Below are 52,083 nucleotides of genomic sequence, written 5' to 3' on the forward strand. Positions count from 1 at the left end.
AATTATCTGATAATTGGCTGGGATGGTAGGATTCGAACCTACGAATGCCAGAGTCAAAGTCTGGTGCCTTACCGCTTGGCTACATCCCAACATGGGGTGGATAGTGGGACTCGAACCCACGACCTCCAGAGCCACAATCTGGCGCTCTAACCAACTGAACTATATCCACCACACAATAAATGGTGCGCCTGGAGAGATTCGAACTCCCGACACACGGCTTAGAAGGCCGTTGCTCTATCCAACTGAGCTACAGGCGCATATGGAGCGGGTGATGGGAATCGAACCCACGTAACCAGCTTGGAAGGCTGGGGCTCTACCATTGAGCTACACCCGCATATAATCAACTTAATTTAATTTTCCTCGCTAGTTTCTCAATTCGTCTGACAGTTTTAGATTATATCAGATGCCCCTATCTTTGTCAACACCTCCAGTAAAAAATTTTCGTAGATTAAATTGTATAAAAGACATAAAAAGAGTAACTTTTCCTTTTACGCCTTTCTAAGCTTCTTTTATCACTGAAGCTTCTTCTAAATTCACCAATCTTGGGAATATCCCGCTTTTATCAATTGTCACTAATGCTATTGTTCTTTTCGCACCTTCTCGTGGCAAAGAAGGACTGCCGGGATTTAAAAGTAAAATATCTTCTTGTTTTGAAATCATAGGAATATGTGTATGCCCAAAAAATACCGCATTTACTCCCAATTCTTTTCCTCTATCTAAAATCGTTTGATACTCATACTTCACGTAATATCGGTGTCCATGAGTCAACAGGATTTTTTTGCCTTCTATTTCAATTACTTTCTCCAATTCGTCTTTTGTAGGAAAATCACAATTTCCTTTAACATACTCCAATGGAATACCAAACTCTTGAGATAGTTGAGCGGCGTCTGAAGCATTATCTCCTAAATGAATAAGATAATCTATTCCCTTAAGCTCCCGCAATTTTTTTCTAACCAGTGTAAATATACCATGTGTATCACTAATTACAGCTAAAACCATTTACTTTTCCCCCAAACGTTGCAAAATGTAATTTTTCAATTTCACAAGAGCATTAGCTCTGTGACTTATCTTATTCTTTTCTTCCATAGTAAGTTCTGCCAAAGTTTTCCCTAAATCATCAACGTAAAAAATCGGATCGTATCCAAAACCATTTTTTCCTCGAGGACGATCTAAAATATACCCTTCTAATTTACCTTCTAATAAAGTTTCTTTTTCTCTTTCTACCACTGCTATCACTGTCTTAAAATAGGCTTTTCTTTTTTCGTAAGGAACGCCCTCTAATAGCTTTAATAATTTTTTGTTGTTATCTTCATATGTAGCATTTTCACCAGCAAATCTTGCAGAATATACTCCAGGTTGCCCATTTAAATACTCCACAAACAACCCTGTATCATCGCCTATAACAATTCCATCAACTTTTTCTTTTAAAAAGCGAGCCTTGATAAGAGCATTTTCTTCAATCGTATTTCCTGTCTCTTTTATATCTTCTTTTATGCCCAAGTCTGCCATGGAATAAATTTCAACAGGATAGCCTTTAAAAAAATTTTTTATTTCTTCAGTTTTGTGAGGATTGTTGGTTGCTATTATTATTTTCAACTGAATCAACTCCTATTTTATCAACAATATCATAAAGAACTTCTTTTTGAATTTTGATAATCTGTTCAATCCCATATTCTGCAAGGCTTAAAAGGTCTGATAAATTTTGCTTTGTAAATGGTCCACCTTCACCTGTTCCCTGTATTTCTACAATTTCTCCTTTGTCTGTCATAACTACATTCATATCTACTAATGCATTCGAATCTTCCTGAAAGGATAAATCTAAAAGCTTATTTCCATCTACAATGCCTACACTTACAGCTGCAACAAAACCTTTTAAAGGAATCTTAGGAATATCGCCTTTTTCTACCAATTTGTTAAGTGCATCTGCCAATGCTATAAATGAACCTGTAATAGAAGCTGTTCTTGTACCTCCATCCGCTTGGATAACATCGCAATCTATCCAAATAGTTTTTTCTCCTAACACATCCAAATCTACTACAGACCTTAAAGAACGGCCTATAAGCCGCTGTATTTCCATAGTCCTTCCACTAGGTCTTCCTTTAGTTACTTCTCTTGGATTTCTCGTTTCAGTTGCTCTTGGCAACATACCATACTCACTAGTTATCCAACCCTTACCTGTACCTTTTTGGAATGGAGGTACTTTATCCTCAATAGAAGCTGTACAAATGACTTTTGTCTCCCCCATTTCAATTAGCACAGAACCTTCTGCAAATTTATTAAAATTTCTTGTAATTTTTATAGGTCTTAGCTCATTAAATTCCCTTCCATCAATTCTATTCATTTCTTCAACCCTTTCATTTCATAAAAATAGTTTAATGTTAATTTATCCTCTCATTGTTTTTATTCTACAATATTATTTTAAAACCTTTATTAATATTTTACAAGAACATAAAAACAAAAAAATCTGGTTTAAAAAACCAGATAAATTATGGATTGTTATTTGTATTATATACAGAATTAGAAACAGTGGTAGAAATAGATCCCTCTTTTAATTTTTTAAAATACTCTACAATACCGTTATATATTCCTTGAGCCACTTTCCATTGGAAGGCATCATCTTGAAGCAAGGCTGCATCATCAGGATTCGTTATAAAAGCTGTCTCAATAAGTATTGCTGGCATTTTTGTCTTGTTTAGCACTGACAAACTAGGACCTTCTTTAAGTCCCCTATCTACCGTATTTATCTCTTTCATTAAGTTATTATAGATAATTTGAGCAAAGGTCTTGTTGTCTCTCGTATCTCCTTTGTATCCATTTGGATAATACCATATTTCTGTGCCTTTAGGAGTTGGAGTTCCAAAAGCATTAGTATGTATACTTATAAATATGTCAGCTCCCGCATTGTTCGCTTCTTGTGACCTAGTAATAAGGTCTACAAATACATCAGAATCTCTAGACATCATCGTTCTAAATCCACCTTTTGTGAGAAGGCTATTTAGTTTAAGAGCAATCCCTAAAACTACGTCAGATTCTCTTAAGCCACCTACTCCTATCGCTCCAGGGTCACTTCCCCCATGACCAGGATCTATGTAAATAAGAGGCACTGTATCCGCCTTAGACTTTATAACCAACATTATAATATTTTTATCGACTATTTTTACAGAATAATCCGTTTTGCTAGTAGTATCTGCCACCACCCTCACTGTGTCGTTGTTATACTGTGAATACCTTATAGCCGTTATAACATTTCCTTCTACTGGTATTTGACCAGCTTTATTGCCATCTGGCATTTTAAGAACAGCATCTGATATGTCTATAACTATTTTATTATCCCCTATTCTTTGAGTATTAAAATGTTCTGCATCAGCATTAATTATAACTTTATCATAATCACCTTCTTTTGTAAAACTTATCCCTGTTACATAGCTTGTCCCAACATCAAAAGAAATAGTTAAACGTGTTTTATCCTGCGATTGGATAATTTTGTAAGGCACCACCTCTTTTAAATATATAACTGCTCGCACCTTAGGTGTAGGCTGTGTTTGGTTTTGTGCAATTACTGCCTTTACAAGACTTTTTTTGTTAATTTCTATATCTGTTCTTCCCTTAGCCCATATGGCATCTTCTATATCAATATAAATTCTAATATCCCCACTATTTTCTATAAGTCCTTGGTTATATTTTATAGGATTATCTCCTGTGATATTTATAGAAAATATGCCATTATTATAGCTTGTATCAAAATTTGTTATATTTACAATTTTAGGAGGAGAGGTAGTATTTATTTGATAATTTTTTTGGTCCCATTCTACTTTATAACCAAAAGTCTCAAATAAAAATCTAAAAGGAATATATGTATATCCCTTTTTACTAATTTCTATTATTCTTGCAGGAGCTATCAATTTAACTTCTTTTCCATCTACTAAAGCAATATCACTTCCAATAGTTAATTTAACTGTTTTATCTTTTGTTATAGTAACCGTCTTGGTTTTATCATCCCACTCTACTTTAGCTCCAAATCCTTTTTCTGAGATCACCCTCACAGGAATTAATGTGCTGGCTTTTAAAATTAAAGGTGGGGTCTTTCCTGTATCGAAATTTTGACCATCTATTTTAATTGTGACATCTGGAATATTGTAATAAAAAGGTTTTCCATCTACTAAGATAGTATTTTTATAAGCGAAGGCCATACTGTAGGAGGCTAAAATTGCTACAACTATTGCAACAAATAATACTATTTTTTTCACTAAAAACCCCCCTTTTTTTGAAAAAATTCGACTTTAAATATATCATAATACATTAATATTACAAAATGATTACAAACTCATTACAATTTTTTAACTTTATTAGTAATTACATATACTGTATCGGTTAAATGGATTAGTTTTTTGAGTTTTAGGAAAAATAAAAAAGGGAGGTGGCACTTGTGACTAATATAAATTGCACAGCCGATTGTATTTACCAAAAAGAAGGAAAGTGTATTTTATCTAATCTTTCACAGATGAACAAAATCAATGGATTAATTGATGATTATATCGATAAAAACAAAGTCAGCGATGAAAATTCAAATATCAATTGTGCATATTATATAAAAGCAAAAAAATAACAGCAAAATGCTGAAAAATTTGTTCACAAAGTGAGTAATATAAATCAAGCCCCACTTTTAAATGTATAAAAAGTGGAGCTTATTATTAATCTTAGCCTACACTTAGCGTAGACTATTTATTTAGACAATTCTTCTTTCAAAATTTGATTAGTAAGCTGCGGATTTGCTTTTCCTTTGGTCGCCTTCATAACTTGCCCTACCAAAAAGCCCATTGCCTTTTCTTTGCCATTTTTGTAATCCTCTACTGATTTAGGATTTTCAGCTATGACTTTTTTGATAATTTCTCTTAATTCGTCCTCATTAGCTATCTGTTTCAATCCTTTTTCTTCTACTATTACCTCTGGCTCTTTCCCTGTACCAAACATCTCTTCAAAAACAGTTTTAGCAATGGATCCGCTTATCACACCGTTATCAATTAATTTAAGCAATTTTACTAACATTTGCGGTGTTACGGGTACTTCGTCTATTTCTTTCCCTGTCTCATTCATGAGGCGAGAAAATTCTCCCATAAGCCAATTGCTTACAGCCTTTGGAGAATCATATTCGAGAGCGCACTTTTCAAAGAAGTCCGCTATTTTCTTTGAAGAAGTTATAATTTTAGCATCATATTCAGGTAAACCGTACTCGGAAATAAATCTCTCTCTCTTGCGGTGTGGCATTTCAGGCAAAGACTTTCTAATCTCTTCTTTCCACTCATCTGTTACAATTATTGGAACTAAATCTGGTTCAGGGAAATACCTGTAATCATGAGCTTCCTCTTTTGTCCTCATAGGCTCGGTTATTCCTTTTGCCTCATTCCATCTTCTTGTCTCTTGTACTATTGTTCCGCCTTCTTCTAAGACTTTTATCTGCCTTTTTATTTCATATTCCAACGCCTTTTGAACGGCTCTAAAGGAGTTTAAATTTTTAAGCTCTATTTTTGTCCCTAATTCAGTACTTCCCACAGGCCTCACAGACACATTTGTATCAACTCTTAAAGAACCTTCCTGCATTTTGCAGTCAGAAACTTCGGTGTACTCTAAAATGCTCTTTAATTTTGTTAAGTATTGATAAGCTTCTTCAGGTGTAGACATATCTGGTTCAGAAACTATTTCAATGAGAGGCACCCCTGCACGGTTGTAATCTACTAAAGAACCATCTGTATTTTCATGTAGCAACTTTCCAGCATCTTCTTCAATGTGTATCCTCTTTATTCCTATTTTCTTCACCTTACCATCTACTTCAATTTCTACATATCCGTTGCTGCACAAGGGAAGGTCATATTGAGAAATCTGATAAGCTTTGGGCAAGTCAGGATAAAAGTAGTTTTTTCTGTCCATCTTGCTGAAGTTTGCAATTGTGCAGTTTAAAGCAAGTCCCGCTCTTACAGCATATTCTACAACTTTTTTATTTAAAACTGGTAAAGTTCCGGGAAGTCCAAGACATACCGGACATACGTGGGTATTAGGTTCACCGCCAAATTTGGTAGTACAACCACAGAAGATTTTGCTCTCTGTCAAAAGTTCGGCATGGACCTCTAAGCCAATCACTGCTTCGTACTTCATTATCTTGCACCTCCTATGGCCTGTGGTTTTGCACTAAATTTATTGGCTTGTTCAAAGGCATAAGCGACATTTAATATTTTCCCTTCGTCAAAATGTCTGCCAATTATCTGAAGTCCAACAGGTAAGCCATCTGAAAGACCACAAGGTATGGATATGCCAGGGAGCCCCGCTATGTTAACCGATACAGTGTATATATCTGCTAAGTACATGGCTAACGGGTCGTTTGCCCTTTCTCCAATTTTAAAAGCTACAGTAGGACTTGTTGGACCTATTATTACATCGCATTTTTCAAAAGCTTTTTCAAAGTCATTTTTAATGAGAGTTCTGACCTTTAATGCTTTTTTGTAATAGGCATCGTAATAGCCCGAACTTAAAGCGTAAGTCCCTAGCATTATCCTTCTCTTTACTTCTTTTCCAAATCCTTCACTTCTCGTGACCATGTACATATCAATTAAATCTTCATATTTTTCTGCAATATGGCCGTATCTTATACCATCATACCTCGCAAGGTTAGAACTAGCCTCTGCCGAAGCGATTATATAATAAGCTGGAAGAGCATATTCTACATAAGGAATAGAGATATCTATGATTTCTGCACCTAAGTCTTGTAAAACTTTTATAGATTCTTGTACAGTTTCTTTTACCCCTTCTTCTATTCCCTCGCCAAAAAATTCTTTAGCCACTCCTATCCTCAAACCTTTAATATCTTCTTTGAGATAAGAAGTGTAATCAGGCTTGTCTATTTTTAAAGAAGTAGAGTCTTTTGGGTCATGCCCTATAATTGTATTTAATACAATAGCACAGTCTGTAACATCTTTTGTAAAGGGTCCAATCTGGTCAAGTGAAGAGGCAAAAGCTACAAGGCCATATCTTGACACCAATCCATAAGTAGGTTTCATCCCTACTACACCGCATAAAGAAGCTGGTTGTCTTATAGAACCACCTGTATCTGAACCCAAAGCAAAAGCCGCCTCGTCTGCCGCTATAGCTGCTGCAGAACCACCAGAAGACCCTCCTGGAACACGGGATAAGTCCCAAGGATTTTTTGTAGTTTTAAAAGCGGAATTTTCTGTAGAAGACCCCATTGCAAATTCGTCTAAATTGGATTTTCCTAAAATTATCACTCCTTCTTCTAGTAATTTTTCCACTACTGTAGCATTATAGGGAGGAATATAGTTTTCTAGCATCTTAGAAGAACAAGTGGTTTTTATTCCCTCAGTAGAAATGTTGTCCTTTATTATGACAGGAATGCCTGTAAGGGCCGTGTCCTCTCCCTTTTTGATTTTCTCATCTGCCTCTTTTGCTTTTTGCAAGGCAAAATCCTCTGTAATTGTGACAAGAGCATCTATTTTAGGTTCTACTTCTTTTATTCTTTCAAGATAGGATTTTGTCACTTCCAAAGCGCTGACTTCTCTCTTTTTGAGAAGTTCTCTAAGTTCGTGAATTGTCAAACTATATAATTCCATTTATGTACCTCCTCATTCTATAATCTTTGGCACTTTAAAACAGCCGTTCTCTTTATAAGGTGCATTCATCAATATTTTGTCTCTGTCCATTGAAGGCTTTACTTCGTCTTCTCTAAATACATTATGGATTGGCACTATATGAGCTGTAGGCTCTACATTTTCAGTGTCCAATTCGTTTAATTTGTTTACATAGTCGATAATTTTGCTCAGTTGCACTGTAAACTCTTCTATTTCCTCTTGCGAAAATTTGAGACGGGCCAGTTTAGCCACATGCTCAACTTCGCTCCTGCTAATAGCCATGTTACCACACCTTTCCTTTATTATTCACCTATTATAGTTTACCACAAAAACATATTTTTTGAAGGATAGAGTTTTTAAATATTTTCACCTTTTAGCATTTCTTCAAATTGTTTTTCATCAATTATCTTTATTCCTAATTCTTGGGCTTTTTTAAGTTTAGAACCAGGATCTTTACCTACTAATACATAGTCTGTTTTTTTACTTACTGAATTTGTAACTTTTCCACCTCTTTCTTCAATCATTCTGGTAGCTTCTTCTCTCGTGTAACTTTCCAACGCTCCTGTCAAAACAAAAGTTTTCCCTTCAAATATGTTGCTTACTTTTCCTTTTGAAAGTTTTTTCATGTTTACTCCAGCATTTTTAAGTTTTTCAATTATCTCTACATTTTGTTTTTCTGCAAAAAAGGAAACTATGCTTCTTGCCATCTTAGGTCCTATGTCAGGCAACTGTGTAAAGTCTTCAAATTTTGCCTTCATGATATTGTCCATTGTCTTAAAATGCTCAGCAATCACTTGGGCAGCTTTACTGCCTATTAAGTTTATACCCAAGCCAAAGAGCAATCTATCTAAATCTCTTGTTTTGCTTTCTTCAATAGCATTTAATAAATTTTTAACAGATTTGTCCCCCATTCTTTCTAATTGTATTAAATCTTCGTATTTAAGATAATACAAATCTGCTATGTTGTGAATTAGACCTTTTGACAAAAGCTGATTTATTATAGCTGGCCCCAATCCTTCTATATCCATTGCATCTTTTGAAGCAAAGTGGATAATGCCTCTTAGAAGCTGTGCAGGACAATTTAGACCTGTGCAACGCCTTATAGCCTCACCCAGAAGCCTGACAGCTAAAGCACCGCATTCAGGGCATCTATCTGGCATTACAAATTCTCTTTCTTGTCCAGTCCTCTCTTCTTTTACCACTTCTACTACTTCAGGAATGATTTCTCCCGCTTTTTGAACTATTACCGTGTCTCCTATCCTTATGTCTTTCTCTTTTATGTAGTCCTCATTGTGAAGTGTAGCTCGGCTTACAACAGAACCTGAGATGGGCACTGGCTCCAATATAGCTGTAGGAGTCAAAGCTCCGGTTCTTCCTACTTGAACTATTATGTCCAAAACTTTTGTTTTTTTCCTCTCTGCAGGATATTTAAAAGCAATAGCCCATCTTGGTTCCTTTGCAGTCTGACCTAAAATCTTCCTCTTTTCAAGGTCATTTACCTTTACTACTGCTCCATCAATATCATAAGGCAGCTTATCTTTTAAATTTCTTATTTCTTCTATTTCTCTTATTACTTCATCTATATTGCTACATTTTTTGTGAATGGGTATTACTTTAAACCCTTGTTCTTTTAAAAATTCTAATGTCTCGACGTGAGTTTTAAATTTTCTACCCTCAACCCTTTGAAGGTTAAAAATAAAAATGTCCAAATCCCTTTTCGCAGTCACTTTAGGGTCTAATTGCCTTAAAGAACCTGCTGCGGCATTTCTAGGATTTGCAAAAAGGCTTTCCCCTAATTTTTCTCTTTCTGTGTTTAATCTTTCAAAAGAAGCGCGAGGCATGAAGACCTCTCCTCTTACAACAAGGCTTACATCATCCTTAAGCCTTAAAGGAATTGACTTTATAGTCTTTAAATTTTGTGTGACATTTTCTCCTACGATCCCGTCTCCTCTTGTAGAACCCACAGTAAATATGCCTTTTTCATAAATTAGTTCCACAGATAAGCCGTCAATTTTTAATTCTACTACGTACTCTACATCTCCCACTGCCTCTCTTACTCTTCTGTCAAAGTCTCTAAGTTCTCCCTCAGAAAAAGCATTAGCCAAACTTAACATTGGAACTACATGGGTAAAAGGCTCAAATTCTTTTAAAGGCTCCCCACCTACTCTTTGGGATGGAGAGTCTGGAGTTTTAAGCTCTGGATATTTTTCTTCTAATTCTATAAGTTCTCTCATCAGCATGTCGTACTCATAGTCTGAAATCTCTGGTTGGTCCAAAACGTAATATCTGTAATTGTGATAATTTATTTTTTCTCTCAATTCCTTTATCCTTTCTTTTGGATCCATAATTCGACCTCCACATTTCAAGAAATAGCTTTAATAGGAGCAAACTTTAAGTCTAACTTTTTTATGCCCACATTTGGAAAGGCAACTGTAATCTCTTCTCCTTCTACTTTTACTACAGTACCTATCCCCCATATTTTATGCTCTACTTTATCTCCTAAATTATATTGAGCCTTTTCATAAGTTTTCCTTTCTACATAGCTAGATACAGACCTATACTCTTCCCTTGGCTTTGATAACTCATGGTATCTTACTAAAAACCTCTCAGGTATTTCGCTTATAAAACGGGAATAGGAGCTGTACTGAGATTTGCCGTATAAATTTCTCCTCCTCGCATAGGTCATATAGAGTTTTTCTTTAGACCTCGTAATGCCAACATAACAGAGCCGTCTTTCCTCTTCTAATTCATATTCATCTGTAAATGACTTAAAAGAAGGAAATATTCCTTCTTCCATGCCTACCATAAAGACAACAGGAAACTCTAATCCCTTCGCCGAATGCAACGTCATGAGAACAACGCTTTCTCCAATCTCTCCAGCCAAGTCAATATCAGATACCAATGTTATCCCGGCCAAAAATGCTTCTAAAGATTTGTCCTCTGAAGACTCTTCAAATTCATAAGCCGCATTTAAAAACTCTTTTAGGTTTTCTATCCTTCCTTCTGCTTGTTCTGATTCTTCTTTTTCTAACTCCTCTACATATCCAGTCTCTTCTAAAATGTAATTTATTACTTCACTGACAGTCATTGTATCTTTTTTATCAATTAATTCTAAAATAAATTCCTTAAATTCTAAAAGGCTATTTTTAGCCCTTTGGCTTACTTTTGCATCATCTATTGCAAAAAAAAGACTGGTGTCTTTCTCCAAAGCTGTAGCCTCTAATGCTTCAATGGTTGCAGCTCCAATACCTCTTTTAGGAACGTTTATTATCCTTTTAAAAGATATGTCATCATAAGGATTTACAAGTATTCTCAAATAGGCAATAATGTCTTTTATTTCTTTTCTGTCGTAAAACCTTAAAGCTCCGACCACTTTGTAAGGAATTCGCACCCTCATTAAGGCTTCCTCAAAAGCACGGGACTGGGCATTTGTCCTGTATAAAATAGCAAAATCTCTAAAACTTCTATTTTCTCTTTCTTTTAAGTTGATTATTTCTTGTATCACAAATTCCGCCTCTTCCCTCTCATTCTCTAATTCACAGAGAATTATCTTTTCTCCTTGTTCATTATTTGTCCATAAAGTTTTTTTCTTCCTTCTTATATTATTATCTATGACATAATTGGCTGCTTCCAATATTGTTTTGGTAGAACGATAGTTTTGCTCTAATTTTATAACTTTAGCCTCAGGATAATCTTTCTCGAAATTTAATATGTTACCTACATCTGCCCCTCTCCAACCATATATGCTTTGGTCATCATCACCAACTACACATAAGTTTCTGTATTTTTGGGCTAACATATTCACAAAATGGTATTGAGGCATATTTGTGTCTTGATATTCATCTACCATTATGTATTTAAATTTCCTCTGGTAAAAGTCTAAAACTTCTGGGCTTTCCTTAAAAAGTTCAATGGTTTTTATAATTATGTCATCAAAATCAAGTGCATTGTTTTTCTTTAACTTTTTTTGATATAATTTGTATATTTCACTTATTTTCTTACTTCTGTATTCATTTCCAAAAACATGAATATACTCTTCTGGAGTTACCATTTTATCCTTTGCAGAAGAAATAGCATTTAAGACAGTTTTCACAGGATACTGTTTTTCACTTAAATTTAGCTCTTTAAGGCATTCCTGTATTAAAGCCTTTTGGTCAGTAGTGTCAAATATGACAAAATTTCTGTCATATCCTATTTTGTCAATATCTCTCCTTAAAATTCTCACACTGGCTGAATGAAATGTAGATACCCACAGGTCCCCTATATAACCCAGTAACTCTTCTACTCTTGTTTTCATTTCCTCTGCCGCTTTATTTGTAAAAGTGATAGCCAGTATGTTAGAAGGAGAGATTTTTTTCTCTTTTATAAGATAAGCAATTCTATGAGTCAAAACACGAGTTTTTCCGCTTCCAGCTCCCGCTAATATCAAAAGAGGTCCTTCTGTAGTCATAACTGCTTCTTTTTGTTTGTCATTGAGGTTATTTAATATGCTGTTCATTTTTCTCACTCCAATTTAGTTTTAAAAAAGCCCGGTTTTATTCCCGGGATTCTGATTCTAACCTGTCTAATATAATTTTATATCCATTTGCTCCATAATTCAATGCCCTATTTACTCTGCTTATGGTAGCAGTACTTGCTCCTGTCTTTTCTGCAATTTCTATGTAAGTCTTTTTTTGGCGAAGCATTTTTGCAACCTCCAATCTTTGGGCTAATGCCTTTATTTCATTTATTGTAGCAATATCTTCAAAAAATCTGTAACATTCCTCTATATTTCTAAGTTTTAAAATGGCCTCAAATAACTGGTCAACAAGTTCATCTTTAATTTTAGATTCATACATAATTATCCCTCACCTAATGAAATAATTTAATTGTTTACAAATATATTGTAATAAATATTAAAAAATAATTCAATACTTTAAAGCGATTTTTTATAACGTATACAAAATAGATTTGTAGTTGTCTTGTGGACAAATGACTTTCAAAGCTTCGGGTCATAATGACAAAAAAGAAACAAGGTGATATAATTATTATAAAAATACTACCCGGAATTTCCGGGTAGCGAGGGGATTTTATTATTGTCTTTTTTCTAATTGATTGACTCTTTTATAGAGCTCAATCATTCTTTTTATTAAATTTTTTTCAGCAAGGGCTGTCATAAGCTGGTCTTGAGCGTGAATTACTAGAAAATTAGGAGCTTCACTTTGCTCTCCTTGTGTAAGCATATTTTGGTATTTATGCCCTTCATAAAACTCTTCATCTGCTTTTTCAAGATGCTTTTCAGCTTCTTCAAAGTCTCCTCTTTCGGCTGCATCCAATGCTTCATAAGCCTCTGCCCTTGCATTTCCTCCATGTAATACTAAGTTATATATTATCTGTTCTAACTCCATTAGTTTCACTCCCATCACAAATTACTCGTGGTCTGCTGCTTGCTTTTCGTTTTTTAAAAGTTGAGCTTCATACATTTTAAAGAAGGGATAATATATAATCGCTGTTACAATTAAATTTACCAGCTGCAACAAAGCTCCTTGCCAATGACCACCAGTAGATAAAAATCCGCTTATAAAAACTGGAACTGTAAAAGGCAATTGTATTAAAGGTCTTGGTACTAAGTTTACAGCAAAAGCAAAGTAATTTATTGTTACAACAGCTGCTGGAGCTAATATAAACGGAATAATGAGTATCGGATTTAACACAATAGGTGTACCAAAAATTAGTGGCTCGTTTATATTAAATATTGCAGGTATAAGCTCAGCTCTCCCAATTGTCCTAAGTTGTGCAGAAGCTGAAAGTAAAAACATTATTGTCAAAGCCCATGTAGTACCTGAACCACCTAAATGAGTAAACACATGGAAGAAAGGTTCAGTTACAATGCCTGGTAAAGGCAGCCCTTTTGCTGCAGCTTCTGCATTTGCAGCTAATTGAGTCATCCAGAAAGGATAAGCAATTGAAGAAACAACATTCATACCGTGAATTCCTAATGACCACAAAAGCATCATGAGTATTATTTCAGCTAAAGCTGCAGGATAACTATTTGATGCAGCAACAAGGGGCTTAAATAAGTCAAGCACCAATTGCGGCAATGTTATATGGAAATTTGCCCATACAATCCATTCTACAATCCACGCTGACACTATCATTACAAACATAGGAACTAATGCTAAGAAGCTTCTTACCACATAAGGTGGCACACCTTCAGGCATTTTTATTACCAAACCACTTTTGTTAAAGAATCTCACAACTATTGCCGTAATTATGCCTATTATTATTGCTACAAACAAACCTTGACCGCCGAGGTAATTTAGTACATCTCCAAAAGTAACTTTTGTCACATCTGTTGCAGGAAAGCTTGTTATAAAAAATGCCAACATTGAAATAATTCCTGTCATCGTCTCGTCGAGGTCCCATCGTGTAGCAAGGCTATAAGCTGTACCAAAGGCTACCATCATAGCCATTATCCCAAAAGTAAGTTGGAAAGGTATCATGATTTGAGCTGCAATAGGTTTTACTGCTCTTGCCCATGCATGTATAGGTGCCCAATTAATTCCCTCTGGTGGATTTGCTATAATTAAGAAAAGGGCACCAGTCAAAATCACAGGCAAAGCAAAGCTTGAAAATGCGTCTCTAATTGACTGCAAATACACATTTTGCGCTATACGAGCAAGAACTGGCATTAAAGATTCTTCCATCCACTTCATAAACCAATTGTTTGAAAGCCTATCGTTCATTTTATTCCCTCCTTAAACTTCTTTTCCACTTTTTTTAGCAAGCTCAATTATTTGATTTAATATTTTTTTGCCATCCATCATAGCAAAGGCCTGCATGTCGACTATATCAACAGGGATATTGTATTTAGAAGCGATTGATTCAATTTCTTTTTTGAGATGTCTTACTTGTGGTTCTAATAATGCTACATCGTATTCCTCTGCCTTCTTTTTAAACTCTCCTGTACCGCCAGCATCTACCACAACATCCAATCCTTGCTTTTTAGCTTCATCTGTTACCTTTTTAGCAAGAGCACTGGAAGTTGCTCCCCAGCTGCAGAGTATTACTCCTCTTATTGCCATTTTTAACACCTCCTTTCAAAGATTATTTCATTTTTTTCTTTTTAAGCTTTTTATGTTGTTTTTGTAGGTTGCTATCATAAAGTTGTATCATTTTTATGACATAAGTCTGTATTGCAAACACTACTAACATAAAGGCACTTCCAAAAGCCATTATTTTTAAGCCATTAAGGAAGCTATCATGAAACATGGCATAAAATCCTGTAGAAAACCATACTACCCCCAAAAGCAAATAAAATATTTTTCTTTGAACTCTCGATATGCTAAACATTTTTGATCCTCTCCTAAATTATCCTTTTTATTTCTTCATAAAATTTTTTCAATAACACTTCTTTTATTTTTTCTTTGACCTCCTTTTGGGACTGTGCTTCGTTAAGAGTATTCACCAAATCTTCTCTTTCAATTAAAGACATGCTTAAATCTCCTAAAACTTCAATTCCTTCTCTATCACCTTCTGGTGCTACCATTAAAAAAGCTGTCCTTATCTTTTCATAATCTCCTACAAGATTTTTCATTTTTACTTCCTCTATAACTTTTCCTACAACTACTAATGGAAAATCTATATTTTCAATTGTGCAATGATATATGACAAATCCTTTGTTTGGTAATACTATTTTACCTAAGCTTTCTCTTTTTAAAAGTCTTTCTTTTATTTGCTCCTTTTGATTTTCACTTATTAAATTTTTATCTATCAAATTCTTAAGAATATATTCTATTATTTGAGTAGACTTTTCACCTGTTACAGTCATATAGGTTATAGAATCGCATAATTCTAAAATTCTCTTTCCATAATTAGCTATATGAAAGGCCTCTTTTTCGTAATTTTCTTCCTCCTCTTTTTTTATTCCGTACTCCATAATAAAGTCTGTATTTAAGGCCTTCTTTAGCTTTTCTACATCTTCCTTCAAAAGCAAAGGATTTACTACAACGACTTTTTTATCTTTTATGTCAAGAGGTATTGTAGAAACAATTAAGTCTATATCATCTCTTCCTTTTAAATCTTTTAGTTTTATGCTGGAGGTAACATCCACTATGTTTATTTGTGGAAACATCTGAAGTTTTGACATCAGCATTCTGGAGGTTCCAATACCACTAGCACATACCACCATTATGTTGTACTTTTTGGCGGCCTCTTTTTTCCTCTCTAAAGCTGCACCAAAATGCATAGCAATATATCCAACTTCATCTTCTGGAATATCCATGTTTAATTTTTTTCGCAAAACATCGCAAACTCTATTACTTTTTTCAAAAAGCAAAGGATATTTTGTTTTTATATCCTCCAACAAAGGGTTTCTTATATCAAGTCCCATCTCCAATCTGTACACCGCCGGAACTAAATGACTCTTTAAGCCATCTTCCAAAAACTCATCTTCTGAAAAACTGACATCAAAAATTTTTTCTGCTTCTTTTATCATGTCCCGGGCAATAATCTCTATGTCTTTGTCATTGTAATTTTGAGTAGTTGACCTGTACTTTGCACCTATAAGGTGTATTGTCACATAGCCAATCTCATCTTCAGGTATAGGTATATCCAATTCTTCTTGTAAATATTTAGCTAACTTTTTAGCAAATTTGTATTCATTAGTTTTTTTAAGTTCCTGTAAATTGTCTTCACCCATTTCAATAGTTTCACCATTTTGAAGCCTTTTTATAGCTAAGGCAAGGTGAACGACAAGGCCTAAATAAGAACTCTCTACAATTTCATAGTCAATTTGCGATTTTAATTTTAAAATTGCCTTTTCTATTTTCAAGACAGTATCGTAGTCAATTAAGTTTAAAAGCCTCAAATCTATGTTTTTTTCAATATTGTTTTTTGCGAGATATCCTGTTTTTAAGAAATCAATCAAATCTGCAGTATCAAAATTCTCATACAAAAAGTTAGCTATAGCTTTTCTAAAAGAGTTTTCGCTTCCCGATATATAAACGCCATAACCTGGCTTTGTTATTAAAGTTAATCCTTGTTTTTCAATCCACTTTTCTAATTCTTTAAGGTCATAACTTATTGTAGAAGTGGTGACGCCAAATTTTTTGCTGAAATACTCTAATTTAACAGGCTCATTTAGCTGCAAAAGCTCTGACAATATCATTTTTCTTCTCTCTTCTGTTTCAAACTCTGAACGATATCCTACTATATCCAGCTTTAGCTTCTCAATATCAGCAACATTGCCTTCTATAACCAACCCATCAGTCTTATTTACAATTTTTGAATTGTAATTTTTAACAAATTCATTTATAGAAGCAATTTCTCTGTATACTGTCCTTTTGCTTACATCAAATTCTTTCATAATGTCTTCCATTCTTGTATTTGAAGAGGACAGTATTTTTCTTAAAATTTGCAGTTGGCGCCCTCTCAATTTATTCATTTTACATCATCACTTTTCTGTGACATTAATTTAATAATAGTATCTCTTTTTACGTCTATATTATACACCTAATCGCTAAATTAACAAGGAAAAGATGTAAATCATCTGGCATTAGCATTGTGTCATATTTTTAATTGTAAAAATATACAAAGGAGATATTTTACATCGTCGCTCCGATGTTTCAAAGCGACAAAACTAAAGCTCGACCTTCAGGTTCCGGCAGGGTACCGGGCACAATCGGCATCCATGCCTTAAGGTGCCCGCCTCCGCCATCCATGGCTTCGGCCCTGCCTCCACCCTCGGTCTTGCTAAGTTTTGTTACCGCTTTGTAACAAGTCGCTCCTTATGCAAAATATCTCCTTTACGAAAGTTTGTTGATAAGTTTTATTTTATTGGCATTTTGCATATTAAAAGAAAAGATCTCTTTCTCCATTTTCTATTCTTGTAAGCCTTCTCTTTGTCTCTTCCCTTACAGTTATTGATGGAATTTTCTCTAAATTTACCGCTATAGCTTTTTCTCCAATTTCCTTAGTTTTTTCATCCCCGTAATCAATCAAAAACTCTTTGAAGGTTAGTATCGCATTAGGTAGACAGAAGTTGTGTATTTGCCCTGATTTCGCAAAGGTCATAAACCTGTCTCCTGTACGTCCCATTCTGTAGCAGGCAGTACAATAACTTGGGAGATACCCTTGTTCACACAAAGTCCTCAAAATTTCATTAGGACTTCTTTTGTCTTCTACCTCAAATTGTGGCTTTGAACCACCTTTTTTGGATATCTCTTCATGATATCCACCTACTCCTGTACAAGAACCTGCACTAATCTGAGAAATGCCAATGCTTATTACTTCTTCTCTAAATTTAGGCTTCTCTCTTGTAGACAAAATCATCCCTGTATAGGGCACTGCCATTCTTATGACGGCTACTAATTTTTTAAAGTCTTTATCTGATACAATATATGGGAATTTATCTATGGGAGTGTTAAGAGCTGGTCTAAGTCGCGGTACTGAAATAGTATGTGGCCCAACTCCAAATTTCTCCTCTAAATGGTTCGCATGATAAAGCATCGCAACAGTTTCGTATTTGTAATCATAAAGCCCATACAAAACCCCTAATCCTACGTCGTCAATGCCTGCCTCCATAGCCCTATCCATAGCAGTCAAATGGTAGTCGTAATCGTGTTTTGGACCTTGTGGATGCATGTATTCATACGTAGGTCTATGGTAAGTTTCTTGGAATAAAATATAAGTCCCTATTCCTACTTCTTTAAGTTTTTTGTAATTTTCCACAGTAGTCGCTGCTATATTGACATTTACCCTTCTTATGCTTCCGTTTTTAAGTTTTGTATCGTATATCGTCTTTATTACATCGATAATATAATCTATAGGGCAATTTACAGGGTCTTCTCCAGCTTCAACTGCTAATCTCTTATGTCCCATCTCTTCCAAAATCTCAACTTCTCTTCTCACTTCTTCCATTGTAAGCTTTTTTCTTTCCTGCTCATTAGAATGTCTGTAACCACAATATCTACAGTTGTTTACACAGTAGTTACTTACATAAAGGGGGGCAAATATCACAATTCTATTTCCATATATTTCTTCTTTTATATACCTTGCTACTTTAAACATCTCATTAAGCAAATCCTCATCTTCTACATTTAAAAGTACCGCCGCTTCTTCAGGAGTAATGCCTTTTAGCTTTTTAGCTTTCTCTATAATTTCTAATGCATATTTAATTGTCGCTTTTTTAGCCTTTTCTAAATCCTGTCTTATCTTTTCATCATCAATAAAATCTGCTTTTTCTTTTATCATATTTTATCTCCTCCCTTACCCTCAGGAAAATCCCCTTGGGCTTAGTTTTATTTTTATTATATACTATTATTGTTAATTTTTCAACAAAATTATTTTTCTTAAATCCTCAATATAAGGTAGTTTCAGCGCAGAGCAAAGCAGTAAATAGGCAAGAATTCCCGTAAAAATTGATAAAAAAATATTTATCCACATATTAACATTAATTGTCAACAATTTACTGTGGATAATTATAACAATTATTCCCATAATTGTTGATGCTGTTATCGGTTTTATAAACCAATTTAAATAGTCTATTCTTAATCCTGTCATTTTTATGAGCTCAAACATATTTAGCATTAAAATAAGAGCATCGGCAAATATAAAGCTGTATATATATCCAAAAAGTCTAAGTTGTGGCATAGCGGTTAAGTAATACATACCTATAATACAGACTCCTAGCCATATTATGGAATTCTTTAAAACTACAGTTTGTTTTCCTAATCCATGGAGAATACTCGCTACTACTGCTTCTAGAAAGGCGAAAATACTTCCCATGGAAATCACTCTCACAAAAGCCCCTACTCCTGGGGAAGAAGGATACAAAAGCTGAGAAATTTGCTCAGGAAGAGCTAAAAATAAAATTATAGCAGGAAAAGCTACTAAAGTAGTATAGCCAATTGCTTGGTTAATCCTAAGTCTTACTGTATCCCACTTTTTTAGAGCAGCTGCTTCAGAAACTGCAGGAAGTACAGTAGTGGAAAGACTTGAAGTTATAACTGCTGGCATGTATGCAAGAGGCACTGCCATACCTAACATTTTGCCAAATTCAGACATCGCTTCACTGTGAGTGAGACCTGAGACAACAAGTCTTGAAGGAATTATTAAAGATTCCGCTAAATCCAACACATTTACAATTAATTTTGAAAAAGTTATAGGTATGGAAGTAACCACTATCGTTTTTACTATAGAAAAAGTATCCCATTCCTTTCCATCATAAGGCATTTCTTTGTTTATAATTTTTACTTCCCTTTTGTAAAAAAGTATGTACATAAGAAAACTGACAATTTCACCTACAGATATGCCAAATATAGCTATCGCTACTAAATATTCAAGTTTAGCTCCTGTAAAAAGCTGTATTAAATATAAAGTTGTTGATACCCGTACTATTTGTTCAACAATTTCTGAAACTGAAGCAGGTATCATATTTATAACTCCTTGAAAAAATCCCTTAAACACTGATGAAGAAGCAACAATGATAAGCACCGGTGCAAAAATGAGAATTGATAAAAGTGCTCTTGGTTCGTGAAGTAACTTTTCAGCTACGTACTTAGTATTAAAAAATAGCAACGAAGAAATAGTAAAAGCAATTATCAATACTATCAAAAAAGTAATTTTTAAAATTTTAAACATATTTTTTTTGTTTCCTTTTGCTCTTTCTTCTGAAATAAAGCGAGAAGTGACAGCCATCGTACCAGAGGTTAAAAAAGTTATTGAAACAAAATATATAGGAAGAACTAATTGATAAATACCCGTACCTTCCGGGCCTAACATATTTGATAAAATTATTCTAAAGATAAATCCAATGCCTCTGTCTATAATATTGGCAATAGTTAATATAAAAGCACCGCGAATAAAAGACCTATTGTGCATAAACAACACCTCACAATAGTTTATTCGCAGTGCTTTTTATATATGAAAAAAACCGGCAGTATGCCGGCAGTAAAGGGGGATTAGGGGGAGAAATTTTTAAGTACATAAAATTGAGGGGGTTAAGATTTACACATTCCTAAGGCTTCCTCTCACCTATTGGCAGAGGTGATAAACTCACATTACCTCTCTTCCGACAAATATTATGCATCATTTGATGAAAAATGTCAAGATTTGATTTAAATATTTTTTTACATGAAATTTTTCCTGCAGTTTTGTAAAATTATTAATCACTGCAAATAAATAAAACTGCAGTAAACCTTTTTCGTAAGTTTTAAAAGAATATTTATAAATAAATCCCCGCCATTTTTTCCAAATATTTTTTAATCCTTCAAAAAATTTTTTAACCATTTGAGTTTAAATATTTTAAAACTGTAGAGACGTGTACAGCAAGGCCAATTTTAATACACTCCTCATCGATATTAAATTGGTTGTTATGTATAGGTTTATCTATTCCTTTTTCTTTATTGCCACACCCTAATTTATAAAAACTGCCAGGGACTTTTTGCAAGAAATAAGCGAAATCTTCTACTCCCATTGTTGGTGCCACTTCTATTACATTGCCTTCCCCTAGCAAAGGAAAAGCAGTTTCTTTTATGAGGTCTGTCATACCTTTGTGATTTACAAGGCAAGGATACCCTATCGTTCTTTTAAATTCTACTTCTCCTCCCATAGCTTTTGCTGTGTTATCGCAAATCTTCTCCACCATCTCAACTATCTCGTCTCTTTTTTCTTCTTCCATCATTCTTATAATTCCAGACATCCTCACTTTGTTCGCTATTATATTTCGTGCATATCCTCCTTCAATAGTCCCAATAGTTAGCACTAGAGGGCTTAATGGATTAGCTTTTCTGCTAACAACAGTTTGGAGCATATTTACAATATTAGCAGCAATCACTATGGAATCCACCGATTTATGAGGCTCAGCCCCATGACTGCTTTTGCCTTTTACAATTATGTCAAACATATCTGATGAAGCATAGGCTTTTCCATAGGTTATCCCTATTTGCCCTACTTGAAGTTCTGGGTCTACATGTAGTCCTATTATAGCATCAACTTTAGGATTTTCTAAAACTCCTTCTTCAATCATCGGAAGAGCTCCCCCCGTTGTTTCTTCCGCTGGTTGAAATATAAACTTAACATTTCCCTTTAACTTATCTCTCATATTTGCCAAAAGTTTAGCAGTACCAAGAAGTATAGCTGTATGAACATCATGCCCACAAGCATGCATTCTTCCTGGAATCTGCGATGCATATTCTACATCATTTTCTTCTTGAATTGGAAGAGCGTCCATATCTGCTCTTATAGCTATCGTCTTGCTTCCATTGCCTTTAAGGGTCCCCACAACGCCAGTTTTAGCAATTCTCTTTACTTCAATCCCTAAATTTTTTAAATAATCATAAACAATTTCAGAAGTTTTTGTTTCTTCAAAACCTAATTCAGGGTACATGTGTATTTTTCGCCTTAATTCTATTACTTCTTTTTCTACTTTTTCAGCCTCTTTGAGAATATCCATCCTAAATCCCACCTGTTTTTTAATATTTTTCTATGTCTACATGCAAAACATTCTCAATTTTCTCGCCTAATAGCATTTCTGCCGTTTTGATAAAATTATCTTTATCTCCACTTACAAAAAATTCTGCCTTACCCCTGATTTGAGGATTTAATAAATCTTTCTTTAATAAATAATCTTTCACATCATAGGCTAATTTAATTGCAGGGTCTACTATTTTTACATTTTCTCCCATTATCTCTTCTATAACTGAAGCCATTAAAGGATAATGGGTACAACCTAAAACAAGAGTATCTATATCTTTTTCTTTCAATTCTTTTAAACACTTGCTAGCAGTTTCATAGGCTATTGGCGAATTATATAGCCCTTTTTCAATAAGTGGGACAAACTCAGGACATGCCTTTTGGTAAACTTCAATATTTTTATCAATAATTTTTATATTCTTTTCATAGCTTTTGCTTTCAACAGTTCTTGTAGTTGCAATAACACCTATTTTTTTATTTATAGTGTATAGGGCAGCGCTCTCTGCCCCTGCTTTTAAAACATCAAAAAGAACTACATCATATTCGCTTTTATTTATAACTGCACAAGTAGTATTACAAGCTATTACTACAGCTTTTACTTTTTGCTCTCTCATAAAATTTAAAATCTGTTTTGCAAATTTTTTTATCTCTTCTTCACTTCTATCGCCATAGGGAACTCTTTTTGTATCACCAAAGTAAATATAATCTTCTCCAGGTAAAACCTCAACAAGTCTTTTTAGTACTGTAAGTCCTCCCACTCCGGAGTCAAAAATGCCTATTGGTCGTAAGTCCATTTCATCACATCCTAATAAAAATTTAAGTCAATTAATTATATACACCATGGTAGTTATTTATATCATAATTCATTACTTATTTTCTGTACAAAATTGAAAAATAATCTTTTTTTCCAGTCATTTCACAAAGAAGTGACAAAGTTTTGTCTTGATTGTACACATACTCCCCTCATTTTAAAAATTATAAGACACACGTTAGAAGATATTATACCATAATTTATCACTAATTAAAAATGCCAGGTTTACACCTGGCTTACCAAAGCAATATCTTTTCTATAGTACATCCCTTCAAAGCTTATTTTTTCAATTTCTCTATAAACTTTCTCTCTCGCTTCTTCATATGAATCCCCTATTGTGGTAACAGCAAGCACTCTTCCTCCTGATGTGACAATTTTACCATCTTTTAATGCCGTTCCTGCGTGGTATACAAAGGCTTCTTTTACTTTCTCTAACCCTGTTATCTCAAAACCAGTCTGATATTCCCCTGGGTAACCGTTTGATACCGCAACGGCACATACAGCCTTTTTGTCTTCCCATTCAATTTGTATTTTATCAAGTTTTCCTTCTATGGTAGCTTCTATTATATTAATAAGGTCTGTTTTTAAAAGGGGCAGTACAACTTGTGTTTCAGGGTCTCCAAATCTTGCATTAAATTCTAAAACCTTAGGTCCTTCTTTTGTAAGCATTAAACCTGCGTACAACACTCCTTTATATACAATGCCTTCTTTTTGAAGTGCCTTTACCATTGGTTTTAAAATACTTTCCATTACTTCTTTTAAAGTTTCTTTTTCAAGATAAGGATTTGGTGCAATGCTTCCCATACCTCCAGTGTTAGGACCTTTGTCTCCTTCATAGACCTTTTTGTAATCCATAGCAGAAACCATAGGTAAAATATTTTCTCCATCTGTAAATGCGAATACTGACGCTTCTTTTCCAAAAAGCATCTCTTCTATTATTACGATATCTCCTGATGCACCAAAAATCCTTTTTTTCATCATTAAATCAAGAACTTCTTTTGCCTCTATAAAATCTTTTACAATAAACACTCCTTTACCCTGTGCCAGTCCATCTGCTTTCATCACAACAGGATACCATGCCTCTTTTAAAAACTTCAGAACCTCCTGATACTTATCAAAAGCTTTAAACCTTCCAGTAGGAATATTGTATTTAGAAAGAAGCTGTTTAGTAAAATATTTGCTCCCCTCAATAGCCGCAGCACTTTTATTAGGCCCAAAGATTTTAAGCCTTGCTTTTTCAAATTCATCCACAATACCTTGAACCAGTGGCATCTCTGGCCCTACAACTGTTAAATCAATGTTATTTTTTATAGCAAATTCTTTAAGCCTTTCAATATCACCAACTTTTATGTCAACACATTCTGCCAAAAGACCTATGCCAGCATTTCCGGGAGCACAGTAGATTTTATCTACTTTAGAACTTTGTGAAAGTTTGTGAACAATTGCATGTTCTCTTCCTCCGCCCCCTATGGCTAAAACCTTCATACTAAATCCTCCTCAATGTTTAAAGTGCCTTATGCCAGTAAATATCATTGATATGCCACCTTTGTCTGCAGCTTCAATTGATAGTTCATCGTTTTTTGAACCACCCGGCTGGATTATAGCAGTTATACCAGCCTTTGAAGCTACCTCCACAACATCTGGAAATGGGAAAAAGGCATCTGATGCAAGGACACTTCCCTTTGCTTTTTCGCCTGCTTGTTTGATTGCTTGTTCTGTCGGCCATATCCTGTTGACTTGTCCCACGCCAATACCTACTGTAGCTCCATCTTTTGCTAAAACAATCGCATTAGATTTTACGTGCTTTACTACCTTCCAGGCAAACCTTAAATCTTCCATCTCTTTTTGCGTAGGTGCTTTTTTAGTAACTACTTTCAGATTATTCTCATCTAAATCTATTTCATCTTTTTCTTGTACTAAAAGTCCGCCTTCTACTTTCTTTAAATCATATTCTTTTTCATATCCTTCTTTTAACCTCAATATCCTTAAGTTTTTCTTTTTCTTTAAAATCTCAAAGGCCTCTTCTTCAAAGTCTGGAGCAATTACTATTTCTAAGAATATTTTTATAAGTTCTTCAGCTGTTTTAACATCTACAGTTCTATTTAATGCTACAATTCCCCCAAAAATAGAAACAGGGTCACTCTCATAAGCTTTTAAGTAAGCATTGTATATATTATCTGCAATAGCTACTCCACAAGGATTTGTGTGCTTTACGGCAACTGCTGCAGGCTCTTTAAACTCTCTTAAAAGTTCTATTGCGGCATTTGCATCGTTTATATTGTTAAAAGAGAGCTCTTTACCGTGCAGCTGCTCACATTCTGCAATGCCATAGGCTTTTATGGGATTTTTGTAAAAAGCCGCCTTTTGATGAGGATTTTCACCATATCTCATGTCTTGAGCTTTTTCATAGGCAAAGGCCATAACTTCGGGAAACTCTATGTTATTTTTTTGTATCAAATAATTGTATATCAAAGAATCGTAAAGGGCTGTATGGCCAAAAGCTTTTGCTGCCAGATAAAATCTCGTCTCTTCTTTTGTATTGCCATATTGTTTTATTTCTTCAATGACTGTATTATAATCCTTTGGATCTACAAGAATAGTCACATATTTGTAGTTTTTAGCTGCAGCCCTTATCATTGACGGGCCGCCAATGTCTATATTTTCTATTGCTTCTTCTAAAGTCACATTTTCTTTGAGGATTGTTTCTTTAAAAGGATATAAATTTATGACAACTATATCTATTGGTTCAATGCCATGTTCTTTTAAAGCTTTAATGTGCTCTTCATTGTCTCTTATTGCAAGAAGTCCTCCATGAATTTTAGGGTGAAGCGTTTTTACTCTCCCGTCCATAATTTCAGGGAAACCTGTTATGTCTGACACTTTTATTACATTTACTCCATTTTCTTTAAGAAGGTTATAAGTCCCACCTGTTGATATGACTTCATATCCTAATTCATTTAGCTTTTTAGCAAATTCAACTATTCCTTCTTTTTTTGAAACACTTATTAACGCTTTTTTGGCCATAAGATTGCCTCCTTTTTTCTATTTTTATGATCCGTTCGAGTTTATGATATATCTGTATCAAGATTTTTCACAGCCCCTATAATATCCTTACTTTCCTTCCTTCGACTTTTAATCTCCCCTCCGTAAAAAGCTTAACTGCATAAGGTAAAACCTTGTGTTCTACTTCCAGCACTTTTTTTGCAATAGTCTCTGGCGTATCCTCTTCATCGATTTTCACGACTTCTTGAAGAATAATTGGGCCAGTATCTGCTCCCTGGTCAACAAAGTGCACTGTACAGCCGGTGTATTTTACTCCGTATTCATAAACCGCCTGATGTACCTTCATTCCATAAAATCCTTTGCCACAAAAGGCAGGAATAAGTGAGGGATGTATATTTATTATCTTGTTTTCAAATCTTTCTACAATTTCTCCACTGAGAATTGTCAAAAAACCTGCAAGAATTATTCCATCAGGACTCAATTTTTCAAGAAGTTTTAATAACTCTTCCTGAAAATTTTCTTTTAATTCTTTTTTGGGGAGGCAGTAAGTAGCAATTCCGTGTTTTTTTGCCCTTTCAAGAGCATAAGCTCCTTTTTTATCACTAATGACAGCAATTATCCTAGCATTTATATATCCTTCTTCAATGGCATCAATTATTGACTGCAAATCAGTCCCGTTACCTGATGCCATCACCACAAGGTTCATAAAATTACACCGCCTTCGCTTTCTACTATCTCCCCTATTATATAAGCTTTTTCACCTATGCCATTTAATTTTTCTAAAGCCTTATCTACATCAGACGGGTCAACTATAACTATCATTCCAATCCCCATATTAAAAGTGCGATACATTTCTCTTTCTTCAATATCTCCCAATCTTTGAATTAAATTAAAAATAGCTGGAATTTCCCAACTTCCTTTGTTTATTTTTGCAGCTATACTTTTTCTTAGTATTCTTGGAATATTATCAATAAAACCTCCACCGGTAATATGAGCCATCCCTTTAATTTTTAACCCTTTTAAAGCCTCTATTGACTTGACATATATTTTTGTAGGAGTAAGGAGTGCCTCTCCTAAATTTATCCCAAGCTCTGGTATAAAGTCTTTTACTGAAAAATTGTTTTTCTCAAAGAAAATCTTTCTCACTAAAGAATATCCATTGCTATGAATTCCAGAAGAGGCAAGCCCAATTATGGCATCTCCTTCTTTTATTAATTTTGTATCAATCAGCTCTTCTTTTTCTGCAATTCCTACACAAAAGCCTGCTAAATCGTACTCTCCTTCTTTATAAAAGCCTGGAAGTTCTGCTGTCTCTCCTCCTATCAGAGCACACCCGGCTATTTTACAACCTTCTGCTATTCCTTTGATTACTTCTACTGCAGTCTCACTTTTTAACTTTCCTGTAGCAAAATAATCAAGAAAAAACAAAGGCTTAGCCCCAGTTACAATAATGTCATTTACACACATAGCTACAAGGTCTATCCCTACAGTATCGTGTTTGTCCATCATAAAGGCTATTTTAAGTTTTGTCCCAACTCCATCAGTGCTGGATATAAGTACAGGATTTTTATAATTTTTTATCTCAATAAGACCAGCAAAACCTCCTATCCCTTCTAAAACATATTCATTTAAGGTTTGCTTAGCTATTGGCTTTATCATCTCCACCAGTTTATTGCCTTCATCTATATTTACCCCAGCATCTTTATAATTCATAATTATACACCTACTTTTTATGTTTTCTCAAAAAGATACTTGTTTCCTTCTTTTGGAACATACATAGGATAGTCGCCATCAAAGCAACCTGTGCAAATAAATTTAAGTCCTACACTTTTTATAAGCCCTTCAATGCTTAAAAACTGTAAGCTGTCAGCCCCTATTACTTTGCATATCTTATCAACTGACATCCTCGCCGCTATCAGTTCTTTTTTTGTCGGGGTATCAATTCCAAAGTAGCAGGAATATTTAACAGGAGGTGAACTTATCCTCACATGAACTTCTTTTGCCCCTCCATTTTTTAGTAGACTCACTAATCTTTTCATAGTTGTGCCTCTAACAATTGAATCATCTATTAAAACTATCCTTTTGCCTTGTATCAATTCTTTTAAAACATTTAACTTTATTCTCACTCCTGTCTCTCTATCCCTTTGGTCGGGAGCAATAAAAGTTCTGCCAACGTATTTATTTTTTATAAGTCCTTCCCCCATTGGTATACCTGTTTTGAGAGAATAACCTCTTGCAGCAGCAACACCTGAATCTGGAACTGGTACTACTAAGTCTGCATCTACAGGTGCTTCTTCAGCTAATCTTTTCCCCATCTCCAATCGTGTAAAATAAACACTTTTTCTATCTATGACACTGTCAGGTCTAGCAAAATAGATGTATTCAAAAACACAAGGCTTCTTTTTTTCTTCTCCTTCTAACTTAACAGACTCTATTCCTTTTCCATCAATTATAACTATTTCTCCTGCTTCTACATCTCGTATCAACTCTGCTCCTATTACGTCAAAGGCACAAGACTCAGAAGATAAGAAATAAGTGTCATCTTTTTTACCTATACAAAGAGGCCTTATACTGTTTACATCTCTTATCCCTATTAATTTATTGGCTGCTAAAATCACCAAAGCATATGAACCTTTTATTTGTTTTATTGTTTCCTTGAGGGCTTCTATTAAGCCCTTTTGGAAATTCTTCGCAATTAAATGAAGAATTATTTCGCTATCTGTTGTAGTTTGAAATATTCTACCGTCATCCTCCAATTGACCCCTTAACTCTTTTGCGTTTATCAAATTGCCATTATGGGCAAGAGCCATATATTCATTTTTAAAATTAGCAACGAGGGGTTGAGCATTTATAATGTCATTGCTGCCCGTAGTAGAATACCTTACATGGCCTATCCCCATTTTTCCCTCTAATGTCTTTAAATTTTCCTTATTAAAGACCTCACTGACAAGTCCCAACCCCTTAATACAATTTATTTTTTCGCCATCATAAATAGCTATGCCCGAACTTTCCTGCCCTCTGTGCTGCAAGGCTTGTAAGCCATAATAGATATAAGAAGTAACTGAAGTGGATAAACTAAAGGCACCAAAAACACCACATTCCTCTTTTAATTTCTCTCCATTTCCCATTTTATTCTCCCTCTCCAGCTTTCCTCTAAGGCCTCCAAAGGAAGGTCTATTATTCTTTTACCATTTACATCAATTACTATATCTTTACCCTCTACAACTCCTACTTTTTGCGCTGGAACTTGGTATTCATAAGCTATTTTTAACACTTCATCTACCTTTTCAGGACTTGCAGTAATTAATGCTCTTGATTGAGATTCAGAGAACAACTCTATATCTGCTCTCAGAGAAGTTTGTAGCGAAATTTTTGCACCTTTTTTGCCTGCAATTGCACTTTCAACCAAGGCAGCCGCAAAACCGCCCTCTGATATGTCATGAGAAGACTTAATTAAGCCTTCATCAATAAGTTTTAACACCAATTCTTGCAATCTTTTTTCCTCTTCCAAGTCTATTCGAGGTGGTTGCCCTTTTACCATTCCAAAGCAAACTTTAAGATACTCACTTCCTCCAAGCTCTCCTTTATTCTTACCTAAAATTATAATTACATCGCTTTCTTTTTTAAAGTCCATTGTACAAATTTTTGATACATCCTCTATAAGTCCTGCCATTCCTATTACAGGAGTAGGATAAATGGCCTCTCCCTCATTTTCATTGTAAAGACTGACATTTCCGCTTACCACAGGGATTTGAAGTGTTTCACAGGCTTTAGCTATTCCAAATATAGAATTTTTTAACTGCCAATATATTTCTTTCTTTTCCGGATTGCCAAAATTCAAACAATCCGTAACCCCTATAGGCTTAGCACCAACCATACAAAGATTTCGAGCTGCCTCTGCTACAGCAACTTGAGAACCTATATAGGGATCTAAATAACAATATCTACCATTGCAGTCCGTTGTCAATGCAACAGCTTTCTTTGTACCTTTTATCCTCACAACAGCTGCATCCATACCTGGAGTTATTACTGTGTCTGTCCTCACCATATAATCATATTGACTGTATATCCATTCTTTACTTGCAATATTTAAAGAAGAAATTACATCTTTTAGAGCTTTATTCATATCCTCTGGAGGTTTTACCTCATTTATATCCAACTTATTGACATCTTCTTGCCATTTAGGCACTTCTTCTTCTCTCACATATTGTGGAGCACCTTCTGTTAAAGACTTGGCTGGAACTTCCGCAACTATTTTTCCCTCTTTAATCACTCTTATCATTCCATCATCAGTGATTTTCCCTATTGTGGCGGCATTCAGTCCCCATTTTTTAAATACCTTTTGTACATCTTCTTCCTTGCCTTTCTCTACTACAACCAACATTCTCTCTTGAGATTCAGAAAGCATTATTTCATAAGGGGTCATTCCCTCTTCTCTCAAAGGCACTTTATCAAGGTCAATTTCCATTCCAACTCCACCGCGGGAAGCCATCTCGCAAGAAGAAGAGGTAAGACCTGCCGCTCCCATATCTTGTATAGCAACTACGGCATCTGTTTCAAAAAGTTCTAGACATGCCTCTAGAAGCAGTTTTTCCATAAAAGGGTCGCCAACCTGAACAGAAGGTCTTTTTTCTTCCGATTCCTCGCTTAACTCCTGAGAAGCAAAGCTTGCACCTCCGATACCGTCTCTCCCCGTAGTAGCACCTACTATCATAACAGGGTTACCTATGCCTTTTGCTATCCCTTTTTTTATTTTGTCTTTTTCTACAATTCCTACACACATCGCATTTACTAAAGGATTTCCTTTGTAACTTTCTTCAAAATAGGTATCTCCACCTACTGTAGGAATTCCTATGCAATTTCCATAATCCCCTATACCGGCTACCACGTTTTCGATGAGATATTTAGTCCTTTTATCCTCAGGAATTCCAAATCTCAAAGAATCCAAAAGAGCAATTGGCCTTGCTCCCATTGTAAATATATCTCTTATTATTCCCCCGACACCTGTGGCTGCTCCTTGATAGGGTTCAATCGCAGAAGGGTGATTATGGCTTTCTATCTTCATGACAACTGCCAAATTATCTCCAATATCCAATATTCCTGCATTTTCTCCCGGTCCTTGTATTACTCTTTCGCCTTTTGTAGGTAAATATTTTAAAAGAGGTTTAGAGTTTTTATAGGCACAATGTTCAGACCACATAACACTATACATACCTAATTCAGTTATATTAGGCTCTCTTCCTAATATCGAAATAATCTTCTCATACTCCTCATCAGTAAGTCCTAATTCTCTCCATATTTTATCCATCCTTAAACCCCGCCTTTTACAAAATTATCCACTATTGACCCTAAGATATAAAGCCCGTCAGTATTACCCAGCAAGGGGGCATAAGCTCTCTCTGGATGAGGCATCATTCCTAAAACATTTCCTTTTTTATTTATAACTCCGGCTATTCTCTCAACAGAGCCGTTGATATTTTCTTTGTACCTAAAAACAATTTGATTGTTTTCTTTTAGTTCTTTTAAAGTTTTGTCATCTACATAATAATTGCCTTCTCCATGAGCAATTGGAAGTAAAATCTCCTGCCCTTTTTTAAGCCTTGTAGTAAAAGGAGTTTTGTCATTTTCAACTATTATGCTGACAGTATTGCAAATAAATTTCAGACCTTCATTTTTTCTCAAAGCTCCCGGCAAAAGCCCTGCTTCTGTAAGTATCTGAAATCCGTTGCATATGCCTATAATAAATTTTCCTTTTTCTGCTTCTTCCCTGACAGCCTCCATGACAGGCGAAAACCTAGCAATAGCTCCTGCCCTCAAATAATCACCATAAGAAAATCCTCCTGGTAACATTATAACATCGTACTTACTCAAATTTTTTTCTTGATGCCACACATATTCTACTTCTTCACCAAGCCCATCTTTAACAGCATAATAGCAGTCCACATCGCAATTGGACCCTGGAAAAACTATAACAGCAAATTTCATCTTTATCCCTCCACAATCTCAAAGGTGTAATCTTCAATAATCGGATTTGTCAGTATCTTTTTACACATCTCATCTACTTTGTCCTTTAGGAGGGATAAATCGCCATCCTCAAAAGTTAATTCTATATATTTCCCAACCCGTACCTCTTTTACTTCTTCGTATCCTAATGAGTACAAAGCTCCCTTTACTGCTTTTCCTTGTGGGTCAAGTATTCCTTTTTTTAAAGTTATATAGACTTTTGCAATTAGCACTTTACATACCTCCAAGTCTTTTTAAAATTTCTAAATATGCTTCTTCTACTTTGCCCAAATCTTTTCTAAATCTATCTTTATCAAGTTTTTCCATAGTGTTTTTGTCCCAAAATCTGCAAGTATCAGGAGAAATTTCATCAGCTAATAATATTCCTTCACTACTTTTCCCAAATTCTAATTTAAAATCTACCAAAATAATGTCTTTAGATAAAAAATATTCTGACAAAATTTCGTTGACTTTAAACGTCATTCCTGTCATAATTTCGATCTCTTCTTTGGTGGCTAATTCGAGAGCTTGTATGTGATATTCATTAATCATTGGGTCTTTCAATTCATCATTTTTATAGGAGAATTCTAATACAGGCGTTTTAAACTTTAGTCCTTCTTCAAGGCCTAATCTTTTACAAATACTTCCCGCTGCATAATTTCTCACGATAACTTCCAAAGGAAAAATTTCAACCTTTTTAACCAACATTTCCCTATCACTAAGTCTTTTCACATAATGGGTGGGTATATTATTTTTTTCTAATAATGTAAATAAAATTGCAGAAACTTTGTTATTTACTACTCCTTTTTCGGCAATTGTGCCCTTCTTTAAGCCATTAAAAGCAGTTGCATCATCTTTATATTCGATGATATAAAAGTTTTCTTCCTCTGTCTTATAGACTTTTTTGGCTTTTCCTTCATAAAGTAATTCTCTTTTTTCCATATTTATCTCCTCCAATCTCTTAATTATTTAACACTTCTTCAGCCATTTTTTCCCTATAATCAGCTAAGGCTTCCTTCAAATAAGTATACTTCAAAGAGAGAATATGACAAGCTAAAAGTGCTGCATTTTCTGCTCCATCTATAGCCACAGTTGCAACAGGAATACCTTTAGGCATTTGAACTATTGATAAAAGGGAGTCAAGACCATCTAAAGTAGAAGACTTTATGGGAAGACCAATAACGGGCAAGAGTGTATAAGAAGCAATAACTCCAGGCAGATGAGCAGCCTTTCCTGCACCTGCAATGATTATATCATAATATTTATCCGCATTTGCAGCAAACTCTTGTGTCTCAAAGGGAGTCCTATGGGCAGACAACACTTTAACATCATAGGAAATTTCAAATTCTTCAAGAATTTTTGTGCATCTTTCAACTACAGGCAAATCAGATTTACTTCCAACAACTATAGCCACCTTTGGCATTTTTATACCTCCTTTTCTTTTAAGACCCCAATTAGTAAGTTACTAATTGGGGTCTTATTTTTACTCTGACAAAGTTATAAATCTCAATATGAATAAAATTGCAAGAACATAAACTATTGGGTGAATTTCTTTTGCCTTTCCTGAAGCAATTTTTACGATAGGGTATGCAACAAGACCTGCAGCAATACCATTAGCAATGCTAAAAGTGAAAGGCATAGCAATTATAGTAAGAAAAGCTGGCATAGCCTCTGTAAAATCTTCAAAACTTATCTTTTTAATAGAGCCCATCATCAAAACGCCAACAATAATAAGAGCAGGAGCAGTTGCCTCTGTAGGAACAAGCAAAGCTATTGGTGAGAAAAATAGTGCTACCAAGAACAAAATGCCTGTCACAAAAGCAGTAAGTCCCGTTCTACCACCTTCTGCAATACCTGCAGCACTCTCAACGTAAGTAGTCACAGTAGAAGTTCCCAAAAGTGACCCTATCGTGGTAGCAATAGCATCCGCCATTAGTCCTTTTTTCATATTAGGCATTTTACCATTTTCATCTAACATTCCTGCTTTTGATCCTGTTCCTATAAAGGTCCCTATGGTATCAAATAAATCTACAAAAGCAAAAGACAACACTACATATAGCACACTTGTAACTAAAGAAATAAAGCCGATATTCTCACCAATTCCCAAAAGCCCTTTTATATCGAGTTTGAAAAATGTAGGTGCAAGACTTGGTGGCATTTTAATTATGCTAAAATCAGAGGGTAATTTCACTATTCCAGTAAAAAGTCCCAATACTGTAGTTATCAATATGCCAAGAAGTATTGAACCTTTTACGTTTCTTGACATCAATATCCCCGTTATAAAAAGTCCCGCAATAGCAAGAAGTGTCCCAGGATTAGTTAAATCACCAAATCCAATGTATGTTGCTTGATTTGGTACAATTATTCCAGAATTTTTAAGTCCAATAAAAGCTATAAATAATCCTATACCCGCACTTACTGCATATTTTAAAGACAAAGGAATAGCATCGACAATCATTTCACGTATTCCAGTCAAAGTAATCAAAATAAATATAATTCCTGAGAAAAAAACTGCAGCTAAAGCCTCTTGCCAAGTATAACCCATTGTCAAAACGACTGTATAAGTAAAGAAAGCGTTAAGTCCCATTCCTGGAGCTTGTGCAAAAGGGTAATTGGCATACAAAGCCATCATAAAAGTGCCAATAGCTGCTGAAAGACAAGTTGCTACAAATACCGCTCCTGCATCCATCCCTGCTTCTTTTAGTATAATGGGGTTTACAAACATAATATAAGCCATTGTTATAAATGTGGTAATCCCAGCTAATATTTCTGTTTTTACATTAGTACTATAGTTTTCTAGCCTCCATATCCTATTCGCTAGATTCTCTAAAGAATTTTTGTTTCTCATTTTACTCACCTTTTCCATTATAATCCTCCTCTTCTATATTATTTTGCAACTTGTGGGACAATTTAAAACAAATAAACCCGGCAAGAATAGATTTCCCATTAAGTTAAGATACGAGTGAAACCTATCCTCCCGGGCTTTTGTCCCTAAGGTGTGGTATATAAAAATATACCTGTACCGCTCGGTCCGAACACCTACAAATAGGCTGGAACCCTAGGTACACTTTCACTCATAGTCGAACAATTTACGGTTGTTCGGTAGAGACTCTCGAGCCATATTCTCGAGATTATATGAGTGAAATTTATTCAGTTGTCCTCTTTTTATCTTATCAACTTTTTTAATATTAGTCAACCTCATTTGCGAATTTTTTAATAAAAAATTAAAATAATGTTCGGATTTTTATTCCCACTCTATGGTTGCTGGAGGCTTTGAAGTAATATCGTAAAGCACTCTGTTTACTCCTGGGACTTCATTAGTAATGCTTGTTGATATGCTTTCCAAAATTTCATAAGGAAGCTTTGTCCAATCCGCTGTCATTCCATCGTAGCTATCTACTACCCTCAAAATTATGGCATAAGCGTAAGTTCTTTCATCTCCCATAACTCCAACACTTTTTACGCCAGGCAAAACTGCAAAAGATTGCCACACTTTATTATACCAGCCAAATTTTTTCATCTCTCTTAGAACTATGCTGTCAGCTTGCCTTAAAATTTCTAACTTTTCTTCTGTAACTTCTCCCAGGATCCTGACTGCAAGGCCTGGGCCGGGGAATGGCTGCCTATATAATATTTCCTCAGGAATTCCTAATTCTTTTCCTACTTGCCTCACTTCATCTTTAAAAAGCATTTTCAAAGGTTCAATAAGTTCAAAGCCTATATCTTCAGGCAAACCTCCCACATTGTGATGGCTTTTAATAGTGGAAGATACACCATTGCCACTTTCTATTACATCAGGATACAAAGTCCCTTGCACCAAAAACTTAACGTCTCCTATTTTTAAAGCTTCTTCTTTAAAAACTTCTATAAAAACATTACCAATAATTTTTCTCTTTTCTTCTGGATCCGTAACTCCTTTAAGCCGTGACAAAAATCTATCCTTTGCATCTACCCGGATTATGTTCATGTCATAATTCTTTCTAAAAGTTTCGATAACCATATCTCCTTCATTTTTCCTTAAAAGCCCAGTATCAACAAAAATGCACACCAATTGGTCGTGAATGGCTCTGTCTACTAAAACAGCAGCAACCGAAGAATCTACACCACCAGACAGAGCGCATACAGCTTTGTGTTTACCTACTTTTGCTTTTATTTCTTTTACTGTCTGCTCAATCAAAGAATCCATTGTCCAATCTGCCGCACAATCACATACTTCAAATAAGAAATTTCTTATGATCTCTGTTCCTCTATGGGTATGTGAAACTTCAGGATGGAATTGAACTGCGTACAATTTCTTTTCTACATTCGCAATAGCTGCAATTGGGCAATTGTCAGTAGAAGGTACCACCTTAAAATCTGGAGGGGGAAGTTCTATGTGATCAGTATGACTCATCCAAACAATAGTGTCTCTTTCTATGCCTTTAAACAAAGGGATAGTATTGTTTAAAACAATTTCTGTCTTGCCATATTCCTTCACAGGTGCTGGAGCAACTTTTCCACCTAAAAGCTCTGTCATAAGTTGTGCACCATAACATATACCTAGCACAGGATATCCTAATTCGAAAATCCGCTTATCGCATTTAGGAGCATTTTTTGCATATACACTAGCAGGTCCTCCAGAAAGAACAATTCCCTTTGGCTCTTTTTTTCGTACTTCCTCTGGAGAAATATTGTAAGGAACAATCTCGCAAAAGACATTTGCTTCTCTTATTCTCCTCGCTATTAATTGTGTGTATTGGCCTCCAAAATCTAAAACTAACACTACTTCCCGTTTAATCCCCATTAAAATCCTCCTCTTTATCTCAAATTATAATTAGGAGCTTCCTTTGTAATAATTATATCATGAGGATGACTTTCAGTTAATCCTGCCTGTGTTATTTTTACAAACTTTGTTTTTGTCCTAAGTTCTTCAATATTGCGAACACCACAATATCCCATCCCTGCTCTTAAACCACCAACTAATTGATACACTGTATCTTTTAAAGGTCCCTTATAAGGTACCCTTCCTTCTACCCCTTCTGGTACAAATTTTGTTACATCTTCTTGGAAATATCTATCTGAGCTTCCTTCCTTCATTGCTCCTAAAGACCCCATGCCTCTGTAGACCTTATAGCTTCTTCCTTGATATATCTCTATTTCGCCGGGACTTTCTTCTGTCCCTGCAAAAAGGCTTCCCAGCATAACTACAGAAGCTCCCGCCGCAATGGCTTTTACAATATCACCTGAATACTTAATTCCCCCATCTGCAATTATAGGTATTCCATACTTGTCCGCTTCTTGAGCACAATCATAAATAGCAGTAATTTGGGGAACTCCTACTCCAGCGATCACTCTCGTAGTACAGATTGACCCTGGTCCAATGCCAACTTTTACGCAATCTGCCCCTCTCTCTATCAAATCCCTCGTGGCTTCAGCAGTAGCCACATTTCCTGCTATCAACTGCAGGTCTGGATATTTTTCTTTTATTTTAGAGACAGCATCTAAAACCCCTTTAGAATGGCCGTGAGCTGTATCTATCACGATAGCGTCTACACCTGCTTCTACTAATGCTTTGACTCTATCCATCATGTCTTTTCCAACACCGACAGCAGCCGCCACCAGAAGCCTTCCTTTACTATCTTTTGCCGCATTCGGAAATTCAACCGCTTTTTCTATATCTTTTATAGTAATAAGCCCTTTTAAGACGTTGTTTTCATCTACTAAAGGTAATTTTTCTATTTTGTGTTTTTTTAGTATCTGCCTTGCTTCCTCTAGAGTAGTTCCAGGAGGAGCAGTAACCAAATTGTCTTTTGTCATAACTTCTTTTATTGGTTTATTCAAATCATCTTCAAATCTTATATCGCGATTAGTAATTATTCCTACAAGTTTTGAATCAACAGTGATAGGTACTCCTGAAATTTTATACCTCGCCATAAGTTCAGCTGCGTCCTTAATAGTATGGTCAGGAGTAAGCGAGAAAGGGTCCGTTATGACACCATGTTCTGACCTTTTGACCTTGTCAACCTCTAAAGCTTGTCTTTCTATAGACATGTTTTTGTGAATTACACCTATGCCACCTTCTCTTGCTATAGCAATTGCAAGTTTGGATTCTGTAACAGTGTCCATTCCAGCACTCATCAAAGGAATGTTTAAAGTAATTTTTTTAGTAAGCTTTGTTTTTAAATCCACATCTTTAGGAAGAACATCAGATTTAGCAGGAATTAAAAGAACATCGTCAAAAGTTAAACCCTCTTTAACAAACTTTTCCTCCATATTTTACATCTCCCTTTTTAATTTTATTATAACATATCATTAGCAAAATTTTTTTGAACGTCATAAAATTTACAAAATTACCGTGGTCGTTTATAAATAAAAGCCCGAGGGTAGAATTTTCCTCAGGCCAAAAAGGCAACAACAAATTCCACCCATAGTAAAGCAGTTTACGGCTGCTTTGTAGAAACTCCCGTGCCATATTCACGGGATTATATGAGTTTCTTTAATAAAACTATTAACTTGTTAGATGAATAGTTTATTATTCAATATAACAAATTTACTTTGCTATGTCAACAATACAAAATTTCTACTACTCCCTTAGTGAAATTTAGAGCATTTTGTAGTATAATATCCTCAAAGTTATTTTTTTCACAAGAGACACCCCTTTCTGTGTTGTTTTGTTTTCCATAATCTATTTTATCACAGGGGTTGTCTCTTGTTTTTTCACTCAAAAAATCTTACGATAATTTTACACTATGGTTTTAATCTTTTTTATGTGGCTCATTTTGTGTTGAACTAAATATATGGCTTCTCCTCCTCGTGTCTAGCACCTACTTGATACATTATGAGGAAGAGAAGCCTTTTATATTACTCACTTTTGCACAATTTTTTCGTTTTATGTTATTTACCTACGAAAATTTTGCTTATACAATCTAGCAGTATTTTATCTACTCTTAACACTGTGTGCTTCAAAAACCAGAAACATATTTTAAGCTCCAAAAGTTACATTTTTAGATTTTAAAAATCAGGTAATCGTAGATCAAACCGGTTTAAGTAAGTAAGGACCGCCATCTGAAACCAGGAGCCCGTTACTGGTTCAACTGCCGTACTGATAAGCGGTTGACCATTGGTCCAGTCCACAGCTTCACCGGGTGTGACATAGCCGCGAGCAGTTCGGCTGACATACCACTTAAGCCGAGCCAGTGCAGTGGCATCATCACCCCTCCAATGCTCAATCATAGACGCGTACATAGTCATTTGTGGCCAAACTGGTTCGGCTGCGCCAGCCTCATACTGTCCACCGGGGCTATATGGACTAGAATAATAGAACTCATCGTTTTCATATCGAGCAATGCCGTACCTATCATGGGTCAGCCGTGATAGTACCTTAATGCGGTGATCTCGAATCCTAGTATCAGTCGGTGAAAGGAGACCAAAAACCCAAATCAAGTCCGATGAAGCATCAACCGTCGTTCGCGCTGTACCGTCTGTATTGATCGCCCGATTAAAATAGCGATTAGATTTATTCCAGAGACCTCGTGGTGAAGACAAAAACGATCGTAGAATCGCATCCTTGATGGTTTGAGCACCCGACAAATAGTTATTTGAACGAGTAATATCACCTTTTTCTTGGGCTAACAACCGTCCAGCATTCAATCCTGCGGCATAAGTAACTTGAGTAAAAATATTATACTCGACCTGCTCCTCCCAGATAGAAGCATCAGCCGGACCAAACCCAGAAGCGCCAATGTTTTTGTAGATGAAATCACCAGCGCGGGTTATCTGCGTCCAAATGTTATTCAGAAAAGTCGTCGCTGCCGAGGAATCGCGGGATTTGAGTAAACTGTAATGTTGATAAACCCCGATGAGAAAAAGTCCAATGGCATCGTGTTCAGGCTCCACAAACGAGATCCATTCATTTGCCTTCCATACATTATAATTTGTATGCCATGTCCCATCTGTATTTTGAACAGAGGCCATCCAGTTCCAATACTTTTCCGCCTCAGAAAGATGATTAGCAGCATCCATTCCCATAGCTGTTACAGCTGAGTCACGAACCCACACCTTGTACTGATAAGAGGGATTTGTAGCCGCGGGCCAGGAACCAAACTCCGGATGTTGTGCCTGTTTGTTTATGATGAGGCTCCGATCAAAGGCAGTATTGATACCAATATCAGACGTATTAACCCGCTGGCCGCTGTTAAGCCAATTATTATACTCGGCAGCAGTTTGGGTAAACCAGTAGTCAGCTGTCTGAGATCGAGCTAAATCTGCTGCTGCTTCCGCTTCCTCCTGAGTTGAACCGATAGCATAATAAAAAGCCAATGTTACACTACCTCCAGCAGGCACGGTAATAAGTTTCTGAAAACCCATGCTAAGATTCTGTGACCAAAGATCACCGCACCTATTTAGAACACCGTTGGCGTCGAACTGATACCACGGTGATGACGTCTGACTGTTAGGATTGGAATCGGCGTCATTACCCACCTGATAACTATCCATAGTCTGAAAAGCACCCAATTCAATATAGAACTGACCAGTCTGGCTCATGTCAGTACCAAGTGCATTTCGACTCACGTCCCACCAGCCATGTTGCCACCCTGGATTCGGATCGCTACTAGTCCTGTTGTTCAAATGAACTTGTTCTAGAAAGTTTAAAGTACGTGCGCTACTTGTCTGGTTTAAAAAAGTATATTTGATCACAAGAAAATTTTGGTTAGGCACCATGGCGTATTGTTTGGTAATCTGTACTGGCAAGGCTGAGCCATTATAGGTCAGATATCTCACGGTAAGAGTCCCGTCGTTTTCAAACCATGCTTCAGAATCAAAGCTATGAGCATTGGTATACTTTATGGGAGTAAGATCCGTTTCATCTCGGAAAAAAGCAGTTGCATCTACGATTTGATTAGTAGGCCAATCGCCTCTGAAATGAAGTTCAGCCAGGCGAGGGCCATAATTTCCATTATCAGTCGGGCTTAATTTGCTAGCCATGTGAATACCTATCAAGTTGGACCAGTTATTCATCCAAAAGGAGCGAGCCGAAGTTCTTGTTGGAGTAGTTTGTTGTAGAACAATCAGGTTATCAAGATTAATAGCACCATCATTTTCGGAACTGTACCAAAGTACCACTTGATGAACACCCGCTGAAAGCCACACAGTGGTTTCCACTGTATCCCACACATCCCAGTTATAAAGATTTCGGAATTGGAGAGTACCTGCATACTGACCATCAATAAATAAAGTTCGCGTGGCAATAGTAGTACCGCCGTTTCCATATCGGAATCGAAGCGTGTAGGTATCACTAGTTGGAACATTTATAATAAACGATACACCTTTATCACTAGCATCAAAGTTGTCTACAAAACCGCTGCCAGTATATCCTGTATGATCGGTATTGATGTTAGTGCCACTTTTAATAGCATATTCTGCTTCATACTGTCCATCTGGCGGTGTGGTTATCGTACGCTTTACATAAATCATATCCCAGTACTTTAAGCTTGGCACAACAAACTGGATATAGTTACCTCGGCTATCATTACCCGTCGTATAAGTGAGTGGAATGGTCATACCGTGATCGAGATCCGGACTGGCAAGATATACGCCACTGACAGCGGCATTAGGTCCTGGATAGTATTTAACTCCAATGTTGCTTTGGAAAGTAGGCTGAACAGCTGGGTTACGCCACTGATCATCATTGCCCATTAGATTAATCAAATGTATGATATCATAATCAGACTTGCGTTTAATCATTTGCCAAATAGTACCAGAAGTTCCGTTGCCGCTTAAAGGTTGTCCGGTTGTCAGTGCAATCCATTGGTTGCCTTGGTCAGCTGGAACTATATCAGGATCAAAGAGTAAATTTTCATAAGCAGTAGCAAAACTATAGTAGTCTCTCATCGCTGCCTTGAGAGAATTACGCATTGACTTGGAACGGTTCGGATAATATTCATGCGCTAACATCTGATTAGTATCACCAAGCTCAATGTGTGTAGCACCGCTAGCAAACATCATTGCATCTGCCAATCGAACTGAATGTTCCTCAAACTCTCCAAGAGTTAAATGATCGACGTTTATAGCGCCTATATTGTCACTGTCATACTTTAATGTCACACTATGAGTACCAGCAGTAAGTCCCTCTATTTGAATCCACGCGTCCGTCGCCCAAGTATCCCAATCCACCTGATTAGCAAATGAGACTTGTCCCAGAAATCGTCCATCTACATAAACATTACGAGTAGCAGTAGCACCAGTGGCATTTGCATAACGAAAAACAAACGAATAATCACCAGTCTCAGGGAAGTCAATTGTCCACGTGATAGAATCACCCACCGTTTCAAACCCATCGACAAAGCCAGTGCCCGTATAACCAGAATGGTTTGTATTGACACTAACGCCTGATAGAATAGCGGATTCAGCTTCATATATTGGACCGTATTCCTCGTTGTAATTCATATAAGCTGCAAGTACAACAGGCTTGCCACCATTGTTTTGCCTGAGCCATTCGATGTAATTTCGGAGATCATTATATGTGTTAGCTTTCCACCAAATCTCGCTGAAGTCAAAGTCGCTGGCACCATAACGAGCAATTTCTCCCGCCCCCCAACCGTTCACTGTACCATCAACAATATTAAAAGTAACAACATTTTTTTTTGCATTATTAGATTCTAATTCTGACTTAACTTGTTGAAGAAACTGAGCGAATGTACTAGGCAAAGTAACGGAAAAGCTAGTATAATCGTAAACATTGTCTCGCTGCCCCATTTGATCGATCTGTATGCCATCAAAACCTGCCGTATTGATAGCATCTTTGTATTCACTAATGATCCAACTCTGCCAATTCACATTTGCTGGATTAAAAAGCCACAGAAACTTGCCATTATGAAAATCCACGTTAAACTGGCTTTGATGTGCCGTATCTTGAAAGATACCCCAGCTAGGGCTGATTCCCCACATTTGTTCATATCCTTCACGAGCTGCATAACTCATAGCGTAAGCCATGGCATAAGCATTAAAGGAATGAACTGCTGCAACATTGTTTTGTATAGTTTGCCAAGAAAGTGTGCGATCAAAAAGATCCACCCAAGTAGAATCTATAACTCCATTGGTTCGCTTAATTAGCTTCTCATGCCGCCACATCCAGTCGTAAAATTGAAAAATATTAAGATGATAGTCTTCCACCATCTGTTTAACTATATCTGTGGATTGCTGGGCAGTCTGTGAAACAGGAAAGTTTGAGATAAAACCATAGCGAGGAAACCGAAGCGGAGAGGAACTTACATCGATACCTGTTCCATTGAAATCTGTACTTCCTGCCGCAATTCCGGCATAATAACCAACAAAGTCGGTAGGTGGAGCAGTCCATGTAAATGTGATTGTAGTTGAATCCCCATTGGCAAGAGTAACTGACTGACTTGCAGTGTAAATTTGGCTTTCTAGTTTATTAATCTGAAGAGTTAAAGTGCCGGACCATGTCGAACCAGTTTTATTAATTAAATCAGCACTAATGGTAACAAGATCCCCTGGATTATATCGAGCTTTATCTGTATAAACCCGTTGAATCAAATTACCTGTTGAAGCGGCATAAGCAACAGAAACTCCTGGTGAGATAGGATAAGTAAATAATGTGAAAAAGTTAGACAACACGAAAATTACTATTAAAATTGTTATAAAGAGTTTTCTTCTATAAAGAGACAACATAATCAAAAACACCTCCTCATTTTATTTTTGGTTTTCGGAGAATAACTTCAAAGTCATCATAAAATTAGTGGTTTTGCTATATATTTTCAAAAGAATTCCCCTGTTTTTGGCGAATTTTTAACCCTATGAAACCCAATAATAACCAATTGTCGTTTTTAGATAGATAATATCTAATACTTTCCTCAGACTCTATTGGCTCTCACTTAATGTTTCAAGTTTTTTATTATGAAACTGAAAGATGTAATATATATACTCTTTATTGACAATACATATATCTACCTCGCATAATTTCTTTCATTTTTTATACCATAACTCGCCAAGTTTATATCGTTAGCATCATTATACAATGGTAGCAAATAGGAATACCTCAATTTCTCAAAAATTTTTATACAAAGTTTGTGCTTATCCTAATCTTCTAGATAAAAATAGCAATAAAATGAAGAGAGCTTAAATATAAGAAATAGCTCAAATATGTCCCATTTATCTATCCTTGAAATATTACATAAATTTAACTCTCACAAACTATATAAACCATATCCCAAACTCTTAATTGTGGTATAACAAATCTAATAGCTTTCCCATGTTCATGAGGTACATATTCATAATCCAGTTTCTTCGGTTTACCAGAATCGATGTCTGGTGATGCTAAATATACACCTTTTACCTTTTCTACTACAAGAGCAATAACTTCGATATTATTTATAATTTTGGATCTCTTCTCTTTCCCTTCATTCCACTTTGTGCTTTCTAGTCCAGTAAAGTTAATAAAATGTATTATTTTATATCCCGGTTTTTCTTTTATTAAAGTCCATACGCTATCCTTTTCAGCTTTTGGTGAAAACTTTGTACCTTTAAATACATACTCACCATTTATTCCTCCTGTATGTGTCATAGTATTATCAACAATATTAAAATCATATAAAAGTTCTTCATATCTTACAATGAAATCATAATAATTTCTTAGCTCTCTAACGAATCTCTCATTGTCTATCATTGTATAATTAGGATAATAGGCCTCTGTTAATATGCCGTTTAATTCACCAAGCAAAAGATGAAAGCCGCCACTTGCAAATATTGTAGCCATCATCATAATTGTCGCATTTTCTGCATATTCTACTGGGACATTTGATCTTTTTGAAAAAGGCTCCATGTATGCTGCAAGAATAACCTGCTTATCAGGAGCATATTTTTTCGCATTTGTAATTAAATTATATAAATCCTGATATGTATCATTTGGAGGCCATACTTCTATATATACAACATCCTGTTTCGCACTTGCTACTGTATCAATAGGCCAGTTATTTACAGCATTAAAAATTAAAGCAGGTTTATATCCATTTTTTTCGATATACTCCATTGTGTCATTAATTAACACAGGAAATTCATTCCTTAGTCTTCTTATCTTTTTCACACCACCAGCAATACTTAAAGCCTCTTTGGGGAAACCGTACTGGTCCATGTGTATACCATCAAATCCAAATTTAATAGCCTTTAAAAATTCAGATATTATGTGATTATGCCATCCAGATTCCTTTGATATATCCATAATGTAAATCAAATTTATAAGGTCAAAAACAGTTCCATCATTTTTATACAGTGCCCAATCTTTATGTTTATCATAAAATTCTTTTTCACAACCGTAAACAGCACCATAAGCAATAGCTGTCATACCAAATTTATGCGCATAATTAATTTTTTGCTTTACTACATCAATTAATAGGTTTCTACCAAGAGGATCAGCAAAACTATTAGTCGGGGGTAACAGTTCATGATGTCTATACATCCAGTCATAAAACTGTACTACATTTATATGATATTTGTTCAACTGTACTAAATCTTTATCATCGTTTTTATCTCTATCAAAAAAATCCGATAGAAAACCGTATCTCGGTGCTAATTTCCATGACTCGGTAATATCAAACGATGTTGATAAACTGTTAATCTTTTTATTATTCCTGTACAAATCCACTTCAACCCCAAAGCCCATCATCTCTTTTTCGTTTTTTTCTATATTAAACTCAAAAACAACTTTTTCGTCATGCAATTTTAATTCTTTTTCTGTTTTATAAAGTATGTCATGAAAATTTAAAACAGTACACGATACAGTATAGTTACCTAAATCATCCGTTACCTCAAATGTTGCAATAATTTCAACTTTTTCACCAGGCCTATATTGTGATTTTGACGGATACACATCTTTAATCCTCAAGTTGTACACCTGCCTTTTTAAGTTCATAGTCAAGTACTAAATACATAGCGTGTGACCACAATAATGGCTTTGCAATATTACCCCACTTATTAACCCAATAGGGATAATAAACTTCATTATTTAAATGATAAGGTACCTGTTCTGGCAGATATCCATTTTCATCCGCTTGCTCTTCTATCCATTTTTTTACTTCTTCCGCTTTTTTATAATCACCTGATTTGCAATAGTAAAGCCCCATCCATGCAGATAATAATATCCATTGGCCGCCACCATAATAAGTATCTTTTCTATAGCGGTGCATTCCCCCATTGTGTAAAAGTTCTTTTTCTATTCTTTTAATTGTATTTAGAAATATCTCATCATTTACATCAACTACTTCAAAAGGTATTGCCAGCCATATCAAACTACTGTCAACACTATTGCTTCCTACGTATTTTACAAAACTATTTTCAACAACACAGTTTGTCAAAATATAGGTCTTTATTTTATTCGCTAATTCTTTAACTTTATCATCATTTAAATACTTGTTTATAGAATTAAGTCCCCCATAAAGGCATGCTAGCGTAGAGGTATGTATTTTATCACTATTTTCTTCCCATACATCAAAATTAGGATAATACCATAAATTATCAATGTATTTAATTGTAATATCTATGCTTTTGAAAAAATCATTTATGAGTTCCGTCTTACCTGTAATTTTTATATGTTCTGATAATCCCCAAAGCCATGTGCCATATCCATCAAGTTGAAAATTACCCCATCCACTATCTTTCTCTTCATAACCTTCCAGCGTATATCGCGCATAAAGAAAGTCATTCGGTTCAAGTTTATTGCCATTTTTTATTTTCTCTATAATTTTATCCACTTTATAACTATATCTTATTATCACTTCATTTACCCAACGATAAAATTTCTTTGCTTCAGCATACTGCTCCACTAAATCCATAGAATACGCAATGAAACTGCCATCTCTCAACCAACTGAAATGATATGTTGGGAATGAAGGTGATGCTATAAATGAACCATATTCTGATTGATTATTTTTAATAATTTTAATACTCTTTTCTACCAAATTCTCCATTTCAATTCCTCCAAAAATTATTTTTTAATAAATATCATGTCCCAGTATTGCAGTTCAGGAACAGATATTTCCAGATATTTACCTTTACTATCTTCCTTCTTTTTAAATTGAAGTTTCATAACCTTACCATCATTAATATCTGGTGAAGCAAGATAAACATTTTTAATATTATCATCTTTTAAGTAATACTTCACCTTAAAATCTTTTATTATAGGTGGCGCACTATAATTCCCTAGATCATCTCTCCAATTCGAAACCTCAATACCAAGTAAATTTATCATGTGTATAACATCATACCCTTCTTTTTGTTTCGCATATGTCCATACTGTTCGTGCTGAACCATTGTTACTTATCTCAATTCCAGGTATCTCTATTTTGTTATCTGATTCTTTAAGCCCATCTCTTAACAGATTTTCATATGCTGTTAAAAAGTCATAGTAATTTCTCATAGCTTTTACAAGTGATTCCGACATTTTTAAATTTGCTGACGGAAAATACTCTTTTGAAAGCATTCCCGTATCACCAAGCTCAATATGGTCGCCACCAGCAGCAAATATTGCAGCATCAGTAAGTCTTACACTTTTATAAGACTCTAGTATGCTCAACCTTTTAAAGCTCCTTCTTGGATACCTCCCCTTATGAAATACTTTTGGAATATGATAAATATTAAAATTATTGGTATAACAGCTATCAATGATGCTGCAAATACAAGTCCCCATTTTGTTGCAAACTGTCCCTGAAACATTCTTATCGCAATGGGCAATGTTCTTTTTATTGGGGTCTTTATTAGTGTCAATGCAGTGAAAAACTCATCCCATGTACCTGAAAAAGCAAAAATTGCAAAAGTTGCTAATGCAGGTTTTGAAAGTGGCAGTATTATGTGTCTGTATATAGTCCACCTAGAACCTCCATCAATAATAATTGACTCTTCCAATTCTCTTGGTATCTGTTCAAAAAAGCCCTTCAAAAAAAATGTATTTCCTGCAATTCCTCCTCCTACATATAGGAGTAAAAGTCCTGTATATGTGTCAACAAGATGCATTCCATTAATAACCGTATATTGTGCTACAATGTTTAAAACTCCTGGTACCATCATTGTAAAAAGATAGATATTAAAAATTAAATTTTTGCCAGGAAAATTGAACCTTGCAAACCCATATGCTGATAAGGTAGAAATAAAGAGAGACAATATTGTATTCGTTATTGCGAGAAATAAGCTATTTAAAAAGTATCTTTCGAAATTGTTAGCATTCCACGCCTCTATAAAATTGCCTAAGTATAAAGATTTTGGTATCAAAATAGGAGGATATGGCATAACATACGTATCTTGTGTCAAAGCTGTAGCTACCATGTACATAAAAGGAATAACCATGGCAGCAGAACAAATCAATAGCAAAATATGAATAATAAGTTGACCAAATTTGCTTTTAACCATAAATATTGCCCCTTTTAATAATTAAACTCATCATACTTCAAGAGTCTTTTTAGTAACAAAGTTATAGCCATAATTACTATACCAATTATTACACTAATTGCAGATGCATATCCGAATTCAAAATCTGAAAACGCCCTATTATACATATAATTCAAAAGCACATCCGTTGTACCAAGTGGAGCACCATTTGTTATCATCATAACTTGTATAAATACTCCAAATGCACCTATAATTAGATTTATCAATATAAAAAAAGTGGTAGGTTTTATTAACGGTATAATAATCTTAAAAAACGTTTGAACAGGGTTAGCCCCGTCTACTTCAGCAGCTTCGTACAGCTCATTTGGTATACCTTGAAGTGCTGCCAAGTATATAACCATTACCCATCCTATACCCTTCCATATGCCAAGAACCCAGATTACAAAGTTAGCTGTCCATGTATTCTGAAGCCAGGAAATAGGATCAGAAATTAAATGTAGCTTCAACAATGCATAATTAATTAGACCTTCTTTACCATCTGTAAATAAATATTTAAAAATTAATGAAACAACTATCCAGGAAGTAATTACAGGTATATATATCATAACTTTATATAAATTTTTCCCTTTAATTACATTGTTAATTAAAACTGCAACAATAAGCCCTATCGCCATTTGACCAGGTACTGTAACAACTCCATATAAAACCGTATTTCTAAAAGCTAACCAAAATTTTTCACTGTGAAACGCTCTCATAAAATTTGCAAACCCTACAAACTCACTGGGTTGCCCTGGCATTATATTGTAATTTGTAAAAGCCATATAAATATTTTTTATTTGTGGATAAACAACAAATACAGATAATAAAACTAACCCTAATCCTATAAAAGGCAAAACCTCAAACCATTCTTTAAATTTTTGCTTAAAATGGCTATTCTTTTTGTTATTTTTACTTTTATTTTCTAATATAGACTGTGATAACATTGAATCCAACTCCTTTTTGTAAGAAGGATTAAGAGTACACTCCTAATCCTTCTTACAAAACTAATTTTAATTATTTTGCAAAAATTCATCTATTTGTTTTGCAGCTTCATCCAATGCCTGTTGAGGTGTTGCTTTACCTCTAAATACTTTTTCAAAAGCTTGATTTAAAGTCTCATCTATCTTACCCCAATTTGGACTTGGTGTTCTTGGCCATGCAGTTTTTAATTGTTGAACATAAAGGCTAATAATCGGATCACCGCTGACATCTGATGAATTAGCTACATCCATATTTGTCGGTATAAGCCCTGCTTGTTGCGCTAACAATTTTTGAGGTGTTTCAGAAAACATATATTGCATAAAAATCCATGCCTCTTTAGGATGTTTAGTATTTTTAAATAAAACAAGGTCTTCACCGCCTACAACTGATATGCTTCCTCCAGGTCCTTGCGGAAATAAAGCAGGTACTGTAGATTGCTTTGCAGCATCTCCTTGTATGCTGTAAAACCATGGACCATCGTCAATCATGAGATAATTATTACCTTTCATACCACCCCATGTATCTGGCTGTCCTCCCAAAATACATGGTCCAATTAATTTCTTGTTATATAAATCTAGTAATTTCTCCAACGCAGCTACACTTTCAGGGCTATTCAAATATCCTGTAGCTTTTGTATATTTGTCGTCAGTAACCTTACCACCCAGTGAAAGAAAATAAGGAGCAATTCCCCAAGGTCCTGTTCCACTGATTGCTAAACCCCATTTATCTTTTCCCTTTATTTTTTCCGCAGCTGCAACAAGTTCATCAAAAGTCTTTGGTGGTTCTGTTAATCCTGTTTGTTGTAATAACGTTTTATTATATATTGCTATCTTAGTATTTGTATTTTGAGGAATTCCATAATAGTGACCATTGAAATAGTTAGTCTCCATAGGTCCTTTAAATGATTTTTCTTTTATAGCATCAAAACCTTCAAGGTTATCTACTGGTTGTAGTGCACCTAATTTCGCAAATTCTGGTACCCAAATTATATCCATCCTCATTACATCTGGAGTTGCATTACCTGCAACTGCTGATATTACTTGTTGTTTTAATCCATCATAAGGCATGCGCGTAGCTTTTACTTTAATATTGGGATATTTCTGCTCAAAATCAGGGATAATTTGCTCATTTAGAATCTTATCTTCCGTATCACTGAAAGTATGCCAAAATTCAATTGTAACAGGTTCTACTTTCTGGGTATCGTTTACAGAACTATTGTCAGTTGTCTTTTTTGTGCCATTATTTGAACTACATCCCGCCATTACAAATGTCAAAGTCAAAATAGCTGCTACTAAAACACTTATCACCTTTTTACTCATTCTAAATTTCCCCCTTTTATTAATCAAATTTATAAGTCAAATATTTATTTAATTTGTTCCCTTTACCCCTCCCTTCAACTTTTTTCAGTGAATGAAGTATTAAAAATAAATTAATTAAACTCACTTAAAATACTGTTAATGCATTATCTTGACCTTCATATAAAGGTACTTCAAAAAGTTTGCTAATCGCTAATGTTGAAGCACCAATCACCCATCCTTCATCTCCAAGTTCAGATACTTTTATCTGTACTTTTTTCTCATGCATTTTGAAAAAATGATTTTTTACAATATCACTTATAACAGGTAAAACAATATCTTTAGCAATCATTCCTTCTCCCGCAAGGATTATTGTTGATGGATTTAATAGATTTATCACGCTTAATAAACCATACCCCAAATATTTTGCAGATAGCCTTAATACATCAATCGCAAGCATATCTCCTTCTTTTGCATATTCATAGACTTTTTCAATAGATAAATCTTCTGTAAGATCTATTTTACTTTCACTATATATTTTTATATTATCTTTAATATAATCCACTATGAAATCTTCTGAAGCATATGCTTCCAGGCAACCCCTTTGTCCGCATTCACATTTTCTGCCTTCAGCAACCAGTACCATATGTCCTATTTCTCCAGCACCGCCAAAATCACCAGTATACAATTTTTTATTAATTACTATTCCTGAACCAATACCAGAACCATAAGTTACCACTATAAAATTATTTAATTTTCTTCCATGTCCATACCACAATTCAGCTAATGTATAGGCATTAACATCATTATCAACGTATACAGGAACGTTAAATTTATTCTCCACAATATTACCAATTTCAACATTACTCCAATTTAACATACCAGAATATATAAGCCTGCCTCTCTGTTGATCAACTAAACCAGAAACTGCGACTCCTATACCCATCAAATTTTTGTTATAAGGAATCTTTGTAATTAATTTTTCTATGTTTTCAACCACCATGTTCAATACCGTATTACTATTTGTCCCTTTTTTAAATGGTACAACTCTCTTTTCAAGAATCTCACTTTTAAGATTTGTCAAAGCAAATATCAAGTTATTCTCCTCAATTTTAATGCCTATAATATATCCGTAATTATAATTAAATTCCAAAAGAATAGGTTTTCTTCCACCTGTAGAATCAGCCTCTCCTACTTCATGAACAAGATTTTGGCTTTCTAATTCTTCAACAATGTTTGTAACAGTAGATAATCCTAAATTAAGATTTTTTGAAATATCAGTACGGCTAATAGGTCCATTCATTCTTATTTCGTTTATTACTAAAGAACGATTAATATCTTTTATAAGTTCCTTGTTTCCTATCCTTAGTTTCATTTACCATCACCTTTATATATAATAACATACTTTTTTCACTGAATCAAGTATCTTTTTAATAAAGGCTCTTTGTCAATAGTTGGGGTGGGTATTTTTTCTGAATGCCCACCTTTA

At 35.1% G+C, this 52,083-nt stretch carries 41 protein-coding genes, 4 tRNA genes and 2 riboswitches; of the genes, 1 reads left to right on the plus strand and 44 read right to left on the minus strand.

Annotated features, from left to right (window positions below; all coding sequences use genetic code 11):
- Window positions 1-14 precede the first annotated feature (14 nt).
- From I4N53_RS04140 to I4N53_RS04175, 8 genes are all read right to left on the minus strand, one after another.
- A tRNA-Gln gene (locus I4N53_RS04140) sits at window positions 15-89 on the minus strand.
- A gap of 3 nt (window positions 90-92) precedes the next feature.
- A tRNA-His gene (locus I4N53_RS04145) sits at window positions 93-169 on the minus strand.
- 11 nt (window positions 170-180) lie between these two features.
- Window positions 181-257 (minus strand) — tRNA-Arg (locus tag I4N53_RS04150).
- A gap of 3 nt (window positions 258-260) precedes the next feature.
- Window positions 261-334 (minus strand) — tRNA-Gly (locus I4N53_RS04155).
- A 164-nt stretch (window positions 335-498) separates the two neighbouring features.
- Window positions 499-999: a metallophosphoesterase gene (locus I4N53_RS04160; RefSeq protein WP_214495672.1), complete on the minus strand. Its 501-nt coding sequence runs from the start codon at window positions 997-999 to the stop codon at window positions 499-501.
- A complete protein-coding gene (locus tag I4N53_RS04165) occupies window positions 1,000-1,596 on the minus strand; it encodes an XTP/dITP diphosphatase (RefSeq protein WP_214495673.1) in 597 nt (198 codons plus the stop codon).
- Window positions 1,556-2,341 (minus strand): ribonuclease PH, encoded by a 786-nt coding sequence (gene rph / locus I4N53_RS04170; protein WP_214495674.1) that lies wholly within the window; start codon window positions 2,339-2,341, stop codon window positions 1,556-1,558. Before rph ends, I4N53_RS04165 begins: the two co-directional genes overlap by 41 nt.
- Window positions 2,342-2,486: 145 nt before the next feature.
- A complete protein-coding gene (locus I4N53_RS04175; protein ID WP_214495675.1) occupies window positions 2,487-4,247 on the minus strand; it encodes an N-acetylmuramoyl-L-alanine amidase in 1,761 nt (586 codons plus the stop codon).
- Between the two features lie 179 nt (window positions 4,248-4,426).
- On the opposite strand from I4N53_RS04175, the gene I4N53_RS04180 reads away from it, so the two are divergent.
- A complete protein-coding gene (locus tag I4N53_RS04180; RefSeq protein ID WP_013149965.1) occupies window positions 4,427-4,606 on the plus strand; it encodes a hypothetical protein in 180 nt (59 codons plus the stop codon).
- Window positions 4,607-4,722: 116 nt separating this feature from the next.
- Here the strand turns inward: I4N53_RS04180 and gatB are convergent, their stop codons facing one another.
- From gatB to I4N53_RS04360, 36 genes are all read right to left on the minus strand, one after another.
- The gene (gene gatB / locus I4N53_RS04185) at window positions 4,723-6,150 is read right to left on the minus strand and encodes an Asp-tRNA(Asn)/Glu-tRNA(Gln) amidotransferase subunit GatB (RefSeq protein ID WP_003868768.1); all 1,428 of its coding nucleotides are present in this window, start codon (window positions 6,148-6,150) and stop codon (window positions 4,723-4,725) included.
- A complete protein-coding gene (gatA, locus tag I4N53_RS04190) occupies window positions 6,150-7,616 on the minus strand; it encodes an Asp-tRNA(Asn)/Glu-tRNA(Gln) amidotransferase subunit GatA (RefSeq protein WP_009051706.1) in 1,467 nt (488 codons plus the stop codon). Before gatA ends, gatB begins: the two co-directional genes overlap by 1 nt.
- A gap of 12 nt (window positions 7,617-7,628) precedes the next feature.
- The gene (gene gatC / locus I4N53_RS04195) at window positions 7,629-7,916 is read right to left on the minus strand and encodes an Asp-tRNA(Asn)/Glu-tRNA(Gln) amidotransferase subunit GatC (protein WP_003868770.1); all 288 of its coding nucleotides are present in this window, start codon (window positions 7,914-7,916) and stop codon (window positions 7,629-7,631) included.
- Window positions 7,917-7,990: 74 nt separating this feature from the next.
- On the minus strand, window positions 7,991-9,979 hold the full coding sequence (gene ligA, locus I4N53_RS04200) for an NAD-dependent DNA ligase LigA (RefSeq protein ID WP_214495676.1): 1,989 nt from the start codon (window positions 9,977-9,979) through the stop codon (window positions 7,991-7,993).
- 17 nt (window positions 9,980-9,996) lie between these two features.
- Window positions 9,997-12,132: a DNA helicase PcrA gene (gene pcrA / locus I4N53_RS04205; RefSeq protein ID WP_214495677.1), complete on the minus strand. Its 2,136-nt coding sequence runs from the start codon at window positions 12,130-12,132 to the stop codon at window positions 9,997-9,999.
- 37 nt (window positions 12,133-12,169) lie between these two features.
- Window positions 12,170-12,472, minus strand: a complete 303-nt coding sequence (locus I4N53_RS04210; RefSeq protein WP_009051708.1) for a YerC/YecD family TrpR-related protein — start codon at window positions 12,470-12,472, stop codon at window positions 12,170-12,172.
- Window positions 12,473-12,706: 234 nt separating this feature from the next.
- The gene (locus tag I4N53_RS04215) at window positions 12,707-13,021 is read right to left on the minus strand and encodes a PTS lactose/cellobiose transporter subunit IIA (protein ID WP_214495678.1); all 315 of its coding nucleotides are present in this window, start codon (window positions 13,019-13,021) and stop codon (window positions 12,707-12,709) included.
- A 21-nt stretch (window positions 13,022-13,042) separates the two neighbouring features.
- On the minus strand, window positions 13,043-14,359 hold the full coding sequence (locus tag I4N53_RS04220; RefSeq protein ID WP_214495679.1) for a PTS sugar transporter subunit IIC: 1,317 nt from the start codon (window positions 14,357-14,359) through the stop codon (window positions 13,043-13,045).
- A gap of 12 nt (window positions 14,360-14,371) precedes the next feature.
- The gene (locus I4N53_RS04225; protein WP_003870491.1) at window positions 14,372-14,698 is read right to left on the minus strand and encodes a PTS sugar transporter subunit IIB; all 327 of its coding nucleotides are present in this window, start codon (window positions 14,696-14,698) and stop codon (window positions 14,372-14,374) included.
- A 22-nt stretch (window positions 14,699-14,720) separates the two neighbouring features.
- The gene (locus I4N53_RS04230) at window positions 14,721-14,966 is read right to left on the minus strand and encodes a hypothetical protein (RefSeq protein WP_003866796.1); all 246 of its coding nucleotides are present in this window, start codon (window positions 14,964-14,966) and stop codon (window positions 14,721-14,723) included.
- Window positions 14,967-14,979: 13 nt separating this feature from the next.
- Window positions 14,980-17,058, minus strand: a complete 2,079-nt coding sequence (locus I4N53_RS04235) for a BglG family transcription antiterminator (RefSeq protein ID WP_003866797.1) — start codon at window positions 17,056-17,058, stop codon at window positions 14,980-14,982.
- 407 nt (window positions 17,059-17,465) lie between these two features.
- Window positions 17,466-18,866 (minus strand): [FeFe] hydrogenase H-cluster radical SAM maturase HydG, encoded by a 1,401-nt coding sequence (hydG, locus tag I4N53_RS04240; RefSeq protein WP_003866798.1) that lies wholly within the window; start codon window positions 18,864-18,866, stop codon window positions 17,466-17,468.
- 72 nt (window positions 18,867-18,938) lie between these two features.
- Complete coding sequence (gene spoVB, locus I4N53_RS04245; RefSeq protein WP_003866799.1) at window positions 18,939-20,495, minus strand: stage V sporulation protein B; 1,557 nt, start codon at window positions 20,493-20,495, stop codon at window positions 18,939-18,941.
- Between the two features lie 400 nt (window positions 20,496-20,895).
- The gene (locus I4N53_RS04250) at window positions 20,896-22,068 is read right to left on the minus strand and encodes a M20 family metallopeptidase (RefSeq protein WP_214495680.1); all 1,173 of its coding nucleotides are present in this window, start codon (window positions 22,066-22,068) and stop codon (window positions 20,896-20,898) included.
- Window positions 22,069-22,087: 19 nt separating this feature from the next.
- The gene (murI, locus tag I4N53_RS04255; protein WP_009051712.1) at window positions 22,088-22,882 is read right to left on the minus strand and encodes a glutamate racemase; all 795 of its coding nucleotides are present in this window, start codon (window positions 22,880-22,882) and stop codon (window positions 22,088-22,090) included.
- A gap of 242 nt (window positions 22,883-23,124) precedes the next feature.
- Window positions 23,125-24,384: a phosphoribosylamine--glycine ligase gene (gene purD, locus I4N53_RS04260; RefSeq protein WP_214495681.1), complete on the minus strand. Its 1,260-nt coding sequence runs from the start codon at window positions 24,382-24,384 to the stop codon at window positions 23,125-23,127.
- A gap of 12 nt (window positions 24,385-24,396) precedes the next feature.
- On the minus strand, window positions 24,397-25,923 hold the full coding sequence (gene purH / locus I4N53_RS04265; protein ID WP_214495682.1) for a bifunctional phosphoribosylaminoimidazolecarboxamide formyltransferase/IMP cyclohydrolase: 1,527 nt from the start codon (window positions 25,921-25,923) through the stop codon (window positions 24,397-24,399).
- A gap of 76 nt (window positions 25,924-25,999) precedes the next feature.
- Complete coding sequence (gene purN, locus I4N53_RS04270; protein WP_028991734.1) at window positions 26,000-26,608, minus strand: phosphoribosylglycinamide formyltransferase; 609 nt, start codon at window positions 26,606-26,608, stop codon at window positions 26,000-26,002.
- Window positions 26,605-27,615: a phosphoribosylformylglycinamidine cyclo-ligase gene (gene purM, locus I4N53_RS04275; protein WP_013149951.1), complete on the minus strand. Its 1,011-nt coding sequence runs from the start codon at window positions 27,613-27,615 to the stop codon at window positions 26,605-26,607. Before purM ends, purN begins: the two co-directional genes overlap by 4 nt.
- Window positions 27,616-27,632: 17 nt before the next feature.
- On the minus strand, window positions 27,633-29,030 hold the full coding sequence (gene purF / locus I4N53_RS04280) for an amidophosphoribosyltransferase (protein WP_012994694.1): 1,398 nt from the start codon (window positions 29,028-29,030) through the stop codon (window positions 27,633-27,635).
- Window positions 29,009-31,210, minus strand: coding sequence for a phosphoribosylformylglycinamidine synthase subunit PurL (gene purL / locus I4N53_RS04285; protein ID WP_214495683.1), 2,202 nt, complete (start codon window positions 31,208-31,210; stop codon window positions 29,009-29,011). The genes purF and purL overlap by 22 nt, the downstream gene beginning before the upstream one ends.
- 2 nt (window positions 31,211-31,212) lie before the next feature.
- Window positions 31,213-31,887, minus strand: a complete 675-nt coding sequence (purQ, locus tag I4N53_RS04290; protein ID WP_019907422.1) for a phosphoribosylformylglycinamidine synthase subunit PurQ — start codon at window positions 31,885-31,887, stop codon at window positions 31,213-31,215.
- 2 nt (window positions 31,888-31,889) lie between these two features.
- Entirely contained in the window at window positions 31,890-32,138 is a 249-nt protein-coding gene (purS, locus tag I4N53_RS04295) for a phosphoribosylformylglycinamidine synthase subunit PurS (protein ID WP_029688734.1), read from the minus strand.
- A 1-nt stretch (window position 32,139) separates the two neighbouring features.
- On the minus strand, window positions 32,140-32,847 hold the full coding sequence (gene purC / locus I4N53_RS04300) for a phosphoribosylaminoimidazolesuccinocarboxamide synthase (protein WP_214495684.1): 708 nt from the start codon (window positions 32,845-32,847) through the stop codon (window positions 32,140-32,142).
- 19 nt (window positions 32,848-32,866) lie between these two features.
- Window positions 32,867-33,328 (minus strand): 5-(carboxyamino)imidazole ribonucleotide mutase, encoded by a 462-nt coding sequence (gene purE, locus I4N53_RS04305; protein WP_028991731.1) that lies wholly within the window; start codon window positions 33,326-33,328, stop codon window positions 32,867-32,869.
- A 60-nt stretch (window positions 33,329-33,388) separates the two neighbouring features.
- The gene (locus I4N53_RS04310; protein ID WP_013149946.1) at window positions 33,389-34,771 is read right to left on the minus strand and encodes an NCS2 family permease; all 1,383 of its coding nucleotides are present in this window, start codon (window positions 34,769-34,771) and stop codon (window positions 33,389-33,391) included.
- A gap of 191 nt (window positions 34,772-34,962) precedes the next feature.
- Window positions 34,963-35,064, minus strand: a riboswitch (purine riboswitch).
- An 85-nt stretch (window positions 35,065-35,149) separates the two neighbouring features.
- Complete coding sequence (gene guaA, locus I4N53_RS04315) at window positions 35,150-36,688, minus strand: glutamine-hydrolyzing GMP synthase (RefSeq protein ID WP_214495685.1); 1,539 nt, start codon at window positions 36,686-36,688, stop codon at window positions 35,150-35,152.
- A gap of 14 nt (window positions 36,689-36,702) precedes the next feature.
- Window positions 36,703-38,157, minus strand: a complete 1,455-nt coding sequence (gene guaB / locus I4N53_RS04320; RefSeq protein ID WP_012994687.1) for an IMP dehydrogenase — start codon at window positions 38,155-38,157, stop codon at window positions 36,703-36,705.
- A gap of 135 nt (window positions 38,158-38,292) precedes the next feature.
- Window positions 38,293-38,394, minus strand: a riboswitch (purine riboswitch).
- Between the two features lie 501 nt (window positions 38,395-38,895).
- Window positions 38,896-43,575 carry a glycoside hydrolase family 66 protein gene (locus tag I4N53_RS04325; protein WP_028992696.1) on the minus strand — a complete coding sequence of 1,560 codons (4,680 nt, stop codon included), beginning with the start codon at window positions 43,573-43,575 and terminating at the stop codon, window positions 38,896-38,898.
- Between the two features lie 508 nt (window positions 43,576-44,083).
- On the minus strand, window positions 44,084-45,769 hold the full coding sequence (locus tag I4N53_RS04330; protein ID WP_214495687.1) for a glycoside hydrolase family 66 protein: 1,686 nt from the start codon (window positions 45,767-45,769) through the stop codon (window positions 44,084-44,086).
- Between the two features lie 4 nt (window positions 45,770-45,773).
- Window positions 45,774-46,865: a glycoside hydrolase family 15 protein gene (locus I4N53_RS04335; protein ID WP_004398768.1), complete on the minus strand. Its 1,092-nt coding sequence runs from the start codon at window positions 46,863-46,865 to the stop codon at window positions 45,774-45,776.
- A gap of 17 nt (window positions 46,866-46,882) precedes the next feature.
- Window positions 46,883-47,470, minus strand: coding sequence for a glycoside hydrolase family 66 protein (locus I4N53_RS04340; RefSeq protein ID WP_255549698.1), 588 nt, complete (start codon window positions 47,468-47,470; stop codon window positions 46,883-46,885).
- Entirely contained in the window at window positions 47,467-48,300 is an 834-nt protein-coding gene (locus I4N53_RS04345; protein ID WP_003868296.1) for a carbohydrate ABC transporter permease, read from the minus strand. The genes I4N53_RS04340 and I4N53_RS04345 overlap by 4 nt, the downstream gene beginning before the upstream one ends.
- Window positions 48,301-48,314: 14 nt before the next feature.
- Window positions 48,315-49,262 carry a carbohydrate ABC transporter permease gene (locus I4N53_RS04350; protein WP_019908053.1) on the minus strand — a complete coding sequence of 316 codons (948 nt, stop codon included), beginning with the start codon at window positions 49,260-49,262 and terminating at the stop codon, window positions 48,315-48,317.
- A gap of 66 nt (window positions 49,263-49,328) precedes the next feature.
- Window positions 49,329-50,618: an extracellular solute-binding protein gene (locus tag I4N53_RS04355; protein WP_214495686.1), complete on the minus strand. Its 1,290-nt coding sequence runs from the start codon at window positions 50,616-50,618 to the stop codon at window positions 49,329-49,331.
- 124 nt (window positions 50,619-50,742) lie between these two features.
- The gene (locus I4N53_RS04360) at window positions 50,743-51,969 is read right to left on the minus strand and encodes an ROK family transcriptional regulator (protein WP_028992688.1); all 1,227 of its coding nucleotides are present in this window, start codon (window positions 51,967-51,969) and stop codon (window positions 50,743-50,745) included.
- Window positions 51,970-52,083 lie beyond the last annotated feature (114 nt).

Origin of the sequence: Thermoanaerobacter sp. CM-CNRG TB177 (genome assembly GCF_018588165.1) — a bacterium.
GTDB classification, from domain to species: Bacteria; Bacillota; Thermoanaerobacteria; order Thermoanaerobacterales; family Thermoanaerobacteraceae; genus Thermoanaerobacter; species Thermoanaerobacter thermocopriae.

Excerpts from the sequence above, each read along its gene's own strand:
- I4N53_RS04160 (WP_214495672.1), bottom strand. The coding sequence starts at position 999 with ATGGTTTTAGCTGTAATTAGTGATACACATGGTATATTTACACTGGTT.
- rph (WP_214495674.1), bottom strand. The coding sequence starts at position 2,341 with ATGAATAGAATTGATGGAAGGGAATTTAATGAGCTAAGACCTATAAAA.
- gatB (WP_003868768.1), bottom strand. The coding sequence starts at position 6,150 with ATGAAGTACGAAGCAGTGATTGGCTTAGAGGTCCATGCCGAACTTTTG.
- gatA (WP_009051706.1), bottom strand. The coding sequence starts at position 7,616 with ATGGAATTATATAGTTTGACAATTCACGAACTTAGAGAACTTCTCAAA.
- gatC (WP_003868770.1), bottom strand. The coding sequence starts at position 7,916 with ATGGCTATTAGCAGGAGCGAAGTTGAGCATGTGGCTAAACTGGCCCGT.
- ligA (WP_214495676.1), bottom strand. The coding sequence starts at position 9,979 with ATGGATCCAAAAGAAAGGATAAAGGAATTGAGAGAAAAAATAAATTAT.
- pcrA (WP_214495677.1), bottom strand. The coding sequence starts at position 12,132 with ATGAACAGCATATTAAATAACCTCAATGACAAACAAAAAGAAGCAGTT.
- I4N53_RS04210 (WP_009051708.1), bottom strand. The coding sequence starts at position 12,472 with ATGTATGAATCTAAAATTAAAGATGAACTTGTTGACCAGTTATTTGAG.
- I4N53_RS04215 (WP_214495678.1), bottom strand. The coding sequence starts at position 13,021 with ATGGAGTTAGAACAGATAATATATAACTTAGTATTACATGGAGGAAAT.
- I4N53_RS04220 (WP_214495679.1), bottom strand. The coding sequence starts at position 14,359 with ATGAACGATAGGCTTTCAAACAATTGGTTTATGAAGTGGATGGAAGAA.
- I4N53_RS04225 (WP_003870491.1), bottom strand. The coding sequence starts at position 14,698 with ATGGCAATAAGAGGAGTAATACTCTGCAGCTGGGGAGCAACTTCCAGT.
- I4N53_RS04230 (WP_003866796.1), bottom strand. The coding sequence starts at position 14,966 with ATGTTTAGCATATCGAGAGTTCAAAGAAAAATATTTTATTTGCTTTTG.
- I4N53_RS04235 (WP_003866797.1), bottom strand. The coding sequence starts at position 17,058 with ATGAATAAATTGAGAGGGCGCCAACTGCAAATTTTAAGAAAAATACTG.
- hydG (WP_003866798.1), bottom strand. The coding sequence starts at position 18,866 with ATGATAAAAGAAAAAGCAGATTTTATTGATGATGAAAAGATAAGACAG.
- spoVB (WP_003866799.1), bottom strand. The coding sequence starts at position 20,495 with ATGCACAATAGGTCTTTTATTCGCGGTGCTTTTATATTAACTATTGCC.
- I4N53_RS04250 (WP_214495680.1), bottom strand. The coding sequence starts at position 22,068 with ATGGATATTCTCAAAGAGGCTGAAAAAGTAGAAAAAGAAGTAATAGAA.
- murI (WP_009051712.1), bottom strand. The coding sequence starts at position 22,882 with ATGGACTTACGACCAATAGGCATTTTTGACTCCGGAGTGGGAGGACTT.
- purD (WP_214495681.1), bottom strand. The coding sequence starts at position 24,384 with ATGAAGGTTTTAGCCATAGGGGGCGGAGGAAGAGAACATGCAATTGTT.
- purH (WP_214495682.1), bottom strand. The coding sequence starts at position 25,923 with ATGGCCAAAAAAGCGTTAATAAGTGTTTCAAAAAAAGAAGGAATAGTT.
- purN (WP_028991734.1), bottom strand. The coding sequence starts at position 26,608 with ATGAACCTTGTGGTGATGGCATCAGGTAACGGGACTGATTTGCAGTCA.
- purM (WP_013149951.1), bottom strand. The coding sequence starts at position 27,615 with ATGAATTATAAAGATGCTGGGGTAAATATAGATGAAGGCAATAAACTG.
- purF (WP_012994694.1), bottom strand. The coding sequence starts at position 29,030 with ATGGGAAATGGAGAGAAATTAAAAGAGGAATGTGGTGTTTTTGGTGCC.
- purL (WP_214495683.1), bottom strand. The coding sequence starts at position 31,210 with ATGGATAAAATATGGAGAGAATTAGGACTTACTGATGAGGAGTATGAG.
- purQ (WP_019907422.1), bottom strand. The coding sequence starts at position 31,887 with ATGAAATTTGCTGTTATAGTTTTTCCAGGGTCCAATTGCGATGTGGAC.
- purC (WP_214495684.1), bottom strand. The coding sequence starts at position 32,847 with ATGGAAAAAAGAGAATTACTTTATGAAGGAAAAGCCAAAAAAGTCTAT.
- purE (WP_028991731.1), bottom strand. The coding sequence starts at position 33,328 with ATGCCAAAGGTGGCTATAGTTGTTGGAAGTAAATCTGATTTGCCTGTA.
- I4N53_RS04310 (WP_013149946.1), bottom strand. The coding sequence starts at position 34,771 with ATGGAAAAGGTGAGTAAAATGAGAAACAAAAATTCTTTAGAGAATCTA.
- guaA (WP_214495685.1), bottom strand. The coding sequence starts at position 36,688 with ATGGGGATTAAACGGGAAGTAGTGTTAGTTTTAGATTTTGGAGGCCAA.
- guaB (WP_012994687.1), bottom strand. The coding sequence starts at position 38,157 with ATGGAGGAAAAGTTTGTTAAAGAGGGTTTAACTTTTGACGATGTTCTT.
- I4N53_RS04325 (WP_028992696.1), bottom strand. The coding sequence starts at position 43,575 with ATGTTGTCTCTTTATAGAAGAAAACTCTTTATAACAATTTTAATAGTA.
- I4N53_RS04335 (WP_004398768.1), bottom strand. The coding sequence starts at position 46,865 with ATGGAGAATTTGGTAGAAAAGAGTATTAAAATTATTAAAAATAATCAA.
- I4N53_RS04345 (WP_003868296.1), bottom strand. The coding sequence starts at position 48,300 with ATGGTTAAAAGCAAATTTGGTCAACTTATTATTCATATTTTGCTATTG.
- I4N53_RS04350 (WP_019908053.1), bottom strand. The coding sequence starts at position 49,262 with ATGTTATCACAGTCTATATTAGAAAATAAAAGTAAAAATAACAAAAAG.
- I4N53_RS04355 (WP_214495686.1), bottom strand. The coding sequence starts at position 50,618 with ATGAGTAAAAAGGTGATAAGTGTTTTAGTAGCAGCTATTTTGACTTTG.
- I4N53_RS04360 (WP_028992688.1), bottom strand. The coding sequence starts at position 51,969 with ATGAAACTAAGGATAGGAAACAAGGAACTTATAAAAGATATTAATCGT.